This is a genomic window from Rhizobium favelukesii (assembly GCF_000577275.2).
Classification (GTDB): domain Bacteria; phylum Pseudomonadota; class Alphaproteobacteria; order Rhizobiales; family Rhizobiaceae; genus Rhizobium; species Rhizobium favelukesii.
On the sequence record NZ_HG916852.1, the window covers coordinates 3,098,398 to 3,153,979 of the forward strand.

At 59.9% G+C, this 55,582-nt stretch carries 58 protein-coding genes and 1 pseudogene (2 of these 59 running past the window's edge); 26 read left to right on the plus strand and 33 right to left on the minus strand.

Annotated features, from left to right (window positions below; translation table 11 throughout):
• Together LPU83_RS53940 and preA are read left to right on the plus strand one after the other, a co-directional pair.
• Window positions 1–664, plus strand: partial view of an NAD(P)-dependent oxidoreductase gene (locus LPU83_RS53940; protein WP_024315709.1) — the 3' portion only. It extends 698 nt beyond the left edge of the window; the window shows 664 of its 1,362 coding nt (coding positions 699–1,362); the start codon falls outside the window, past its left edge; its stop codon occupies window positions 662–664.
• A 15-nt stretch (window positions 665–679) separates the two neighbouring features.
• Window positions 680–1,993 carry an NAD-dependent dihydropyrimidine dehydrogenase subunit PreA gene (gene preA, locus LPU83_RS53945; RefSeq protein WP_024315708.1) on the plus strand — a complete coding sequence of 438 codons (1,314 nt, stop codon included), beginning with the start codon at window positions 680–682 and terminating at the stop codon, window positions 1,991–1,993.
• Window positions 1,994–2,159: 166 nt separating this feature from the next.
• Here the strand turns inward: preA and ftrA are convergent, their stop codons facing one another.
• Window positions 2,160–3,158, minus strand: coding sequence for a transcriptional regulator FtrA (ftrA, locus tag LPU83_RS53950; RefSeq protein ID WP_024315707.1), 999 nt, complete (start codon window positions 3,156–3,158; stop codon window positions 2,160–2,162).
• A gap of 68 nt (window positions 3,159–3,226) precedes the next feature.
• On the opposite strand from ftrA, the gene LPU83_RS53955 reads away from it, so the two are divergent.
• From LPU83_RS53955 to LPU83_RS74220, 4 genes are all read left to right on the plus strand, one after another.
• Window positions 3,227–3,640 (plus strand): rhodanese-like domain-containing protein, encoded by a 414-nt coding sequence (locus LPU83_RS53955; protein WP_024315706.1) that lies wholly within the window; start codon window positions 3,227–3,229, stop codon window positions 3,638–3,640.
• Window positions 3,641–3,743: 103 nt separating this feature from the next.
• Window positions 3,744–3,968 carry a hypothetical protein gene (locus tag LPU83_RS53960; RefSeq protein WP_037069976.1) on the plus strand — a complete coding sequence of 75 codons (225 nt, stop codon included), beginning with the start codon at window positions 3,744–3,746 and terminating at the stop codon, window positions 3,966–3,968.
• A 74-nt stretch (window positions 3,969–4,042) separates the two neighbouring features.
• On the plus strand, window positions 4,043–5,425 hold the full coding sequence (locus tag LPU83_RS53965) for an IS701 family transposase (RefSeq protein ID WP_037068948.1): 1,383 nt from the start codon (window positions 4,043–4,045) through the stop codon (window positions 5,423–5,425).
• 412 nt (window positions 5,426–5,837) lie between these two features.
• Window positions 5,838–6,329 (plus strand): glycosyltransferase, encoded by a 492-nt coding sequence (locus tag LPU83_RS74220; RefSeq protein WP_231052270.1) that lies wholly within the window; start codon window positions 5,838–5,840, stop codon window positions 6,327–6,329.
• A gap of 18 nt (window positions 6,330–6,347) precedes the next feature.
• Here LPU83_RS74220 and LPU83_RS53975 read toward each other — a convergent pair whose 3' ends face one another.
• Window positions 6,348–7,001, minus strand: a complete 654-nt coding sequence (locus tag LPU83_RS53975) for a TetR family transcriptional regulator C-terminal domain-containing protein (RefSeq protein ID WP_024315705.1) — start codon at window positions 6,999–7,001, stop codon at window positions 6,348–6,350.
• A gap of 303 nt (window positions 7,002–7,304) precedes the next feature.
• Here LPU83_RS53975 and LPU83_RS53980 point away from each other — a divergent pair, with 303 nt between their 5' ends.
• Together LPU83_RS53980 and hydA are read left to right on the plus strand one after the other, a co-directional pair.
• A complete protein-coding gene (locus LPU83_RS53980) occupies window positions 7,305–8,558 on the plus strand; it encodes a Zn-dependent hydrolase (RefSeq protein WP_029710124.1) in 1,254 nt (417 codons plus the stop codon).
• Window positions 8,559–8,635: 77 nt separating this feature from the next.
• The gene (gene hydA, locus LPU83_RS53985; RefSeq protein ID WP_024315703.1) at window positions 8,636–10,090 is read left to right on the plus strand and encodes a dihydropyrimidinase; all 1,455 of its coding nucleotides are present in this window, start codon (window positions 8,636–8,638) and stop codon (window positions 10,088–10,090) included.
• Window positions 10,091–10,102: 12 nt separating this feature from the next.
• Here the strand turns inward: hydA and LPU83_RS53990 are convergent.
• A pseudogene (locus tag LPU83_RS53990) lies at window positions 10,103–10,379 on the minus strand (hypothetical protein).
• Between the two features lie 53 nt (window positions 10,380–10,432).
• Here LPU83_RS53990 and LPU83_RS53995 point away from each other — a divergent pair.
• The 7 genes from LPU83_RS53995 to LPU83_RS54025 all read left to right on the plus strand — a co-directional run bounded on the left by LPU83_RS53995 (window position 10,433) and on the right by LPU83_RS54025 (window position 20,044).
• On the plus strand, window positions 10,433–11,263 hold the full coding sequence (locus LPU83_RS53995) for an ABC transporter ATP-binding protein (RefSeq protein ID WP_051166682.1): 831 nt from the start codon (window positions 10,433–10,435) through the stop codon (window positions 11,261–11,263).
• Window positions 11,264–11,299: 36 nt separating this feature from the next.
• The gene (locus LPU83_RS54000) at window positions 11,300–12,184 is read left to right on the plus strand and encodes an ABC transporter permease (RefSeq protein WP_024315701.1); all 885 of its coding nucleotides are present in this window, start codon (window positions 11,300–11,302) and stop codon (window positions 12,182–12,184) included.
• The gene (locus tag LPU83_RS54005; protein ID WP_024315700.1) at window positions 12,181–13,308 is read left to right on the plus strand and encodes an ABC transporter permease; all 1,128 of its coding nucleotides are present in this window, start codon (window positions 12,181–12,183) and stop codon (window positions 13,306–13,308) included. Before LPU83_RS54000 ends, LPU83_RS54005 begins: the two co-directional genes overlap by 4 nt.
• A gap of 56 nt (window positions 13,309–13,364) precedes the next feature.
• The gene (locus LPU83_RS54010; RefSeq protein WP_024315699.1) at window positions 13,365–14,336 is read left to right on the plus strand and encodes an ABC transporter substrate-binding protein; all 972 of its coding nucleotides are present in this window, start codon (window positions 13,365–13,367) and stop codon (window positions 14,334–14,336) included.
• Between the two features lie 389 nt (window positions 14,337–14,725).
• The gene (locus LPU83_RS54015) at window positions 14,726–15,916 is read left to right on the plus strand and encodes an efflux RND transporter periplasmic adaptor subunit (RefSeq protein ID WP_024315698.1); all 1,191 of its coding nucleotides are present in this window, start codon (window positions 14,726–14,728) and stop codon (window positions 15,914–15,916) included.
• 10 nt (window positions 15,917–15,926) lie between these two features.
• The gene (locus tag LPU83_RS54020; RefSeq protein ID WP_024315697.1) at window positions 15,927–19,220 is read left to right on the plus strand and encodes an efflux RND transporter permease subunit; all 3,294 of its coding nucleotides are present in this window, start codon (window positions 15,927–15,929) and stop codon (window positions 19,218–19,220) included.
• A 143-nt stretch (window positions 19,221–19,363) separates the two neighbouring features.
• Entirely contained in the window at window positions 19,364–20,044 is a 681-nt protein-coding gene (locus LPU83_RS54025; protein ID WP_024315696.1) for a Crp/Fnr family transcriptional regulator, read from the plus strand.
• On the opposite strand, the gene ureG is transcribed toward LPU83_RS54025, so the two are convergent.
• The 4 genes from ureG to LPU83_RS54045 form a co-directional block, all read right to left on the minus strand.
• Window positions 20,045–20,656: an urease accessory protein UreG gene (ureG, locus tag LPU83_RS54030; protein ID WP_037069980.1), complete on the minus strand. Its 612-nt coding sequence runs from the start codon at window positions 20,654–20,656 to the stop codon at window positions 20,045–20,047.
• A gap of 103 nt (window positions 20,657–20,759) precedes the next feature.
• Window positions 20,760–21,431 (minus strand): urease accessory protein UreF, encoded by a 672-nt coding sequence (locus LPU83_RS54035; protein ID WP_024315694.1) that lies wholly within the window; start codon window positions 21,429–21,431, stop codon window positions 20,760–20,762.
• Between the two features lie 6 nt (window positions 21,432–21,437).
• Complete coding sequence (gene ureE, locus LPU83_RS54040) at window positions 21,438–21,914, minus strand: urease accessory protein UreE (protein ID WP_024315693.1); 477 nt, start codon at window positions 21,912–21,914, stop codon at window positions 21,438–21,440.
• A gap of 95 nt (window positions 21,915–22,009) precedes the next feature.
• Window positions 22,010–22,858: a GGDEF domain-containing protein gene (locus tag LPU83_RS54045; protein ID WP_024315692.1), complete on the minus strand. Its 849-nt coding sequence runs from the start codon at window positions 22,856–22,858 to the stop codon at window positions 22,010–22,012.
• A gap of 435 nt (window positions 22,859–23,293) precedes the next feature.
• On the opposite strand from LPU83_RS54045, the gene LPU83_RS54050 reads away from it, so the two are divergent.
• A complete protein-coding gene (locus tag LPU83_RS54050; RefSeq protein WP_024315691.1) occupies window positions 23,294–24,229 on the plus strand; it encodes a HEPN domain-containing protein in 936 nt (311 codons plus the stop codon).
• Between the two features lie 258 nt (window positions 24,230–24,487).
• Here the strand turns inward: LPU83_RS54050 and LPU83_RS54055 are convergent, their stop codons facing one another.
• Window positions 24,488–25,024: a hypothetical protein gene (locus LPU83_RS54055; RefSeq protein ID WP_197901936.1), complete on the minus strand. Its 537-nt coding sequence runs from the start codon at window positions 25,022–25,024 to the stop codon at window positions 24,488–24,490.
• A complete protein-coding gene (locus tag LPU83_RS54060) occupies window positions 24,966–25,310 on the minus strand; it encodes a helix-turn-helix domain-containing protein (RefSeq protein ID WP_197901937.1) in 345 nt (114 codons plus the stop codon). Before LPU83_RS54060 ends, LPU83_RS54055 begins: the two co-directional genes overlap by 59 nt.
• Before the next feature lie 275 nt (window positions 25,311–25,585).
• Here LPU83_RS54060 and LPU83_RS54065 point away from each other — a divergent pair, with 275 nt between their 5' ends.
• The 3 genes from LPU83_RS54065 to LPU83_RS54075 all read left to right on the plus strand — a co-directional run bounded on the left by LPU83_RS54065 (window position 25,586) and on the right by LPU83_RS54075 (window position 27,020).
• Window positions 25,586–25,984 (plus strand): hypothetical protein, encoded by a 399-nt coding sequence (locus LPU83_RS54065; protein ID WP_024315689.1) that lies wholly within the window; start codon window positions 25,586–25,588, stop codon window positions 25,982–25,984.
• A 164-nt stretch (window positions 25,985–26,148) separates the two neighbouring features.
• Entirely contained in the window at window positions 26,149–26,478 is a 330-nt protein-coding gene (locus LPU83_RS54070) for a hypothetical protein (protein WP_141652564.1), read from the plus strand.
• Window positions 26,479–26,681: 203 nt separating this feature from the next.
• A complete protein-coding gene (locus tag LPU83_RS54075) occupies window positions 26,682–27,020 on the plus strand; it encodes a DUF2147 domain-containing protein (protein WP_024315687.1) in 339 nt (112 codons plus the stop codon).
• 44 nt (window positions 27,021–27,064) lie between these two features.
• Here the strand turns inward: LPU83_RS54075 and LPU83_RS54080 are convergent, their stop codons facing one another.
• From LPU83_RS54080 to LPU83_RS54105, 6 genes are all read right to left on the minus strand, one after another.
• On the minus strand, window positions 27,065–28,426 hold the full coding sequence (locus LPU83_RS54080) for a mechanosensitive ion channel family protein (RefSeq protein ID WP_157997362.1): 1,362 nt from the start codon (window positions 28,424–28,426) through the stop codon (window positions 27,065–27,067).
• Window positions 28,427–29,220: 794 nt separating this feature from the next.
• A complete protein-coding gene (locus tag LPU83_RS54085; protein ID WP_024315685.1) occupies window positions 29,221–29,706 on the minus strand; it encodes an ion channel in 486 nt (161 codons plus the stop codon).
• Between the two features lie 96 nt (window positions 29,707–29,802).
• The gene (locus tag LPU83_RS54090) at window positions 29,803–30,498 is read right to left on the minus strand and encodes a hypothetical protein (RefSeq protein ID WP_024315684.1); all 696 of its coding nucleotides are present in this window, start codon (window positions 30,496–30,498) and stop codon (window positions 29,803–29,805) included.
• Between the two features lie 29 nt (window positions 30,499–30,527).
• Window positions 30,528–31,097 (minus strand): OmpA family protein, encoded by a 570-nt coding sequence (locus LPU83_RS54095; protein WP_024315683.1) that lies wholly within the window; start codon window positions 31,095–31,097, stop codon window positions 30,528–30,530.
• A gap of 26 nt (window positions 31,098–31,123) precedes the next feature.
• Window positions 31,124–31,549, minus strand: coding sequence for a cysteine rich repeat-containing protein (locus LPU83_RS54100; RefSeq protein WP_024315682.1), 426 nt, complete (start codon window positions 31,547–31,549; stop codon window positions 31,124–31,126).
• Between the two features lie 120 nt (window positions 31,550–31,669).
• A complete protein-coding gene (locus LPU83_RS54105; protein ID WP_024315681.1) occupies window positions 31,670–31,939 on the minus strand; it encodes a hypothetical protein in 270 nt (89 codons plus the stop codon).
• Between the two features lie 394 nt (window positions 31,940–32,333).
• Here LPU83_RS54105 and LPU83_RS54110 point away from each other — a divergent pair, with 394 nt between their 5' ends.
• Both LPU83_RS54110 and LPU83_RS54115 read left to right on the plus strand, forming a co-directional pair.
• Window positions 32,334–34,151: an adenylate cyclase gene (locus tag LPU83_RS54110; protein ID WP_024315680.1), complete on the plus strand. Its 1,818-nt coding sequence runs from the start codon at window positions 32,334–32,336 to the stop codon at window positions 34,149–34,151.
• Between the two features lie 611 nt (window positions 34,152–34,762).
• Window positions 34,763–36,217 (plus strand): DUF1254 domain-containing protein, encoded by a 1,455-nt coding sequence (locus LPU83_RS54115; protein ID WP_024315679.1) that lies wholly within the window; start codon window positions 34,763–34,765, stop codon window positions 36,215–36,217.
• Between the two features lie 253 nt (window positions 36,218–36,470).
• Here the strand turns inward: LPU83_RS54115 and ureC are convergent, their stop codons facing one another.
• From ureC to LPU83_RS54190, 14 genes are all read right to left on the minus strand, one after another.
• Complete coding sequence (gene ureC, locus LPU83_RS54120; protein ID WP_024315678.1) at window positions 36,471–38,180, minus strand: urease subunit alpha; 1,710 nt, start codon at window positions 38,178–38,180, stop codon at window positions 36,471–36,473.
• 3 nt (window positions 38,181–38,183) lie between these two features.
• Complete coding sequence (locus LPU83_RS54125; RefSeq protein ID WP_024315677.1) at window positions 38,184–38,807, minus strand: amidohydrolase family protein; 624 nt, start codon at window positions 38,805–38,807, stop codon at window positions 38,184–38,186.
• Window positions 38,808–38,823: 16 nt separating this feature from the next.
• Window positions 38,824–39,234, minus strand: a complete 411-nt coding sequence (locus tag LPU83_RS54130; RefSeq protein WP_024315676.1) for a lysozyme inhibitor LprI family protein — start codon at window positions 39,232–39,234, stop codon at window positions 38,824–38,826.
• Window positions 39,235–39,255: 21 nt separating this feature from the next.
• Window positions 39,256–39,561, minus strand: coding sequence for an urease subunit beta (locus LPU83_RS54135; protein ID WP_024315675.1), 306 nt, complete (start codon window positions 39,559–39,561; stop codon window positions 39,256–39,258).
• Between the two features lie 10 nt (window positions 39,562–39,571).
• Window positions 39,572–39,826: a DUF1272 domain-containing protein gene (locus tag LPU83_RS54140; protein WP_024315674.1), complete on the minus strand. Its 255-nt coding sequence runs from the start codon at window positions 39,824–39,826 to the stop codon at window positions 39,572–39,574.
• 10 nt (window positions 39,827–39,836) lie between these two features.
• On the minus strand, window positions 39,837–40,139 hold the full coding sequence (locus LPU83_RS54145; protein ID WP_024315673.1) for an urease subunit gamma: 303 nt from the start codon (window positions 40,137–40,139) through the stop codon (window positions 39,837–39,839).
• A gap of 133 nt (window positions 40,140–40,272) precedes the next feature.
• Entirely contained in the window at window positions 40,273–41,094 is an 822-nt protein-coding gene (locus tag LPU83_RS54150; RefSeq protein ID WP_024315672.1) for an urease accessory protein UreD, read from the minus strand.
• A gap of 516 nt (window positions 41,095–41,610) precedes the next feature.
• Window positions 41,611–42,582 carry a 2-hydroxyacid dehydrogenase gene (locus LPU83_RS54160; protein WP_024315671.1) on the minus strand — a complete coding sequence of 324 codons (972 nt, stop codon included), beginning with the start codon at window positions 42,580–42,582 and terminating at the stop codon, window positions 41,611–41,613.
• Between the two features lie 127 nt (window positions 42,583–42,709).
• Window positions 42,710–43,834 carry a branched-chain amino acid ABC transporter substrate-binding protein gene (locus tag LPU83_RS54165; RefSeq protein ID WP_024315670.1) on the minus strand — a complete coding sequence of 375 codons (1,125 nt, stop codon included), beginning with the start codon at window positions 43,832–43,834 and terminating at the stop codon, window positions 42,710–42,712.
• A gap of 119 nt (window positions 43,835–43,953) precedes the next feature.
• The gene (locus LPU83_RS54170) at window positions 43,954–44,307 is read right to left on the minus strand and encodes a DUF6867 family protein (RefSeq protein WP_024315669.1); all 354 of its coding nucleotides are present in this window, start codon (window positions 44,305–44,307) and stop codon (window positions 43,954–43,956) included.
• 24 nt (window positions 44,308–44,331) lie between these two features.
• A complete protein-coding gene (locus LPU83_RS54175) occupies window positions 44,332–45,060 on the minus strand; it encodes an ABC transporter ATP-binding protein (RefSeq protein WP_024315668.1) in 729 nt (242 codons plus the stop codon).
• A complete protein-coding gene (locus LPU83_RS54180; RefSeq protein ID WP_024315667.1) occupies window positions 45,060–45,935 on the minus strand; it encodes an ABC transporter ATP-binding protein in 876 nt (291 codons plus the stop codon). The genes LPU83_RS54175 and LPU83_RS54180 overlap by 1 nt, the downstream gene beginning before the upstream one ends.
• Window positions 45,935–47,329: a high-affinity branched-chain amino acid ABC transporter permease LivM gene (gene livM, locus LPU83_RS54185; RefSeq protein ID WP_024315666.1), complete on the minus strand. Its 1,395-nt coding sequence runs from the start codon at window positions 47,327–47,329 to the stop codon at window positions 45,935–45,937. The genes LPU83_RS54180 and livM overlap by 1 nt, the downstream gene beginning before the upstream one ends.
• 4 nt (window positions 47,330–47,333) lie before the next feature.
• The gene (locus LPU83_RS54190; protein ID WP_024315665.1) at window positions 47,334–48,236 is read right to left on the minus strand and encodes a branched-chain amino acid ABC transporter permease; all 903 of its coding nucleotides are present in this window, start codon (window positions 48,234–48,236) and stop codon (window positions 47,334–47,336) included.
• Window positions 48,237–48,650: 414 nt separating this feature from the next.
• Here LPU83_RS54190 and cysQ point away from each other — a divergent pair, with 414 nt between their 5' ends.
• Window positions 48,651–49,445 carry a 3'(2'),5'-bisphosphate nucleotidase CysQ gene (gene cysQ / locus LPU83_RS54195; protein ID WP_024315664.1) on the plus strand — a complete coding sequence of 265 codons (795 nt, stop codon included), beginning with the start codon at window positions 48,651–48,653 and terminating at the stop codon, window positions 49,443–49,445.
• Window positions 49,446–49,962: 517 nt separating this feature from the next.
• Here the strand turns inward: cysQ and LPU83_RS54200 are convergent.
• The gene (locus LPU83_RS54200) at window positions 49,963–50,703 is read right to left on the minus strand and encodes a helix-turn-helix transcriptional regulator (protein ID WP_024315663.1); all 741 of its coding nucleotides are present in this window, start codon (window positions 50,701–50,703) and stop codon (window positions 49,963–49,965) included.
• Between the two features lie 401 nt (window positions 50,704–51,104).
• Between LPU83_RS54200 and sciP the strand changes: the two genes are divergently transcribed.
• A complete protein-coding gene (gene sciP, locus LPU83_RS54205; RefSeq protein ID WP_007533628.1) occupies window positions 51,105–51,380 on the plus strand; it encodes a CtrA inhibitor SciP in 276 nt (91 codons plus the stop codon).
• A gap of 305 nt (window positions 51,381–51,685) precedes the next feature.
• A complete protein-coding gene (locus LPU83_RS54210) occupies window positions 51,686–51,967 on the plus strand; it encodes a GNAT family N-acetyltransferase (RefSeq protein ID WP_024315662.1) in 282 nt (93 codons plus the stop codon).
• A 104-nt stretch (window positions 51,968–52,071) separates the two neighbouring features.
• Here the strand turns inward: LPU83_RS54210 and LPU83_RS54215 are convergent, their stop codons facing one another.
• Window positions 52,072–52,422, minus strand: a complete 351-nt coding sequence (locus LPU83_RS54215; protein ID WP_024315661.1) for a hypothetical protein — start codon at window positions 52,420–52,422, stop codon at window positions 52,072–52,074.
• Window positions 52,423–52,863: 441 nt separating this feature from the next.
• Between LPU83_RS54215 and ctrA the strand changes: the two genes are divergently transcribed.
• On the plus strand, window positions 52,864–53,565 hold the full coding sequence (ctrA, locus tag LPU83_RS54220; protein ID WP_003542362.1) for a response regulator transcription factor CtrA: 702 nt from the start codon (window positions 52,864–52,866) through the stop codon (window positions 53,563–53,565).
• Window positions 53,566–53,687: 122 nt separating this feature from the next.
• On the opposite strand, the gene LPU83_RS54225 is transcribed toward ctrA, so the two are convergent.
• The gene (locus LPU83_RS54225) at window positions 53,688–54,050 is read right to left on the minus strand and encodes a response regulator (protein ID WP_024315660.1); all 363 of its coding nucleotides are present in this window, start codon (window positions 54,048–54,050) and stop codon (window positions 53,688–53,690) included.
• Between the two features lie 110 nt (window positions 54,051–54,160).
• Entirely contained in the window at window positions 54,161–54,808 is a 648-nt protein-coding gene (gene chpT, locus LPU83_RS54230) for a histidine phosphotransferase ChpT (RefSeq protein WP_024315659.1), read from the minus strand.
• 189 nt (window positions 54,809–54,997) lie between these two features.
• Here chpT and LPU83_RS54235 point away from each other — a divergent pair, with 189 nt between their 5' ends.
• Window positions 54,998–55,582, plus strand: partial view of a DUF1134 domain-containing protein gene (locus tag LPU83_RS54235; RefSeq protein WP_024315658.1) — the 5' portion only. 12 nt of this gene lie beyond the right edge of the window; 585 of the gene's 597 nt are visible here — the first part of the coding sequence; it begins with the start codon at window positions 54,998–55,000; its stop codon lies beyond the right edge, outside the window.

Consider the following 55,582-nt stretch of genomic DNA (forward strand, 5'->3'; position numbering starts at 1 on the left):
CATCGGCCTTGCCGGTGTCAATGCGCTACGTCTCGAAGGCGAAAATCTACCGGGCGTGGATGATGCCGTCGACTTCATCGCCAGCCTGCGCCAGGCCGCAAGCAAGGGCGAGATTGCGATCGGCCGCCGCGTCGTCGTTCTCGGCGGCGGCATGACGGCAATCGATGCCGCCGTGCAGGCCAAGCTGCTCGGCGCAGAGGAAGTGACGATCTGTTATCGCCGCGGCAAGGAACATATGAACGCCTCGGAGTTCGAGCAGGATCTCGCCACCTCGAAGGGCGTCATCATCCGCCATTGGCTGGCGCCGAAGTCCATTCTCGCACAGGACGGCAAGGTCGCCGCGATCGAGGTTGAATATACCAAGCTCGTCGATGGCCGCCTGTCGACAACCGGCGAGACCGGGGTCATCGCCGCCGACCAGATCTTCAAGGCGATCGGCCAGACCTTCGATGCCGCCGGCCTCGGCGCGCTGCGCATGGAGTCCGGACGCATCGCCATCGATGCGCAAGGCAAGACGTCGTTGGACGGCATCTGGGCCGGCGGCGATTGCGTCTTCGGTGGTGACGATCTCACCGTCTCGGCCGTCGCGCAGGGCCGCGATGCCGCCGAATCCATCAACCGCATGCTTGCTGCCGGTGCGCAGCCGGCCGTTGCCGTCGCGTGAAGGGGAGAATGAACAATGGCTGATCTCCGCAATAATTTCGTCGGCATCAAGTCGCCCAACCCGTTCTGGCTGGCCTCCGCACCGCCGACCGACAAGGCCTACAACGTCGAACGCGCCTTCAAGGCCGGCTGGGGCGGCGTCGTCTGGAAGACGCTCGGCGAGGAAGGCCCGCCGGTCGTCAATGTCAACGGCCCGCGCTACGGCGCGATCTGGGGCGCCGACCGCCGCCTGCTGGGCTTGAACAATATCGAGCTCATCACCGATCGCGACCTCTACACCAACCTGCGCGAAATGAAGCAGGTGAAGATGAACTGGCCGGACCGGGCGCTGATCGCCTCGATCATGGTCCCGTGCGAGGAAAACGCCTGGAAATCGATCCTGCCGCTGGTCGAGGAAACCGGCGCCGATGGCATCGAGCTCAATTTCGGCTGTCCGCACGGCATGTCCGAGCGCGGCATGGGCTCCGCGGTCGGGCAGGTGCCGGAGTACATCGAAATGGTCGTGCGCTGGTGCAAGCAGTACACGCGCATGCCCGTGATCACCAAGCTGACGCCCAACATCACTGACATCCGCAAGCCGGCGCGCGCTGCCAAGGCCGGCGGAACCGACGCGGTCTCGCTGATCAATACGATCAACTCGATCACCGCGGTCAACCTCGACACCTTCTCGCCGGAGCCGTCCATCGACGGACGTGGCAGCCACGGCGGCTACTGCGGCCCGGCGGTCAAGCCGATCGCGCTCAACATGGTGGCCGAGATCGCCCGCGATCCGGAAACCTACGGCCTGCCGATCTCGGGTATTGGCGGCGTAACGACCTGGCGCGATGCCGCCGAGTTCCTGGCGCTCGGCGCCGGCAACGTGCAGGTCTGCACGGCAGCGATGACCTATGGCTTCAAGATCGTGCAGGAGATGATCACGGGTCTGTCCGACTGGATGGACGCCAAGGGCCACCGCAATCTCGACGATATCACCGGCCGCGCAGTGCCGAATGTTTCCGACTGGCAGTATCTCAACCTCAACTACATCGCCAAGGCGAAGATCGATCAGGATGCCTGCATCAAGTGCGGCCGCTGTCACATCGCCTGCGAAGATACCTCGCACCAGGCGATTACCCAGTTCGTCAATGGCGTGCGCCACTTCGAGGTGATGGACGACGAATGCGTCGGCTGCAATCTCTGCGTCAACGTCTGCCCGGTCGAGAACTGCATCACCATGGAAAAGCTCCCCGCCGGCGACCTCGACAAGCGCACCGGCAAGATCGTCGATCCGAACTACGCCAACTGGACGACCCATCCGAACAACCCGATGGCCCGCCAGGCCGCGGAGTAATCGACTTGCAACGCCGCGGCGGAATTGACGCCGCGGCATTGCGTGCTGAGCGCGACCCGCCTCCTGTGGACGACCTTATGAATCTCTCGCCGCGCAGACCCGCAGCTGCTGGTTTCCTGTGACAAGCACAGGAACGAGGAGGGGCTAGAAGGCCAATATCAGGGCCTCAACCGCGGCCGGTCGCAAACATCTTCCGATAGGCCCCCGGGCTCGTGCCCAACCGCTTGCGGAAGTGATGGCGCATCGTCGCCAGCGTCCCAAAGCCGCTGGAAGCTGCGATGTCGTCGAGGGATGCGCCGATCTGTTTCTCCAGCAGCTCGCGCGCATGGCGAAGCCTCTCGCGCAACAGCCATTCACCGACGCTGATCCCGGTGGTGCTCTCGAACCGGCGCTGAAAGGTTCGCTGGCTCATCCCGGCTTTCGTCGCGAGCAGGCTGATCGGCTGCTCCTCATCCAGCCGCTGCCGCATCCACTCGATCAGCGGGCCGAGCCGGATGCCCTCGCGCTTCTGCGGCACCGGCGCCTGGATGAACTGCGCCTGCCCGCCCTCGCGATGCGGCGGCAGAACCAGGCGCCGCGCGACGCTGTTGGCAGCCTCCGTGCCGAAATCGCCACGAACCACATGCAGGCAGAGATCGATACCGGCGGCGCTGCCTGCCGCCGTCAGGATACTGCCCTCGTCCATGTAGAGCACGTCGGCATCGAAGCTGATATCGGGGTAGCGTTCCGAGATCGAGGCGACGTAGCGCCAATGCGTGGTTGCCCGCCGATGGCCAAGCAACCCGGTGGCGGCAAGCACCGCAACACCGGAGCAGAGGGACATGATCCGCGCACCACGCTGATGGGCTGAGCGCAAAGCATCGATGACTGCCTCGGGAACCTCTGCATCGATCGCGCGCCAGCCAGGCACGACGATCAAATCCGCCTCCTCAAGCACCTCCAACCCATGATCGACGGAAACTGTCAGCCCGCCGGCGGCACGAAGCGGTCCCGGCTCTATCGCGCAGACCGAATAGCGATACCATCCCTTGCCCATTTCCGGACGCGACAGACCGAACACCTCGTAGGCAATGGCGAACTCGAAGGTGCACAGGCCGTCATAGGCAAGCACCGCGACATGGGGTCCCTTCAGCGCATTTGGCATGATCTTTACGCGAACCGTCATTCTGGCCAATTTCGCCAAGCCATAACATCGGCGATGGTCGGCGGCAACTCGAACCGAAAGGACATGCCATGCCAAGCTTCGTCGCCGAAACCCCTGCCCTCTCTCCGGAGGCCACCGCCGCCTACTATGCCCGCAAGCTCGCCTTCGAGACCGATTGCTGGGACGTCCACGCATCGCTTTCCGCCGGCAACAGTGGCTTCGTACTGCTGGACGTTCGCTCTCCCGCACTTTATGCCGCCTCCCACGTACCGGGTGCCATCAACCTGCCGCACGGCAAGATGACGGCGCATCGCATGTCGCAATGGCCCGCAGATACCCTGTTCGTCGTCTATTGCGCCGGCCCGCATTGCAACGGCACCGACAAGGCCGCTCTCCGCCTCGCCAGGCTCGGGCTCCAGGTGAAGGTCATGATCGGCGGAATGACCGGCTGGGCCGACGAGGGGTTTGCCTTCGACAGCAGCCCGGCGACGGCGGCCGCCTGACGCAAGGTTCGCTGCACGGCCAGTGCATTGGACCGGCGCGAGGGAGATTGTATTTTCCTGCGCCGGTGCGATAGTCGGGAGGCGCAAAGAGGTAGCCTCCCGCATGACATGTCATATCGTTGCGATCGGCCAGTTGCCTCCGCCACAAAACGGCTTCTCGCACGCGACTAAAAGCATGATCGTGCTGCTTTCGGAAGCAAACAGGGTCACGGTTTGCAATGTCGCCCCGCCGACCGGCAAGCTGTCGCTGCTGAAGCATCCGATCAAGTTCAGTCGCGTCCTCAGCTCGACTTTGTACAAAATCGGTGGTGATTTCGGGGGCATCTGAGCAGCCCTGGGTGAATCAATTCGCCGCAGGGTCCCGGCCTTGCGCCATTCGTTTGATCGGATTCGAACGAATGGATGAGCGAACAACATGATTGTAGCCGTGAGCCGGGAGACGCGGTCCCCCACATCCTTCGCAAATGGCTGTCGCCGTTTCGTTTCTGGTTTACCGCGCCAAGCTGGGAGCATCTGCTGGTCCTGGTGATGGGTGCGCTCCTTTCGCCTGGCAAGCGAACGGTGACGGCCTGCCTGCGCATCACCGGACGCGCGGAGGTAAGTAATTTTGCCGCCTATCATCAACTCCTCAACCGAGCCCGCTGGAACCCTCGCACGTTGGCGGCCCGTCTGCTGTCCATCATTGTTGCCCGGCTCGTGCCCGAGGGCCCTGTCGTGATTGGCATGGATGATACAATCGAACGGCGTTGGGGCCAACGCATCGCCGCGCGTGGAATTTATCGTGACCCGGTGCGCTCCAGCCATGGCCACTTTGTCAAAGCCAGCGGCTTGAGATGGTTGAGCTTCATGGTTCTTTCACCTGTCCCATGGGCAAAATGTATTAAAGCCCTGCCGGTGCTGACGATCCTGTGTCCCTCTGAGCGCCATGATCAGAAGAAGGGCCGAAAGCACAAGCTGCTGACTGATTGGGCAAGGCAAGGCGTCTTGCAGCTTTGCCGCTGGCTGCCGGGCCGCGAAATCATCTTTGTCGGCGATAGCAGCTTTGCCGTTCATACACTGGCTGCGGCTCTTCCCGACACGGCCACTCTCATCACGCGGTTGCGTCTGGATGCCAGTCTCTTTGCTCCACCAGATCAACGGCACGAACATACGCTCGGGCGACCGGCGCAAAAAGGCAGGCCATTGCCGAAACTGAAAACGCTCCTCAAAGACGCAAAGACCGAGTGGCAGCGCATCGTCGCATCGTCCTGGTACGGCAAGCAAACCGACAAAACCCTTGATGTCACATCAGGAACCGGCCTCTGGTATCGGCGTGGAACGCCCCCAAGACCAATTCGCTGGGTTCTCGTTCGCGATCCATCAGGCCGTCGTGAACCCCAGGCGTTCATGAGCACCAACGTCAACCTTGAGCCCGCTCAGATCATTGCCTATTTCGTTCGGCGCTGGCAGATCGAGGTCACCTTCGCCGAAACGCGAGCGCATCTTGGCGTGGAAACCCAACGGCAGTGGAACGACAAAGCCATCATGCGCACGACCCCGTCGCTGCTGGCGCTCTACAGCCTCGTCACACTCTGGGCATGCGATCTGCTCGGTCATGGCGTCCTTCCCTATGCCGCCGCCTGGTACAAGAAAACAGAGTTCACCTTCTCCGATGCCATCGGTGCGGTTCGCATGATCCTGTGGGATCAGGATATTTATCGACAGCACCCGCCAGACCCGGACATTCCTGAAACTCAACCAAGCCGCCTCAAGCGGATGACACAAGCACTTTGCTTCGCTGCATAATGTACAAAGTCGAGCTCAGCGCCTGTCTCCAGCTGTTGCGCGATCGCAAGCATGGCAACAGGATCTGCTATCTCGCCTGCGAAGGCGGCTCTGGCCTGATCTACACGTCGCTGATCGTGCTGTTTGCGAGGCTCCTTGCCTATCCCGTCTACCTGCACCATCACAGTTTCAGCTACATCGATAGGCCGAGGTTGCTGATGCGATCCATCCTGACGCTCGGCGGCCGCCGGCTGCGACACATTTTCCTGTGCGACATCATGCGAGACGACTTCACCGATGCTTATGGCCGCCGCACGCAGAGCAGCCTGATCTCCAATGCGGCCCTCGTTGCAGCGCAGGAAGAACGGGACGAGCCGAAGGACCGCAGGCATCTCGTGATCGGCATGCTCAGCAATCTCCGCCGCGAGAAAGGGTGGACACCTTTCTTGATCTCGCACGGCAAGCGCGGAATGAGAGCTTGCCGATCAGGGCAATCCTTGCGGGTCCGGCCGGCGCCAGCGAACGCGCCGCCATCGATGCCGCCGCCGCAGAACTCGGCGATACGCTGGACTATCGCGGCCCGCTATATGACGCCGCGAAATCGGCCTTCTACCGCGAGGTGGATGTGTTCGTCTTCGCCACGACCCATGGCAACGAGGCGCAGCCGCTGGAGATCTTTGAGGCGAAGGCGGCCGGAAACGCGGTCATCTCCTTCGACCGCGGCTGCATCAGGAAGCAGCTCGACGAAAGCGACCTTCTGATTCCCTCGGGCGGCGAGTTTGTACCGACCGCGTTGGCGTGGTTATCGGCCATGTCACCGGAGCCAGCGCTCGAAACAAGACGGAAGGCGATCCAGCAAGCCTATAAAACCCGCCACGCCAAGGCGCGCGCTGCCATCAACTCACTCTTGAATTTCGACGAATGATGACGCGATGCCACGACATCATGATGCGCCAGGCACCGGCTTGACCTTCAGCCCGTCGATGAACAGCTGCTCGAGAAAGCGCGCCGCATCGTCGAAGCGACCGGCGCCTGCATGGTGCCCGAGCACCGCCCTCACCTGAACGTCGAAGTCGGCATAATGCTGTGTCGTCGACCAGATCGAGAAAATCAGGTGGTAGGGATCGCACCTGGCGATCTTCCCTGCTTTCGCCCAAGCACGAATAACTTCGGCCTTCTCGTCCACGAGTTCCTTCAGCGGTCCTTTCAGTTCGTCTTCGACATGCGGCGCGCCCTGCAGCATCTCGTTGGCGAAAAGCCGGCTTTCGCGTGGGAAATCGCGGGCCATTTCGAGCTTACGCCTTATGTAGCTGCGGATCTCGCTTTCTGGATTACCCTCGGCATCGAAAGCTCTCAATGGCTCCAGCCAGGTAAAGAGCACGCGGTCGATCAGCGCCCGGTGCATCGCTTCCTTGGTGCGGAAATAATAGAGCAGGTTCGGCTTCGACATGCCGGCGACTTCGGCGATCTGATCAATCGTGGAACCGCGAAAGCCGCTCACCGAAAACACGTCGAGCGCGGCTTCAAGAATCTGCTCTTCCTTCTCTTCCTGAATGCGCGTGCGCCGCTGAGTCCTGGCTGCTCTCGGGATTGCCATGTCGATCTTGTTTCCCCTTCAAATTCAACCATTTCACTCAAGATTGAACCGGTATGAGCCGCTCGCCGCAAAAATGGGCAGATGCCGGTGATTTTGTCTGTATTTTTCCTGATTTTCGTCTTGAGCCCAGCGCCGGAAGTTGTAATGTTTACCAATCGGTCAAATTATCGATCAGATGCAAAACAAAGGCAACTGGCGATTTTCCGGCGCTAACAAAACAAACAAGAGCGCCGAGAAACTGACCACGGGAACAAGCGGGCATGCGCGCTGCATGACCGCGAAAACAGGGTGAGGGCTTTAGACATGGTGGCAGCACCAGGCGAGAACATGCGCGTCAACGGGGATCGTCTTTGGGACAGCCTCATGGACATGGCAAAGATCGGCCCGGGCATTGCTGGCGGCAACAACCGCCAGACCTTGACGGACTCCGATGCCGAGGGGCGCAGCCTTTTCAGGACATGGTGTGAAGACGCAGGCCTGACCCTCGGTATCGACAAGATGGGTACGATGTTCGCGACCCGTCCGGGCACCGATCCGGATGCACTGCCGGTCTATGTCGGCTCGCATCTCGATACGCAGCCGACCGGCGGCAAATATGACGGCGTGCTCGGCGTGCTTGGCGCTCTCGAAGTCGTCCGCACCATGAACGACCTCGGCATCAAGACCAAGCATCCGATCGTCGTCACGAACTGGACCAACGAGGAAGGCGCACGCTTCGCACCGGCCATGCTCGCCTCGGGTGTCTTCGCCGGCGTCCATACACTGGAATATGCTTACGAGCGCAAGGATCCGGAGGGCAAGACCTTCGGCGACGAGCTCAAGCGCATCGGGTGGGTTGGCGACGAACAGGTCGGTGCGCGCAAGATGCACGCATATTTCGAGTACCACATCGAACAGGGGCCGATCCTCGAAGTCGAGAACAAACAGATCGGCGTGGTCACGCACTGTCAAGGCCTCTGGTGGCTCGAATTCACGCTGACTGGCAGGGAAGCCCATACCGGCTCGACCCCGATGAACATGCGCGTCAACGCCGGGCTCGCGATGTCACGCATCATCGAAATGGTGCAGACCGTGGCGATGGAGAACCAGCCGGGCGCCGTCGGCGGCGTCGGTCAGGTTTTCTTCACCCCCAACTCGCGCAACGTCCTGCCTGGCAAGGTCGTCTTCACCGTTGACATCCGCTCCCCCGATCAGGCGAAGCTCGACGGCATGCGCGCCAGGATCGAGAAAGAAGCACCTGACATTTGCGAAGCACTCGGCGTCGGTTGCGCGATCGAGGCGATCGGCCACTTCGCGCCGGTCACCTTCGATCCGACGCTCGTTTCGCGCGTGCGCGGTGCGGCCGAACGGCTTGGCTACAGCCACATGAACCTTATCTCGGGCGCCGGCCACGACGCCTGCTGGGCAGCAAAGGTCGCGCCGACGACGATGGTCATGTGCCCCTGCGTCGGAGGCCTCTCGCACAACGAGGCGGAGGACATCTCCAAGGAATGGGCAGCGGCCGGCGCTGACGTCCTCTTCCACGCCGTCGTCGAGACCGCCGAAATCGTTGTATAATCAAGGGCGGGATCATTCCCGCCTTTCTTTTACCGGCGGACGCAGAGCCGCGAGCAATCAATGCAAGGGATCTGATCATGAGCACAGTCATCAAGGGCGGAACCATCGTCACCGCGGACCTGACCTACAAGGCGGACGTGAAGATCGAGGGCGGCAAGATCGTCGAGATTGGCCCGAACCTCTCCGGCACCGAAACGCTCGATGCGACGGGCTGCTACGTCATGCCCGGTGGTATCGACCCGCATGTCCATCTCGAAATGCCGTTCATGGGCACCTATTCCTCCGACGACTTCGAAAGCGGCACCCGCGCGGGTCTCGCCGGCGGCACGACCATGGTTGTGGATTTCTGCCTGCCGGGACCGGAGCAGTCGCTGCTTGAAGCCCTGCAGATGTGGGACAACAAGACCAGCCGCGCCAACGCCGACTATTCGTTCCACATGGCGATCACCGGCTGGAACGAACGCGTCTTCAACGAGATGGAGACGGTCGTCAGGGACAAGGGCATCAACACCTTCAAGCATTTCATGGCCTACAAGGGCGCATTGATGGTGAACGACGACGAGATGTTCGCCTCCTTCCAGCGCTGCGCCGAGCTCGGCGCACTGCCGCTGGTTCACGCAGAGAATGGCGATGTCGTTGCCTCGATGACCGCCAAGCTTCTCGCCGAAGGCAACAACGGCCCCGAGGCACACGCCTATTCCCGCCCGCCCGAGGTCGAAGGCGAGGCAACCAACCGCGCCATCATGCTCGCCGACATGGCCGGTGTGCCGCTCTATGTCGTGCACACCTCCTGCGAGCAGGCGCACGAAGCGATCCGCCGTGCCCGCCAGAAGGGCATGCGCGTCTATGGCGAGCCGCTGATCCAGCACCTCACGCTCGACGAAAGCGAATATTTCGACAAGGACTGGGACCATGCCGCCCGCCGTGTCATGTCGCCGCCCTTCCGCAGCAAGCAGCACCAGGACAGCCTCTGGGCGGGCCTGCAATCCGGCTCGCTGTCGGTGGTGGCAACTGACCACTGCGCCTTTACCACCGATCAGAAGCGCTTCGGCGTCGGCAACTTTGCCAAGATTCCGAATGGCACCGGCGGCCTCGAGGACCGACTGCCGATGCTGTGGACCCATGGCGTGAACACCGGCCGTCTCACGATGAACGAATTCGTAGCGGTCACCTCGACCAACATCGCCAAGATCCTCAACGTCTATCCGAAGAAGGGCGCGATCCTCGTCGGTGCCGATGCCGATATCGTCGTATGGGATCCGAAGCGCTCGAAGACGATCTCGGCCAAGTCGCAGCAGTCGTCGATCGACTATAACGTCTTTGAAGGCAAGGAAGTCACCGGCCTGCCGCGCTACACGCTGACGCGCGGCGAAGTGGCGATCGAGGAAAGCACGGTCAAGACCAAGGAGGGCCACGGCCAGTTCGTCAAGCGCGAACCGTTCCAGGCAGTCAACAAGGCGCTCTCGACCTGGAAGGAGCTTGTGGCGCCCCGCAAGGTCGAACGATCCGGCATCCCGGCGACGGGAGTCTGATCCTTGACATCGTCACCCCTGTACCAGCCGATCAAGCTCCGGAAGCAGAACGACGCTTTCCTGCTCGTTCGGATCTGTGCGGGCGATGATCGCGGTGCAAGGGGTGCCGCTGAGGTTGGCAGGCAGCCTTGGCGCGCACGCCGGGCGGAATCGTCATAAGATGCATGCAGATGCCCTTGGCGCCGACCGTCTCGGCCGCGATGCCTTCGAAGTAGCTGAGCCCTTGCTTGCCGTCATAGGCATGACTGGGACGCACAATGTGACAGATGGGCTTTGATGTCGCGTCCATCGTCATCCTCCATGGACCTTGCCGGAACAATGAAAACCGCTACTCATACTATCATGCAAACCGCACAAGCGCGGGGAAAACAGGATACACAATCATTGACGCAAGCTGCCTCCGTCGTATCCGCCAAGGACCTCTGTCTGACCTACGATGCCAGCGATGCTCCTGTGCATGCGCTGACGAACGTCAATCTCGACGTGCGCAAGGGCGACTTCGTCTCCTTCATCGGCCCGTCCGGTTGCGGCAAGACCACTTTCCTGCGCGTGATTGCTGATCTCGAAAGAAAAACATCGGGTGAAATCACCGTCAACGGCATGACGCCGGAGGAAGCGCGCAAGGCCCGCGCCTACGGCTATGTCTTCCAGGCACCGGCGCTCTACCCCTGGCGCACCATCGAGAACAACATCGCCCTGCCGCTCGAAATCATGGGCTATGCCTTCGCCGACCAGAAGAAGCGCATAGCCGATGCGCTTGACCTCGTGAACCTTTCCGGTTTCGAGAAGAAATTCCCCTGGCAGCTTTCCGGCGGCATGCAGCAACGGGCCTCCATCGCCCGCGCACTCGCCTTCGATGCCGACCTGCTCCTGATGGACGAACCCTTCGGCGCGCTCGACGAAATCGTTCGCGACCACCTGAACGAGGAGCTTCTGAAGCTCTGGGCGCGCACCAACAAAACCATCTGCTTCGTCACCCATTCGATCCCAGAAGCGGTCTATCTCTCAACCAAGATTGTCGTGATGTCCCCTCGCCCCGGTCGCGTCACCGACGTCATCGACTCGCCGCTTCCCAAGGAGCGGCCGCTGGATATTCGCGAATCGCCCGAGTTCCTTGAAATCGCCCATCGCGTGCGCGAGGGCCTGAGATCGGGGCACAGCTATGAGCACTAAGGCATTGGGAGTTAAAACCGGTGCGCGGGGGCGCTCATGAGGCCAGATACTCTTAAGGATCGGATAGTCCCCGTCCTCACAATCCTGTTGGCATTGATCGCGATCTGGTACGTCGCGGCAGTGCTGATGAATGCCTCCTTCCAGCGCGACATGGATCAGCGCGCCAACCAGACGCCGGGAACGGTGGAATTCGTCGAAAAGACGCTGTCGCAGCCGAAGCCGCTGCTGCCGGCACCGCATCAGGTGGCGCAGAACGTCTTCGAAAATACCTTCCTGCGCAAACTTTCGAGCAACCGCAGCCTGGTCTACCATAGCTGGGTCACGCTCTCGTCGACGCTGCTGGGCTTCGGCTTCGGCACACTGCTCGGCATCGTGATCGCCGTCGGGATCGTTCACATCAAGGCGCTCGACCGCAGCCTCATGCCGTGGATCATCGCCTCGCAGACCGTGCCCATCCTGGCGATCGCCCCGATGGTGATCGTCGTCCTCGGCGCGGTCAACATTACCGGCCTCGTGCCGAAGGCGCTGATCTCGACCTACCTTTCCTTCTTCCCGGTCACCGTCGGCATGGTGAAGGGGCTGCGCTCGCCGGAGGTGATGTTCCTCGATCTGATGCGGACCTATAACGCCACAGCCGCGCAGACCTTCTGGAAGCTACGTGTTCCCGCCTCCGTGCCGTTCCTCTTCACCTCGATGAAGGTCGCGATCGCTGCAAGCCTTGTCGGTGCCATTGTCGGCGAGCTTCCGACCGGCGCCGTCGCCGGCATCGGTTCGAAGCTGCTCGCAGGCTCCTACTACAGCCAGACAATCGATATCTGGGCGGCGCTTGTCGCAGGTTCGGTGCTGGCAGCAAGCCTGGTCGCCATTGTCGGCCTCGTCGCGAAGATCGTCGATCGGTCGATGGGCGGGAGGCCGGCATGAAACAGATGACCTTCTCATGGCAGGGCGTTGTTGTCCTGGTGCTGGCCGCCATTGCGCTCGTGACGCTGCCGATCATGGGCGCAGGCGCGCCTGAGCCGGTTTCGTCGGCGACCGTTGGGCTGACGATCGCCCTGATCGTCGCCCTCGCCTTGGTTTCCTTCGCGCCCTTGCCGAAGCTTTATGTTGCCGGCGCTTTGCTGATCGGTGCGCATTGGGCCGCCTGGGTGCTGCTTTCAAGCGTGACCGGCAACGAGGGCCTGGCGACCAAGTCCCTCTTCCTGCTGATGGCCGCCTGCTGGCTGCTCGCCTGGCGCTGCGTCACCGAGCTTTCGGAGATGAAGCCGGTCTCGAATTTTGGCCGCTCCTTCCTGCGGCTGCTGATTCCGGCAATCTTCGGCGCCTGGATCCTGATCCTCTGGGAAGCGCTGACGCGTGGCGCCGGCATCCCCTTCGTGCTGCTGCCGCCGCCGAGCGCCATCGGCGTCAGGATCGCCGGCTCTCTGCTGATTCTGGCCGACGACGTGCGTCAGACGATCTTCAAGGCAGTGTTTTCCGGCTACGTCATCGGCTGTGGCGCAGGCTTTGCCGTCGCCGTCCTTGCCGATCGCGTCGCCTTCCTGCGCCGCGGCCTGCTGCCGATCGGCAACATGGTGTCGGCGCTGCCGATCATCGGCGTGGCGCCGATCATGGTGATGTGGTTCGGCTTCGACTGGCAGTCGAAGGCGGCCGTCGTCATCATCATGACCTTCTTCCCGATGCTGGTGAACACGGTCGCCGGCCTCGCCGCATCCGGTTCGATGGAACGCGACCTGATGCAGACCTACGCTTCGAACTACTGGCAGACGCTGCTGAAGCTCCGGCTTCCGGCGGCGATGCCCTTCATTTTCAATGCATTGAAGATCAACTCGACGCTGGCGCTCATCGGTGCCATCGTTGCGGAGTTCTTCGGTACGCCGATCGTCGGCATGGGCTTCCGTATCTCCACCGAGATCGGCCGCATGAATGTCGACATGGTCTGGGCAGAGATCGCCGTTGCGGCGCTGGTCGGCTCGATCTTCTATGGCGTCGTCGCCCTCGCCGAAAGGGCGGTGACTTTCTGGCATCCGTCTATCCGTGGTGGCTAGGCGTCGCTTTGTTCCCGCCAATGGGATTGGGGCATAACTTCAGAGGGAAAAAGAAAATGAAAAAACTGATTGTTGCGATGATGGCGAGCGCAATGTCGCTCGCAGCAGCCCAGGCGATGGCTGCCGACAAGGTGACGCTGCAACTCAAGTGGGTGACGCAGTCGCAGTTCGCCGGTTACTACGTCGCCAAGGACAAGGGCTACTACGAGGAAGAAGGCCTCGACGTTACCATCAAACCGGGCGGCCCTGATATCGCGCCGGAACAGGTGATCGCCGGCGGCGGTGCTGACGTCATCGTCGACTGGATGGGCGGCGCGCTCGTTGCCCGCGAAAAGGGCGTTCCGCTGGTCAACATCGCCCAGCCCTTCCAGAAATCCGGCATGGAACTGATTTGCCGCAAGGATGGCCCGATCAAGACCGAGGCCGATTTCAAGGGCCATACGCTGGGCGTCTGGTTCTTCGGCAACGAATATCCGTTCTTCGCTTGGATGAGCAAGCTCGGCCTGAAGACGCAAGGCAGTGCCGATGGCGTAACCGTGCTGAAGCAGAGCTTCGACGTACAGCCGCTGCTGCAGAAGCAGGCCGATTGCATCTCCGTCATGACCTACAATGAATACTGGCAGGCAATCGATGCCGGCTTCAAGCCCGAAGAACTGACTGTGTTCAACTACACCGCCATGGGCAACGACCTGCTCGAAGACGGTCTCTACGCGTCTGAAGACAAGCTCAAGGACCCGGCCTTCAAGGAAAAGATGGTCAAGTTCGTCAAGGCTTCGATGAAGGGATGGAAATACGCAACCGAAAATCCTGACGAAGCAGCAGGAATCGTCGTCGATGCCGGCGGCCAGGACGAAAACCACCAGAAGCGCATGATGGGCGAAGTTGCCAAGCTGATCGGCGACGGCACCGGCAAGCTCGACACGACGCTCTACGATCGCACGGCCAAGGCCCTCCTCGACCAGAAGATCATCAACAAGGAACCGACGGGCGCCTGGACGCACGACGTCACGGACGCTGCTTCCAAGTAATCAGCGGCTGAAACGACGAAACGCGCGGAGCTTCCGCGCGTTTTGCTTTTTGACGAAAAAGTTCGCGTTCCATGTCGCATCGGCCATGGCTAGCGCGTCATATGGAGGCGATGGGCGATCAACTATCGGAATGCTTGCATAACCGCTCAGTGATTGATCTGCATCGCAATGGTAATTATTGTGTTCAAAATGAGGAATTATTTTCTGCCGGGCTTGCACGATGGGCAAATCGCTACCACGTACAAACCGAATTTGCCGGACGAGGGACTTCTTAAGTAAGGGTCGGCGAAGGACGCGGAAATACTTTCTGAGAACACCAATACGGGAACCGGCCATTCGCGAGCTGATGACAACGCGCGAGTCTGACCGAGCAAACTGGATGACGACGCATGGCACGCACGCCTGTTAAGATACTTCGCGCCTCAACCCTGCTGATCGCGGCAGCTGTTGCTTCGGCAGCGTTTGCCCAAGAACAGCCGGTCGCGAAGCCGCAGCAGAACCTGCCGGCAATCGTGGTGACGAAGGCGTCCACCCGCACCCTCGTCGACCGCGTTGTTGCGACCGGTACGGTAAAGCCTGTCGAGGAAGTTTACATTCAGCCTCAAGTCGAAGGATTGTCGGTCCGCACGTTGAATGCCGATGTTGGCGACAGGGTTCAAGCCGAGAGCACGCTGGCGACCCTGAACGACGACGCACTCATCCTGCAGAAGAGCCAGATGCAGGCCACGAAGGCCAAGAACGAAGCGAGCCTTGCGCAGCTTCGCGCTCAGTTGATCGAAGCTCAGGCCAATGCAGAGCAGGCGCGCCAACAGCAGGCACGCGCCCAGGAAATGGGCAAGAAGGGCACGGTTTCCACGGCGACCGTCGAGCAGGCGGATGCCGCAGCGGCTTCGGCCAATGCCCGTGTCGATTCCGCAAAGCAGGCGATCCAGGTGGCCGTCGCGGAGATCAGGGTGACTGAGAGCCAGATCGCGGATGCCGATCTGAAGCTGGCGCGCACCGACGTCAAGACGCCGGTCGGCGGTACCGTCGCAGCCAAGAACGCCAAGATCGGCGCGATTGCACTCGCGACCGGTGATCCGCTCTTCACGATCATTCGCGACGACAAGATCGAGCTGGTAGCGGAAGTGGGTGAGAGCGACATCGTCAAGGTCCAGCCCGGCCAGAAGGCCACTCTCTCGCTCTCCGGTAGTCGCGAGAAGGTTACCGGCTCCGTACGCCTGGTTTCGCCAACGGTCGATCCGCTCACACGCCTCGGTTTGGTCCATATTTTGATCGATGACTCCAGCAAGGCACGTTCGGGCATGTACGGCAGCGCTGACATAGTCGTGCGCACCACCGAAAACGTGGCGCTCCCGGTCTCAGCCGTGCTGTCGGGCAATGAGGGATCCTCGGCCCGCAAAGTCGAGAACAGCGTCGTCAAGTTTGCCAAGGTCGAAACCGGCATCCAGGACGGCGCCTATGTCGAGATCATCAAGGGATTGAAAGCCGGCGACGAGGTCGTAGCCAAGGCGGGCGCCTATGTCCGTGACGGCGACCGCATCACGCCGGTTCGTGAACAGCCACCGATTTCCAACTGAGAGACGGCCGATGAACTTTTCAGCCTGGTCTATCCGAAATCCAGTCGCATCGCTTCTGGCGTTTGCACTGCTGCTTTTCGTCGGCATCCAGTCGTTCAACAAGCTGCCGATCACGCGTTTCCCGAATATCGACGTTCCGCTCGTTTCCATCGTCGTGACGCAGAGCGGCGCTTCGCCCGCCGAGCTCGAGATGCAGGTGACGAAGGAGATCGAGGACGCCGTTGCCAGCATAACCGGGATCGATGAGATCCAGTCGACGGTGACAGACGGCCAGTCGCAGACGGTCGTCATGTTCCGTATGGAAATTCCGACCGAGCAGGCCGTTCAGGACACCAAGGACGCGATCGACCGCATCCGCAGCGACCTGCCGGCCAATGTCGAGGAACCAATCGTCTCGAAGATCGACGTCGAAGGCCAGGCGATACAGACCTTTGCCGTCTCCTCGCCTGATATGACACTCGAAGAACTCTCCTGGTTCGTCGATGATACCGTCAAACGCGCCCTGCAGGGGCAGGCGGGCATTGGCCGCGTTGACCGCTACGGCGGCGCGGACCGCGAAGTGCGCATCGAGCTCAATCCCGACAAGCTCAACGCCCACGGCATCACCGCCGCGAGCGTGAACCAACAGCTGCGCGGTACGAACGTCGATCTCGGCTCCGGCCGCGGCCAGGTGGCGGGTAGCGAACAGGCGATCCGCGTGCTCGGCGATGCCCGAAATGTCGCGGAACTCGCCAACACGACGATCGCGCTGCCGAACGGTCGGTTCGTCAAACTGTCTGACCTCGGCGCCATCAAGGACACCTATCAGGAGCCAAAGTCCTTCTCGCGCTTCGATGATACGCCTGTCGTCACCTTCGGCGTGTTTCGATCGAAGGGCGCCAGCGAAGTCAGCGTCGCGGAAACCGTGGCCAAGAGCCTCGAGAAGGTGCGCGCCGAAAACCCCAACGTCGGCATCGAGCTGATCAGCGACTCCGTCTACTTCACCTACGGAAACTATGAAGCGGCCATCGATACGCTGATCGAAGGCGCGGTGCTTGCGATCATCGTCGTCTTCCTGTTCCTCCGGAACTGGCGTGCAACGTTGATTTCGGCAGTCGCATTGCCGCTGTCGGCGATTCCGACGTTCTGGATCATGGACCTGATGGGCTTCTCGCTGAACCTCGTCAGCTTCCTGGCCCTGACGCTCGCGACAGGTATTCTCGTTGACGATGCGATCGTCGAAATCGAGAATATTGCCCGTCATATCAAGATGGGCAAGACCCCCTATCGCGCGGCAATCGAGGCCGCCGACGAAATCGGCCTCGCGGTCATCGCAACGACGTTCACGATCATTGCCGTGTTCGTGCCGGTGTCGTTTATGCCCGGCATCCCGGGTCAGTACTTCATTCAGTTTGGTCTCACGGTCGCCTTCTCCGTCTTCTTCTCGCTCATGGTGGCACGCCTCATCACGCCGATGATGGCTGCATACCTAATGCGTGCGGAAGACGGCATCGAAGACCATCACGACAATGATGGTCGCTTCTTCCGCGGCTACACGCGCCTCGTGCGCGCCACGACCCGGCGGTGGTGGACCCGCTATGCGACGCTGATCGCGGCAATCGCCTTCCTCGTCGGCTCCGTCATGTTGCTTGCGCAGGTGCCCGGCAGCTTCCTTCCGCCGGAAGATGCATCGCGCATCGTCCTATCCGTAGAGCTGCCGCCGAACGCGACGCTCGACGATACCGAAGCGACGACGAATGCGATCTACAAGGACGTGAAGGATATCGATGGCGTTGAAAGCGTCTTCGTGCTCGGCGGCGCTTCGCCGAAGGGCGACCTCGAACTGCGCCGCGCGACCGTAACATTGACGCTCCATAAGCTCGACCAGAGGCTTTCGAAGAAGCTGGTCGACGACTTCCTTGGAGCGCTGCCGATCATCGGACCGCACCTGCCCAAGGTGGATCCAAAGGGCCGTGTTCGGCCGCAGTGGGATATCGAGAAGGAGGTCTTTTCCAAACTCCGCCATATCCCTGATGTGCGCATCTTGAAACTCAACGATCGCGGCGAGCGTGACCTTTCGTTCAACTTCCTCTCGAAGAACGAGAAGGACCTGAACGACGCTGTGGGTATCCTGGAATCAAAACTGCGAGCCGATCCGCTGCTGGCGAACGTCAGCGCCGAGGGCGCCCTGCCCCGTCCTGAACTTCAGGTCCGTCCACGCAAGGACCAGGCTGCCCGTCTCGGCATCACCCCGCAGCAGATCTCCGAGACCATCCGCGTCGCCACCATCGGTGACATTGATGCAGCCCTCGCCAAGATCAACCTGGACGATCGCCAGATCCCGATCCGCGTACAGGCGTCGCTCGATATGCGCCGCGATCTTGCCGCCCTGCGGGCGCTGAAGATGCAGACGGCGAGCGGCGGCACCGTGCCGCTCTCCACCGTCGCCGACATCGACTATTCGGAAGGCGTCAGCTCGATCAAGCGCAACAACCGCTACCGCGTCGTCTCGATCGGGTCCGACCTGCCGCAGGGCGTGGCACTCGACACGGCATCCGCCCGGTTCCGGCAGATCGTCAACGAGGCCAAGGTTCCTCCGACGGTTCAGCTGGCCGAAAGCGGCGACACGAAGGTGCAGACGGAAATGCAGCAGAGTTTCGTCAACGCCATGTTGATGGGCCTGATGCTGGTGCTGACGGTGCTGATCCTCCTGTTCAAGGACGTGATCCAGCCCTTCACCATCCTGTTTTCGCTGCCGCTTGCGATCGGCGGCGTGGCAGTCGGCTTGCTCGTCACCCAGAACCCGCTCTCGATGCCTGTCATGATCGGCATCCTGATGCTGATGGGGATCGTCACCAAGAACGCGATCCTGCTCGTCGACTTCGCCATCGAGATGCGTCATCGCGGCATGGAGCGCGTGGAAGCCATGGTCGAAGCGGGCCGCAAGCGCGCCCGCCCGATCATCATGACCTCGATCGCGATGTCGGCAGGAATGCTGCCCTCAGCGCTCGGCGTTGGCGAAGGCGGTGCTTTCCGTGCGCCGATGGCGATCGCGGTGATCGGCGGCATCATTGTGTCGACAGTACTTTCGCTGGTCGTCGTGCCCTCGTTCTTCCTGATCATGGACGATCTGTCGCGCTTGCTTGCCTGGATGTTCGGCCGTCTGGTGGGCAGGAAGGACAAGGAAGACCTGGCAATGTCCCGCGAAGAGCTCACCCAGGCTGTTGGTGCCCTCGAAGGCCGGGTCACCGCAATCGAGACCCCGGAGGGCAAGCGCGGCAAATCAGGCAATGTCGTGCGCCTGCCGCCTTTCGCAGCGGAGTAGCCGCTCAAACCAAAAGCCGGGGCAACTCCCCGGCTTTTTATTGGCCGACGTTTGATCGAGATCAAGTTCTGAACCTCGTCTCCCGGTTACCCTTGCCAAGTATCAGGTAGGGGCGGCACGTGCCGCACCGCAGGGAGAAACAGATGCCCAGAGCTTTGAAACTCAGCAGCGCGCAGCAAGCGATGCTTGGTGGTGCGTTGATCGCGTCCAGCCTTGATCGGCATGAGCAAGATGCACTGCTGTCGTGCGCGGTGGCGGTGCGCTACGAGCCGCAGGACGTTCTCTTCCGTGAGCACGACAAGGCACGCTACTTCTACTGCGTGCTAAACGGCTACGTTCGCCTCTATCGCGGCTCGCAAGACCGCGAAGCGGATATCAGTATCTGTGAGCCGGGCGACAGCTTCGGAGAATGTCTCGTGCTCGCCGGCGAAGGATATAATTATAGCGCCCAGGCAATGGAACACGCGATCCTTGCCCGCTTCGACATCGCGCAGGTCAAAGCGTTGCTCGACCAGCGGCCGCGTATTGGCGGCGCGATCGCGCGCAGCCTTTCGCAGCATTTGCTTTCGACCATGGAATGCCTGGCGCGGGATCGCATGCAGACAAGCCCGCAGCGCGTCGCGCATTATCTCTTGGCGCACTGCACCAATGAGGGTACGCGGGCCTCCTTGCGCCTGCCGTTCCAAAAGAGCCTTCTGGCGCGAAAGCTGGGTCTGGCGCCGGAGGCGCTGTCGCGTGCTTTCTCCACCTTGCGCACATCCGGCGTAAGCGTTTGCGGCCGCGCCATCGCGATCGAGGATATCAATGTGCTAAGGCAGGTTTAGCTATAGGCCGCCCTGTTCCTTCAGGAAGCTTACGATGGAACTGACGCCATCGCCGCGCTTCATGTCGGAGAAAACGAAGGGCCGTGCCTGGCGCATCCGTGTCGCGTCGCGGTCCATGACATCCAGGTCCGCGCCGACATAGGGAGCCAGATCCTTCTTGTTGATGACAAGAAGATCCGACTTGGTAATGCCGGGGCCGCCCTTGCGCGGGATTTCCTCGCCCTGGCAGACGGAAATGACGTAGATCGTGATGTCAGCCAGATCAGGAGAAAAGGTGGCAGCCAGATTGTCGCCTCCCGACTCGATGAAAACGACATCGAGATCGGGGATCCGCTCGTTGAGGCCAGCGATGGCCTGCAGGTTGATTGTCGCATCTTCACGGATTGCAGTGTGCGGGCAACCGCCCGTCTCCACGCCAACGATCCGATCCGACGGCAGAGCCTGCATGCGCATGAGCGCTTCGGCATCCTCGGTCGTATAGATGTCGTTGGTGACGACCGCCACCGAATATTCGTCGCGCATCGCCTTGCAGAGCTTGGCGGCCAGCGCCGTTTTGCCGGAGCCGACCGGTCCGCCGATGCCCACACGCAACGGCCCGTTTCCCGATTTCATGTTCTGAACTCCAATAACAGCCGATGATAGCGTGCCGACCGGAGGGCGGCCACCGGCAAATGACGCAGGTCGTGACGGCTGGCGGCGACCTGCCCGATCCCGGTCACGATCGAAAGAGCCGCGTCGACTGCGTCTCGTGGCGCAGCGACATGATATCGGCCTGGATGGTCGCCGCTCCAAGATCGTCGAGCGTGGACGTGGCCGACCGCTTCGCAATCCGTGCGATATCGCCTTCAAGGCGCGCCAGGATGGCAACACCGTCCTTCTGCCCGGCAACGCCGAGACGGATGCCTGCGGAAACCGCCTGCGAGAGATAGGCATGCAGGAATGCCGCAATCGCCCTCTCCGATGCGACCTTATGCGCACCCGCCACAGCGCCCAGTGCAACCGGATATGCCACGTGTTGCGGCAATCGATCGAACACCTCATCCGGCCAGGCACGGGCGGCAGCGACAAACGCCTCGCCAAGCAGCATCGTCTCCTGATGACGCTCGCGCGCGCCAGCAAGTGCTTCAGCGAGCTCCGCCAGTTCACCAAGCCGGTCGCGCTGCCCGTGGCAGCGGTGGCTCTCGGCAAGGAGGACTGCGTCGTTCCACACCACCCCGCGCTCGATGAGGTTCAACGCCCACGTCGCAAGCGAATGAGCGTCGGTGACCAACCGATCGTGAACGGCCCGCTCCAGACCGCCTGAATAGGCGAAGGAACCGATGGGGAAGGCCGGCGACAGCCACGCCATCAGCCGCAGCAAGGCCTGCAGGTCGCCATCCTCCGTCATGTTCGCTCAATCGTGCGAGTGATGGGCATGATCATTACCGTGCGCGTGTGCGTGGGAATGGTACGCGCCGCGGGCGGGCTGAAACGGCTCGGCAACCTCCCGGACCGTCGCACCAAGCCCTTCGAGCATGGAGCGGATCACATGATCCCGCAGGATGAGGATGCGGTCTTCCTCGATCTGTGCGCCGAGATGTCGATTGCCGAGGTGCCATGCGAGTTCGATCAGGTGCAGGCGGTCCCTGCCCTTGACCTCGAAGAGCTTCTCTTCGGCCGCCACGATCTCGATGAGTTCGCCGTCATCGAGAACCAGCATATCGCCACTTGCAAAAAGCACCGGCTCCTTGAGGTCGAGCATGACCATCTCGCCGGTTTCGAGATGGAGCAGCTTGCGCCGCAAATGCCGCAGATCGTGCGGCAGAACCACTTTTCCGATCGGGGTGGAGGAGGGTGTGCCGGCAGGCAGGTAGGAAGTAACGCGTTGCATGACGTGTCCAATTCGCTTGAGACTGCGACCATGCAAAATCGCCCCGCGCGATGCAAGAAGGAATGCGGCCGGAAGGGTATGCTGCCCGACTTTCCTCAGGCCAGTCGCGCTTCGTCACAATCCGCGCTCATCGCGCGCGCAGCTGCAGCGTCCTGCGGCAGATGCCTGCGCCAACCCGGATGCAGTCCCTCGTTCTCATGCACGACACGGTTTCGACCGAGCGCCTTTGCCAGATAGAGCGTCTTGTCAGCGGCTGAATAGGCTCCCGCCTTGCCCCGTCCCCCACCAAGTTCGGCAATGCCGGCGGAAACCGTTATGGCGACCACGCAATTGTCGGCGGCAATGGGCTTTTCCGCCAAGCGTGCGCAGACCGACTGCACTTTCTCAATCCGCTGCGCCTGCGAACCACCGACGACGATCGCGCCGAACTCTTCGCCGCCCAGCCTCGCCGCGACGGAGCGCCCGTCGAAGGCGGCGGCGAGAATAGCGGACACAGCGACGATCACGGCATCGCCGCAGGCATGGCCGAAACGATCATTGATGGCCTTGAACCGATCAACGTCGAAGATGGCAAGGCAGGCGTCCCCGTCGGCCCGCTCCAATGCCTCGGTGAAGGCACGCCGGTTAAGGAGACCTGAGAGTACATCGGTACGGCTCAGCTGCTCGAACTCCGCGCGCGAGACGCTGAGTTGGTGCATCGCGTGACCCGCCACCGACAACACACTGGAAACAGCCCCGCCAATCAGCCACGACAGCACCACGCCATAGACCACACCATCGGCGAGCGGCACGGGCAGCACCCCCATCCAGTCGAGCGGCGGCAATATGAGGAGGATCACGACCGACGACAGCGTCACCGCGAGGAAGCTCATCTTGCGAGCGAACACGTAAATTGTGTGGCGATCCTGAAAATCGCCAAGCTCCGCCTGGAGTGAAATTCTCATGCGAATCGACCTTCTTGCCCACCGCCAAGCCCATTGCTTAGAGGCCAACTGCTGCCGAGTTCTTAAGTGAATTGTTAAGATTTGAACGAGTTTAGTGAATTGATCGACGGCGGGAAAATGCCCGAAAACGCGACGTTTTCAATGATGAATCGCGCTGCGAGCGCTGGAATTCAAGCAATTGATTTTACAATACTTTTCCAACGACGGTGCTGCGATTGTCCGATTGCGGACAGGACGCCCCAAGGTGGAACACGTCAAAACGTCAATAGCCTCATCAACTGCATCAGTCGAGAGCGACGCGCCTCCCAGATGGCGCCTGGATACGGATAGGGGGCGCAATACGAATGTATCGTGCACTGAGCGCATCCTTGGATTGTGCGCATGGAAAGAATCCCGTAAAAGGATTTAGTGTGCAATCATGATGGAACCGCTACGATGGACGCGATTCTGACTGAAGGCTTTGATGCGGCTTTGACCCTGACCGACCATATCGAGCACCTGCCGGACAGGAAGCGGCGCGAACTGGCGCGCATCATCGAGATCCTGTTTGCCGAGGTCGAAGCCTTCCAGGCAAGCAAGCTGTCGGCCAAGCGCAATGCCGGCAGGATCCTGATGGTCCTCCTCTATGGATCTTACGCCCGCGGTGACTGGGTCGAGGATCACTTGAGCGGCTATCGCTCCGACTACGATCTGTTGATCGTCGTCAACAGCAAGACCTTCGCGGAGGAGCAGGAACTCTGGGAAGGCATCGAGGAGCGGCTGTTGAAGGAGCAGATCGCTCATCACATCGAAACACCGGTCGTGCCGATCGTCCACACGCTGGCTGATGTCAACGACCAGCTTTCCCGCGGTCGCCCCTTCTTCGTCGACATCGCCAGGGACGGCATCGTCCTCTACGAAGAGCCCGGCCATCCGCTGGCGCAACCGAAGCCGCTGACGGCGGAGGACGCCAATACGGAAGCGAAAGCTAATTTTGATCAGTGGTTCCCTGATGCCGTCGAATTTTTCGGCATCGCAGAATATTGCGGGGGACGGGGCAACTACAAACTGGCGGCCTTCAATCTGCATCAATCGACAGAACGGCTATATCATTGCCTGCTGCAGTCCCTGACCCTTTACAGCCCCAAATCCCATCGTCTGAAGGTTCTTCGCTCTCAAGCCGAAGGGCTGGATATCAGGTTGGTTGAGGCGTGGCCGCGCGACAGCCGGTTTTCACGACGCTGTTTCGAGTTGCTCTCGCGGGCCTATGTGGAAGCGCGATATTCGTCGAAATACACAATCACCAACGAGGAGCTCGCCTGGTTGGTCGAGCGCGTGAAGGTGCTGCAGGATCTCGTAAAGGCAGTTTGCATGGAGCGGCTTTCGTTGTAGCCGCGAATGGGCGCCTTGGGATCCCATCAGGGGTGAGTAGCGGCCTGCACCGTGGCAGAGTGAGGTCGCTAGAAAACTCTCTGGAGGCCAATCATGCCGATGACAGCAGATCAATCTCACGCGCAGACCGCTACTCACCCCTGATGTGAAGGGATACGAACTGCAACCAATATCTGTTTTTCTCAAGGCGCTGAAAACCAGCTATCTGCGCGCAACACCACCATTCCTTTTATCGCAGGGAAAAATCGTCGCGGTTGCTCATTCGGTCAGGATTCCCCGGCCTTTCGCTTCTTTGGGCGGCTGGTGCAGCGCGATCGGTTCCGCCGGATAGACCTGCTGGAACCGGCAGTGGGTCTGGCACCAGGCGGCGGCCGGTGGGGACAGCCAGCCGGTCATTTCCAACATGCTGTCGTAGCGCTTCGGCAGGTTCCACATGATGACCGGCTCGTGATGGGCGATGAGATTCCGCAGGCTGCGGATTTGCGCCAGCGGGCCGGAGAAATCCTTTCTTCGCAACCCCTTTCCGTCCGGCTTGCGGCCGATCTTGTGCAGGGTTGTCTGCCACAGCGTTTCATAGTCCTTGCCGAACATCGCAGTCCAGAAGCTGAATGTCAGGGCGGCGACGATCCGGCCGGGCGTCGGCTCCTTTTTGCCTTCCTCAATATCCTGGATGGCCTTGGCGAGCTGTTCGGGCTGCCATCCACCGAGCAGCAATCCCTCCTCGTGAAACCAGCTTTCATTGATAGCTTCGGTCATGATGGCATCGGTGCGGTTCCGCAGCGCCACTTCCAGCATCTGGAGCGGCGTAGATATTGCTGTTCCAGTCCACGGCAGCCGTCTTGCGCATTTCGCGCCTGATATAGCCAGCCCTCTCCAGGGCGCGCATATTGTTCTGGATAGTCTTCTCCGTGACATCCATACGATTCGCCAATTCCTTCTTGGCCGGAAACGGCTTGCGCGTCGGCTCGTGCCAGTAATCCAGGAGCTGGATGATGATGTTCATCTGCATCGCATTGATGCCAAGACGGCGCTGCGCCTGGATCAGGATAGAGGGGATGCCGGCGTAACCGTGGCTATACACGGCCTTGACCCAGATGCGCTCCGTTGAGGAAGGCTACTTGGCTGCGGGCTTGGGAAAGTTGATGGCTTCTGCATCGGTAGTCGTGGCGCTCATGGTTATTCCGGGTCGCGCTGACGTTCCTCTTCCCCAAGTAAACATATCTTCCGAGACAGCGGCCGCTCACCCGTAGCATACGGTAACATACTATCTGCATCGGAGCCTTCGCTGCCATGGTGTGTGCGATCTCGCTGCGAAGAGAGCGAGAACCGATCTCGAAACACAAGGGACACAAGCGAATGAAAGTCCTCAAGAGCACCGCCCACCTGCTTGCGGCAATCTCGGTTCTGATGCTGGTCTCCGTACCGATCCTCGGTCCGTCACCGGCCGAAGCAGGACGGGCGGCGGCGTGCGGCCCGAGAGGCTGTGCTGCGGCCGGATGCGGGCCAAGCGGTTGCGCAGCCGGAGCCGTCCGACGTCCTCCCGGTTATCGTCCGGTACCGCACCGCGGCGTGGTCGTCGTCGCACCGCATCGCTACTGGAGGCCGGGCGGTGCGATTGCCGCGGGTGCTGCGATCGGCTTCGTTGCCGGGGCGACGGCGGCCTCGATCGCCGGAACGCCACCCAAGCCCGGCTATTGCTGGTACTACACGACTCCAGCCAAGACGACCGGCTTCTGGGACGTGTGCCCCTCGTAATACAGCCAGATCGAGAAAATCCTATGACGACTTCGCGGGCGCGATATTCGTGGCTGCTGACGACACAGCCGATTGGCTCTGCATCCTTGCTGAGCCAATGCTATCCCCTGTACTCCCGAATGCTGGATGATCCAGGGCATGTGCAGGTATACGCCGATACGCCTATGGTTTCGGTTATTGGGCTCAGCATAGCACTGGTGCAATTCGCGCACTGGTATCGGGCATTCAAGGTTCCCGTGCCGTTCAGGGACGCTAACGTTGTCCTTGGTCAGCTTGTCCTGTTCGCCAGCCGCCTCACCTTCATCATCGCCAGTGCGCTGTTTTCCTTGGTGCTATTTCGACATCTGCCGGAAGCCGATTTTGGACAGCCCTGGGCCTATGTCTGGCGCGGCCTTCTCCTCCTGGCGGTCTTGTTTTCCGTTTTCTGTTTCACCACCGAATTGGAGCGCCTCGGGGTGGCGTTTCGCGGACAGGAGAAAACAACAGGCGATTGATTCGGTTCGAATCGCTGCGACGGACGTGGCGCGCGCCACCGTCAGCCGTGGCTGGGCCGGTCGCGCAGGCTTGGCCGCCAAGAATATGGCGGCGGCCGAGGCTCGCTCATCGAGCACCGTCCGCAACAGAACATACCAGATGTTACGGGCTTTCGCCGGCGCCACCGTGTAGTTGTTGAGCGCAGTCACGTGAAGGAGAAGTCATGAAGCGCCTACTCATAGCCATCGCGGCATTTGCGGCAATTGCCAACATCGCATATGCACAAGATCCGATTGTTGGAAACTGGAGGACCGAGCTTGGAGATACCGCCGAAATCGCTTCCTGCGGCAGCGGCTATTGTATCACCCTGAAATCGGGCAAGCACGCCGGCAAGCAGATCGGCACCTTCGGAGGTAGGGACGGCAGTTACGAAGGCAAGATCACCGATCCGGGTGCCAACAAGACCTATAACGGCTCCGTGACTGTCTCAGGTAACGCGCTAAAGCTGAAGGGGTGCGTGTTGAAGGTCGTGTGTGAAGCGCAAACGTGGCCTCGCCTCTGAGAAGAAAGCCTGGGTGTCCGCCGCCGTTGCCAGCGACGGTCCCCTTATTGTGACCGGTTGACCTGCACCATCGGCTGGGCGAAATCGATGTCATTTTCGCCAAATGTCTGCATCAGCAATGTGTATGCTTTTCTTCGGATCGAAGTCTGTTCGCCTAGCTTGCAGGTGAACCCTACAGCGACTTCGATGCCGTACTCGCCGATTTTCTCGACGCCGGTCAGCTTGAGCGGCTTTATGAAAGATGACTTGAATTCCGGATCCGCCTCGAGCTCGACGCCGATATCCTTGATGAGTTTGCTCACTTTATCCAGGTCCGTTTTGAAGGGGATATGGAAGCGAAATTTGTCGACTGCCCAGTCACGGCTCGAATTTTTGATTGCGCCAAGCGTGCCGAAAGGCACCGTAAATATTGGTCCTTGATAATGCCGCAGTCGTACAGATCGTAGGCTAAACGACTCGACGACACCGGCGTAGCTTCCCGCCTCAATGTATTCCCCGACTCGGAACGCATCGTCCAGTAGATAAAAAACGCCGCTGACAATGTCTTTGACGAGAGTCTGCGAGCCAAATCCAAGAGCAACACCCACCACCCCTGCTCCGGCGATAAGCGGGCCGATCTGCACACCCATCTGTGAGAGAACAGTGAGAACGGCCACAGAAAGCAGCCCGGCGGCCAGCGTGTTGCGGAAAACCGGGAGCAAGGTGCGAATCCGGCTTTGGCGCGCCATCTCGTTCGAGTCGAGCGCTCCTTCGTCGCCGTAATCGCTGAGCTTGCGGGCGATGTATGCGTTGCCGAGTTGCCAGATTAAGTCGAATACAAGCAGAATAACAACGCTATTGAATACGCCGGCAACGATCGACTGAGCCAGAGCCAGGTGATCGCCTAACGGCTGAAAATTTTCGTGCCAAACGAAGGCGATCCAATCCGCTGCCGCGATGACGATAACAGCTCTCGCCACCCGAACAAGCATGACGGCTTTCAGCTCCCTCGTGCCATTGCTGTTCCAGTGAGAAGCCGCGAACGCCGAGGTCAGCTTGTCAGCGACTGACAGCGCGCGTGGCACAACGACAATCATGATACCGATCCAAAACAATCCTACGAAGCCACAGCACCAAAGTAGCCAGAGCGAGATCGCAGCACCAATCCTTATTGCGCGAGGCGCTCGGCCCACTGCGGAATTGCCATCACTTCGAGGCGCGCGGCCTATTGTATCGATCACGATCAGGAGAAAGACTGTCGAAAATATAAGGGCACTCAGCGAACGGACGTTCGATGCGACGCCGAGCCTCTCGCCAATAGCCGAAAATGCCAATGCCGCCGTCAGCACAGCGACGAGCAGTCGGACGCGAGGATAGACCCTAGCCATCGATGTGGATGCGGCCATCGCGAGCCGGTAGAGCGCCATTGCTCCCTGGAAGGCCACTGTCGCCAGAAGCGAGTAGAGAACGACCAACCGCACAAGCGGCGGCCAGGCGACGAGCAGATACAATAGCGCAGCCGTAGCCGTGAATATCAACAGTGGCATAATCTCGGTGTGGACTCGCTTCAGCAGAGGGTTGGCTGGGAACATGTATGGCGCCGAACGACGAATGGATCGGCCCCCGCCAATGGCTGCGATGATCCCGAGCAACAGTATTCCAGGCGCAAGGCCACTGTCGCGCGCCTCTTGCCAAACCGGACGCGATACGCGGTAGAGTTCGTTGCCAAATAGCGGCACGGCGGAAAGCAGTCCGTCGAGGCGGGTGCGTGATCGGGTCTCCAATTCGTCGATCACCCGCACGGCTTCTGTAGGCGCGGCTTCCGCAGCCACAACTTGCCTTTGCGCCAACCATGTCTTCACGTCCGCGTCTTCGAGAAGGCGAAGCAGTTCGGTGATCTTTGGCGGCTCAGCAGGGGTCGTCGCAAGCGCAAAGGCCCCCAACGGAGAACTGCTCCACAAACAAAGGCACAGGTTGAGTAGCAGAATGCGAATGGTGAACATTTAGCCTCGCGCGGCCAACTGGCGCCTTGGTGTAAATCGTTGGGATGAATCGTGATGAATTTCCGTGCCCTCTGGAAAGGAGCCGATGCTTGCCGCCTTATCTTATCCGGACCGGTCGGATCCAACGATGCGGCCCAGAGGGTTCGAAGCAAAGCAGATACGAGCAACCTGTATTTCGGCCTATATGCATCCGAAATGCTAGGTCTGGCCCATGCTCATCATTGAGGACCATCGTCAGAATGCGCGCGCTTTGCTCGCAACATATCGAATCTTCCAACGTCGGTCATGATGTTGACCAGAACACTGCCAGTCCATCCGAAGGTGAATAACCCCGACATGCCGATGATCGGTCCGAGCAGACGCCATCGATCTGGCAGAGTGACGTTGCCTTCCCCGAGCGTCGTGTAGCTCTCCAAAACGAAATAGTAGCTGTCGCGCATCGAGGGGATGATTGAACGCGCATAAAGAGGAACCGACCAGATCAGCGTCTCTGCAAAATGCAGGATTGCCAAGGCAGCGATCGTCACTGCGAGCACGAGATTCAGGCGCCAGTGCCCTCTGGCGCTCGTGACATGCATCCACGATTTGCTGAATTTCCAACTGATGGCCCGGATGCCCACGCCGTGCACGAATATCACCACGATCAGAATGACAGTGCCGACACATATCTCCAGAACCGGGTTTGGAGCCGATAGCAGATCCACAAGTGACATCCTCGGTAGTCTGGCCGCAGGTGTGGAAGGCTTCTCTCGAGCCTCCCACTGGTCTGTCTCCAGCGCAAATGGTGCGGTTGCGTCGCGCTAGTAACAAGGTGGATAGGGGTAGTATCCGCATGCTGGAGGCGGGTAGTAGGGCCGATTGGCGGCGACCGCGGCTGCGCCGACCGCAGCACCCGCAACCACGCCCGCGCCGTAATAGGCGCCAGGATGTGCGTACCAGCCGCCACGCCAGACGGGGGCGCGAAAACCAGCGCCCCCGACGGCGACGCCCCCGTAAGGACCACGTGCCGCAAACCAGTCGATGAACAGTGATGCCGGCCCATCCGCTCCGGCGAGATCACCTTCGAGCACAGCCACGTCGAAGGTCAGATTCTCGCCCTCGAGCTTCGGCATCTTCAGGACGACCACGGCGTCGGCGATGGAATCTCCCTTGGCGCTCAAGACCGAAATCGTCGCATTGGGAGGGTCTTTGGCGAAACTGTCTGCCCCCTCGCCCCACTGCTTGATGAACTCTGCGGTCAGGACATGCCCCGCAGAACGCACCGGGCGGTCGGCGAACACAATGGAATTTGCTGAGATGCCGCTCATCGTCAGCTTGCCGTTCTCCAGCTTTGCACCTACGGAGTTGAGCACGGCAAGCGACGGCACCATTTTGGACTTGGTTGCGCCGATGGTCTTCTGCGCGGGGGCCGAGATGGCGTCTTGCGCGCCGACCGGTGAGGTGAAAGCGAGGCTCGCGGCGACCGCGATGATGCAGGTGTGAGAGATCCTAAGCACTATTTGTCCTCCGGTGGGCCACGAGGCCTCTACTTCAAAAGTCCAAGATTGATCAGTTGAACGCGCCTGTTATCGGCAGCCTCCGGGTGGCCGGCGTCGATCGGCCATTCTTCGCCCGCGCCAACGGAAAAGAGGCGATCGGGTGAAATTGCGAACGTCGTCGCCAGCGCCTCGTTGATCGCGTCGGCGCGTTTCTGGCTGAGCTCGAGGTTGTGTCTGGCCGATCCCGTCGCGCTGGAATGCCCGACGATAAGGAACTTGTAGCGGAACAGATCCGGGTGATGCAGTGCATCTGCGATCAGGCCGACGGTGCGGTAGGATTTCGGCTCGATGGCGGTGGAGTTGTTTTCGAAATCGATCTCGACGATCAGCTGCGAAAGCTCTGCGAGCTTGCTCCAGTTGGGGAGTGCTGCAACGCCCTTCCCGACGTTGGCGTTTGCCTCCTCCACGAGCAGGGCGACGTCGACGGCAGGGGCTGCCGACCTGACCTGTCCCAGCGTGCTCATGATCTGACTGTTGTCGAGCTGTTGAGCGGACGCGATGCAGGGAGCCAGCAGCAGGCCGAGTGCGAGTGAGACGCTAAGGCGACGAACGAACATTTTCTTTTCCCCGGTTCGGATCAAGTTCAACGCCATCCAGCGTCGGTGATTGCCTGGTTGCATGCCTTGCTGTCGACGCGTTTGGTTTCGACGAGGCAGGAAAGGATATTCCCGTCGCCCTTCACGCTGTTGCAGTATTGAGAGACATCATGCTGGCAGACCTTGAACACCGACGCCTGCGCTTCCCGGCGCTGGGCGATCGATGTGAGCACGCTGCCAAGCGTCGAAGTGCAGGTCGGCGAAACCTTTGCGGCATTTTTCTCAAGGCAGGCCTGGATCCGGCCCTGCCCAAGGTTCTCGCCATTGCAGAACTTCTTGATGTCGTTTCCGCAATCCTTGGCAAGAACTGTCACCGCATCGGCGTAGCTGATTGTGTCCGCCCAACTAGTCGCCGCTAAAGTGAGGAAGGCGGCTAGCGCCGCTCCTCCAAAGACGCCAATTCTCTTCGACATAGTGTATCCCATCCTGGAGCGATTGATCGGAGAAGGTGTTTCCGGAGACATCCGTCGCGCGTCGGGATCAGAAAGGGAAGTATGTTACGGTAACAAACGATAGCAACACTGGTAGCTTCGTCACTGTCGAGGTCGGGTGAACGGTACGACATGAGCTTGGTCCAGGGCCTGCTCGATCTCGATCTGAAGGCTGCCGACGAGCTCGGTGTACTCGCCGATACGTTCGTCGCGGTCTGGGCCGGATGACCGTTCCCATTCCAGTTTCTCGCTGCTGGCAGTGGCGAAGTCGTCGCACAGGTCGCGAAACCCCTCGCTCCGCGCGGCGAGCTCTTCGATCGCCTTGGCGCGCGGTTTGAAATACGCCTTGGCGAATTCGACACCCTTTTCCATCTGATCCATCCCTATGCCGCCTACAGCAGGCGACCGCCCTTAACCGTACGCTGCCGCAGCAAACCTTCATGCCACCAGGCAAACTCAAAAAGGCGGAGCCCGCTTGCCGGAACCTGCGCCGCAGTCGATCCGTAGTCAGAACAGGTACTCGCGCAAGGGCACCGGCCACAGTGACCTGTGATCTTGGAAGCGCAAGTATGACACCGTAACATACGGCGTATGACGACCGTGGGCTCTTGTCACGATCGCCTGCTAGAATAGGAACAAGCACGGGGGGCAATAGATACGGCGCGAGTCTTGCTCGTGGACGACGCATAATTTCTGCGTTAGGTTTTATTTTGCAGTTGCAATAAAAGTTCTGGTAGCATCCCTCAAGAGCGGGTGAGGAGAAAGCATGGAGAATGAGATGCAGGAGCGGCGCGGTCATGCGCCGTCGCCCACGCGCGCGCCCCCGAACGCCGATGATATTCGCGCTCAGCTCGCGCGCATTCTCAGCAGCGAAGAATTTCCACAAGTGGGTCGCAGCGTTTCGTTTCTGGTTTATGTGACCGAAGAAGCGCTTGCCGGCCGCAGTGATCGGATCAAGGGCTACAGCATTGCCATCGAGGTCTTCAAGCGCCCAGAGGGGTTCACGCAGGATGATCCTGTCGTCCGGATCGAGGCCGGGCGGCTGCGTCGCGCCCTCGAGCGTTACTATCTGGTCGCAGGACAGGACGATCCTGTCAGGATAGAAATTCCAAAAGGCGGCTACGCTCCATCGTTCACATGGAGGGCGTCTGCGGATTCCGCAGGTAGCAATGAAAAACCGTCAGTCAATGCGTCTGGATGGCGGTTCTTCCTGTCAGTGCGAAGCATTGTGCCGATGGCCGTTGGAGCAGCATTGGCGATTGGTGTCGTCACGATGGGGTTGGTATTATCTGCGCATATAACTGTGCAACCGAAGAGTTCGCCAGCGATCGACGGCCCTACCCTGGTGATCGCGCCATTCGTCAGCTTCAGGAACGACCCTCAGGCTGCACTCTACGCAACAGGTCTGACTGAGGAGTTATTGACTGCCCTCCCCCGCTTCAAGGAGATCAAGGTCTTCGGTCGTGAGACGTCGAAATCCCTGCCACCTGAGACGGAGGCGGCACTGGTCCGTGATGAACTCGGTGCCCGGTTTCTTCTCAAGGGTGCCGTTCGCGTTTCCGGCAATGCTGTTCGCGTTACGGCGCGACTGCTTGACACCGACACCAACGAGATCCTTTGGTCCCAGACCTATGACGACAAAATTCAGACGCGCGATATGTTCGCCATCCAATCGGACGTTGCAAACAAGGTTGCGACGGCGGTAGCGCAACCATACGGAATCATCGCGCGGGCCATCGTTGCCAAGCCTCCGCCGAGCGATCTCGGGAGCTATGGTTGCACCCTTCCCTTCTATGCCTACCGTGCTGAGCTAAGCGCCATTCGGCATGCCGAGGTGCGAGAGTGTCTCGAGAGCGCGGTCGCCCGCTTTCCAACCTTCGCGACAGCCTGGGCGATGCTCTCCATCATCTATCTGGACGAGGACCGTTTCAAGTTCAATCCGAGCAACGACGCATCGTCGCCGCTAGATCGCAGCCTACAGGCGGCCCGCCGTGCCGTTCAACTCGATCCCGGCAACGCCCGAGCCCAGCAGGCACTCATGACCGCGCTGTTCTTCATGCAGAATGTACCGGAGGCTCTCCGTGTCGGCGAACAGGCGCTATTGACCACCCCGAATGATACCGAATTGCTTGGCGAGTTCGGAACCCGTGTTGCAATGAGTGGAGCGTGGCAGCGTGGAGCAGAGTTACTGGATCAAGCCATTGCCCTCAACCCGGGTGGCGGCGGCTACTATCATGGAACCCGTGCGCTCGCCGCCTACATGCTGCACGACGACAAGACCGCAGTCATTGAGATCAGGCAGGCGGACCTCCAGAAGTTTCCTCTCTTCCACGCCGTTGCCGCCATCATCTACGCCGATGCGGGGATGATGGAGGACGCGCGTCGGGAAGCCGCTCGTTTCAACGAGATGCGCCCGGATTTCATCCGCAACATCGTCGCTGAACTCAGATCCCGTAATATCCAACCTGACGATCGGGCAAGAATGATTACCGATATCAGAAAGGCGGGATTGCCAGCCGAGGACGAAGTGCGGTCGACCATGCTGGCGCCGACCGATGGCTCTGTTGAAGTTTGGCCACGCTAAAGACTTGTCGAACGCGTTCCGGGGACAGTTGGGGCACAGAGCATACGCGATGTTACGGGCGCTTTCTGCCTTCCGACTGTAGTCATTAGCGGTCCTGGACGACTTCACAAGTCGTTGAGCGGGCTCGCTGATTTCGCTGGCAAAGGCAACCGTAACGTAGAGGTCGGTCGGCCTTATTCCCCGTGGAATAGCGAGACCAACCGGGGCGGTAGTTTCCCCCGGCGGCTCGGAGCGGCTCGTTTACGGGGGTATGTTACAGTAACGTACTTGCCAACGATCACAATTGCCAAGACGTTCTCAACGCGGGGGCTTACCAATCCTTCGTCGCGCATCTTGGCCCATCAATTTTTAGGCGTGAGATGAACTGAGGGCCTAACTTGGCGTCTACCTTGCCGCGACCCTTCACCAGTAGGGCGTTACTCGTGCCCGGAGCTCGATCGGCGCACCTTAATCGAGCTCCGCTGATAGCAACAAATTGCACTGCAAGGGAAGTGTCATGGAGAGCCAAAAGGCGACATCAAGCGGGGGTTGGGGACCATCCGCAGTCGCGTAACCTTCTCCTATCACTTATGCCCGTCGCTTGACGGCTGCGAACCAAAAGGATTTTCCAGATGCTTACAAAACGTGATCTGCTCCGATCTGCAGCGATGGCCGCACTCGTCGCGACGACGGCGAAGGCCGACCTGACCTCCCCCCTGGTCATTGATCAGAACAACGCCGAATGGCCCAGGCTGTTGGAGGCCAAGGACATCGCTGAGGAAGGCTTCATCTACGGCTTACCGCTCGTGATGAACTATGCGGTCATGCAGGAGTATGCCGTAGACAAGAACTCGGGGCAGTTCAAAGCGCCGTTCAACGAAATTTATAATATGCATCACGTCGCTACCCCAGCTGACACGGCAATCATCACGCCAAACAGCGACACCCCATATTCGATCCTCTGGCTGGATCTGCGCGCCGAGCCGATGGTGATATCGGTGCCGGCGATCGAAAAGGAACGCTACTACTCGGTCCAGTTCATCGACGGCAACACCTACAATTTTGGCTACATCGGCACGCGCGCCACAGGGAGCGAGCCGGGCGACTATCTGGTGGTCGGACCCGATTGGAAGGGTGAAACGCCAACCGGGATCGAGAAGGTCTTCCGGTCCACGACGCCCTTCACACTCGCTGCTTTCCGTACCCAACTCTTCAACGCCGACGACATGCCGAACGTCGAGAAAGCTCAGGCCGGCTACAAGGCGCAGCCGCTTTCTGCGTTCCTGAAACAACCCGCTCCACCCGCCGCACCCAAGATCGAGTTCGTTCCTGCCACCACCGCCGGGATCAAGGATAACTTCTTCCAGTATCTCGACGCAGCCCTGCAATTCGTCCCCGAGACGCCGAAGGACAAGGCGATCCGTGCAAAACTTGCGAAGATTGGCATCGGTCCGGGAAAGACCTTCGCGTTCAAGGATCTATCGCTCGAACACAAAGCCGAAATCCTGGTGGCGATGAAGCAGGGTAATGACAAGGTCGACAAATGGTTGGCCAGCGGCAACAAGAGCATCAACGGCTGGAACGTCGGCTCGTTCTTTGGCGACGAGGCCTTCTACAACGGCGATTGGGCGATGCGGGCCGGCGCCGCCAAAGGGGGTATCTATGGCAACGATGCCGTCGAAGCGATGTACCCCTATACCCGAACGGACGCCACCGGTGAGCCGCTCGACGGCAGCAAGCACAAGTACACCATCACCTTCCCACCCGGCCAGTTGCCGCCGGTGAATGCGTTTTGGTCCGTTACAATGTACGACGGCAAGAGCCAGCTCCTGGTCAAGAACCCGATCAAACGCTACCTCATCAACTCGCCGATGTTGCCGGCGATGAAAAAGGGTACGGACGGCTCGTTGACGCTGTACATTCAAAAGGACAGCCCCGGTGCGGACAAGGAAGCAAATTGGCTGCCGGCGCCTGACGACAAGATCTATCTCGTGATGCGCCTGTACTGGCCGAAGACCAAGGCGCCGTCGATCCTGCCGGCCGGCAAAGGCAGCTGGCAACCCCCAGGTATCATTGTGGCCCGATAGTTTTCCCGTTCTGATGAAAATAGCGCTTCCGGCATCGTGTCGGAGCGCTCGTGGACCGGAGGATCGGCGACATTCCCCCTAAACGGTCGAACGGATTTGGAGCATCATGACACTCTTTGTGGATCCCCAAATTCCGGCGTGGCCGCCTATCGAAGCGAAATCCAGCACACGTCATCGGGCTCAATGCCGCAGTACGAAGAACAGCGCGACGTGAGGAGCGACCGGCGCCTTTGCACCGGCCGCGCCGGATCAATCAAAACAGGAAGTACCGCTGCGCCATCGGCAGCACGGTCGCCGGCTCGCAGGTCAGCAATTCACCGTCGGCGCGCACTTCATAGGTTTCTGGATCCACCTCGATCTGCGGTGTCAAATTGTTGTGGATCATCGACGCTTTGGAGATGCCGCCGCGGGTGTTCTTGACCGCGATGAGCTCCTTGGCAACGCCAAGACGTCGCTTGAGGCCGGCATCGAGTGAAGCCTGCGAGACGAAGGTGACGGACGAACTGGTGCGCAGCTTGCCATAGGCAGCGAACATCGGTCGGTAGTGCATCGGCTGCGGTGTCGGGATCGAGGCATTCGGATCGCCCATTGGTGCCGCAGCGATCGAGCCGCCGAGCAGCACCATCTCCGGCTTGACGCCGAAGAAGGCCGGGTTCCACAAGACGAGGTCGGCGCGCTTGCCGACTTCGACCGAGCCGATCTCATGGCTGAGGCCCTGGGCGATCGCCGGATTGATCGTGTATTTGGCAATGTACCGACGGACGCGGAAATTGTCGTTCTCGCCCTTCTCTTCCTTGAGCCGGCCGCGCTGACGCTTCATCTTGTCAGCCGTCTGCCAGGTGCGGATCGCCACTTCGCCGACGCGGCCCATCGCCTGGCTGTCGGACGAGATGATCGAGAACGCACCGATATCGTGGAGAATGTCTTCCGCGGCGATCGTTTCCTTGCGGATGCGGCTTTCGGCGAAAGCGATATCTTCCGGGATTGACGGCGACAGGTGATGGCAGACCATCAGCATGTCGAGATGCTCGGCGATGGTGTTGACCGTATAGGGACGCGTCGGGTTGGTGGACGACGGAATGACGTTCGACTGGCCGCAGATCTTGATGATGTCAGGCGCATGGCCGCCGCCGGCGCCCTCGGTGTGGAAGGCGTGAATCGTGCGGCCCTTGATGGCGCCGATCGTGTCCTCGACGAAGCCGCTCTCGTTCAGCGTGTCGGTATGGATCATCACCTGAATGTCGTATTCGTCGGCCACCGAAAGGCAGCAGTCGATTGCGGCAGGCGTCGTGCCCCAGTCCTCATGCAGCTTCAGCGACGAAGCGCCGGCCAGGACCATTTCCTCAAGTGCAGCAGGCAGCGAGGCATTGCCCTTGCCGGCAAGCGCGAGGTTCATCGGGAAACCGTCGAAGCTCTCGATCATCCGCTCGATATGCCAGGCGCCTGTACAGGTCGTGGCGAGCGTGCCATGTGCCGGGCCGGTGCCGCCGCCCAGCATACACGTGACGCCTGACATCAGTGCCTCCTCTATCTGCTGCGGGCAGATGTAGTGGATATGTGCATCCATGCCGCCGGCCGTGATGATCTTTCCTTCGCCGGCAATGGCCTCGGTCGACGGGCCGACGATGATGTTGACGCCAGGCTGCGTATCCGGATTGCCCGCCTTGCCGATCGCCGCGATACGGCCGTCCTTGAGGCCGATATCCGCCTTCACGATGCCGGTGTGGTCGATGATGACCACGTTGGTGATGACGGTATCGACTGCGCCATTGGCGCGCGTCACCTGGCTCTGCCCCATGCCGTCGCGGATCACCTTGCCGCCGCCGAACTTCACCTCTTCGCCGTAGGTCGTGAAATCCTTCTCGATCTCGATAAAGAGCTCCGTATCGGCAAGGCGCACCTTGTCGCCGGTGGTCGGACCGAACATGCCGGCATAAGCAGCGCGGGAAATCTTATAAGGCATATGTCAGGCTCCTTGGGAGGAAGAAAGAGACGGTTCAACTGCGTAGCGCACCAGCCGGCCATTGGCGATATAGCTGTCGACGAGTTGCCTTTCGGCGACGAAGGGATGCCCTTCCCAGCCCGCATGGCCGAAGCCGGCAAGACCGATTTCGGCATCCGGAAAGCGACGGAAGGTTTCGGCAATCGCGATAAGCCCGGTGCTCGGCACGACGTAAGGCTCGGGGTGGAACGCGGTCAGCGCCTCGTCCACCGCTTCATGAATCACTTTCTCAACGACCACATGCCGTTTGCCCGCTTCCTCGCAGAAGGCTTTGAACTTGCTCGTATAATCGTCGCAGAAGTCGTCGAGCTCGGGATGGGAAACGGCCAATGGCGCCCGCATGGCGGAAAATTTTTCAGGATCGCGCACGCACCAGATCTCGGAGGCCTCCACGACGCACGGCAGCACCCGCCAGCTCGCCGCCTCCGTCATCGCCTTGCCCGGCCTGCCCGTATTGCAGACGGCAACGGCATCTGTCCGGCCAGGGCTTGCGGCATAGGACCGGCACTCATTGAAGCGGATGACAAAGCCCGCAGCGGCGATCGCCGCGCGTCCCTCCTTGCTCACGTCACCATTGCCGACGATCATGATCCTCTGTCCCACGTCAGTTGCCCAATGCGTCCGAGAGCTCTTTCAGCTCCTTCGTGCGCTTGTCCGTCAGGTTGGCGAGGCAGCCCGCAACCAGCATCGGCTCCATCGACCCGCCTCGCGCTTGAAAGCCCTCGGCTTGGCATTCGGCGTCGCGGTAGGAGATCCAGGCCCGCTGCGCGGTAAGCAAGGCCTTCTCTGCGCCGCGGTCCTTCTCTTCCAAGTTCGTGTCGACGTCCGCCGTCTGCGCGCGCGTCTTCTTCCATTGCTCGTTCAGCGCCTTGTCTGCCGTGTCGTAGCGATCCTGCTCGCAGCTTGTCATCTCCATCTGCGTCTGCGGGTTCTTGCAGTCCGTCTGCTGCGCAAACGCTCCCGAAGCGGCAGCCATACCGCCCGCCAGCGCCAGCAGGCCGATCGTCCAATGCATCTCTTTCCTCCCGGATTTTCGTCAGAGCTTGCCCATGACGAGCTGGCGGAAGCCGTAGACCTCGCGCTTGCCCGAGAGCGGGATCAGCGTCACCGAGCGCGTCTGACCAGGCTCGAAGCGGACGGCCGTTCCGGCCGGAATGTCGAGACGCATGCCTTGCGCTTTCTCCCTGTCGAAGGAGAGACCGGCATTGGTTTCCGCGAAATGATAATGGCTGCCGACCTGTACCGGGCGGTCGCCGGTGTTGGCGACGTCAAGCGTCACGGTCGGCGCGCCGACGTTCAGCTCGATCTCGCCACTTGCAGTGATGATTTCTCCTGGGATCATGTTTTTCTCCTCACGCGGCCTTGACGGGCGCACAACCCTCGGCCTTCAGGACACGTTTTGTCGATGCCGGGTGCTTGGCGAGCATCGCGGCCGGCCGAACCGGGCGACGCACGAGGTCCCCGCCGCAATTCGGGCAGGCGCCACCGAGACCATCAGCGACGCAATCGGCGCAGAACGTGCATTCGAAGGTGCAGATCATCGCCTCGGCGCTGTCGGGCGGCAGATCCTTGTCGCAGCATTCGCAGTTGGGTCGCAGTTCGAGCATTGCCGCCTCCTCAGCGGATCGGTTCGTGCACCGTCACAAGCTTCGTTCCATCCGGGAACGTCGCTTCGACCTGCACGTCATGGATCATCTCGGCAACGCCTTCCATCACCTGATGACGACCGATGACATGGGCACCGGCCTCCATCAGCTCGGCGACGGGCCGTCCGTCTCGAGCTCCTTCGACGACGAAATCGGTGATGAGCGCGATCGCCTCCGGATGGTTGAGCTTAACGCCCCGCTCCAGCCGCCGCCGCGCGACCATCGCCGCCATCGAAATCAACAGCTTGTCTTTTTCTCTCGGTGTGAGGTTCATCGTGCATCCATCTGCTTGAACAAAGCATGATGCCGAAAGGTGTGAAGCGGTTTTCGGACAACATCATGCTCTACTTCTTTAATTGAGAACGGGATTCAGATTTCAGGTCGAAACGACCGGAAATCATCTGGCTCTAGAGATTCCAGACTTTCGGTACCGGCGCTCCATTGCGCAAGGTCGAAATGATCGGGATCAGGATTTTTCTCAAGGCGAAGCCATCCGGCGCCGAGAGGCGCACGACGAGCTTGCCGGCCCAACTGCTGGCACCACCCATATGTCCTTCGAGCAAGGGACGCGCGGCGCTGAGATAGGCGTCCGCGAGCGGCCCGACATAGAGGACCGTCGCGAAGGCAACCTTGCCGCCGAGCACCGCATCGGCCCGGGTTAGCAAGGCAACGTCGCCCATGAGCTGGAGGTCCTCCGCGTGGCAGAGCTTGCCCCCCTTGCGGATGCGCCAGCGGTCACGGAAAAGCCCGGTTTCGACGGCCTCCCCCATCGCCTTGCGGCCGAGCAGGATCGCCTCGACGGCAAGGAACTCCGAATCGTCCTCAAGGTCGACGTCGAGCCGGCGAAACAGCGACGAGCGATCGAACAGAATGGTTTCCTGCGGCAACCAATCCACCCGCGCCTTGGCGCCAACAGAAATGGTCGTGTTGACCTCGGCCGTAGCTGACGATGCCTTGTAGATTTTTTCGCAGGCCTGTGTGGTGACATCGATGCGCGTGTCGGGACCGGCATCGATGCTCCAGTTCATCCGGTCGCCGCCCGTCAGGCCACCTGCCGTATTGATGATGACGGCTTCCATGGAGGAATCGAACGTATCCGGCAGGCGAATCTTCGCCGCCCCTTCCTGATAGAGCTCTCGCAGCCGCGTGCGACCGTCGAGCGCCTTTGCAGCCAGATGCCCGCGCCCCTCGGCCCTCTGCGGTCTCGTGGCTGCCGCGGCGTTCGTCATTCCATCCCCTTCCAGCGCCTCGCCGCTTATTGCGGCCGTTCTCATTGATGTCTCTAAACGATTACAAGCAATTCCTGTGCCGTGCCGACCCGGAGTGTGGCTGGCCACATAAGGCAAGCTCCCCTTGGCGCGCTGCCGGCAAAAGCGGCATTTGCCTAATGGACCAGCACGATCTCAAACCGTAAGACAACGGCGCGCCGCCAGCACGATCTTGTCGCGATCCATGATGTAGACCTAGTCCAAAAACCGAGAGACTGCTCGACCAGCAGGGTCGCCATGACGGTGCTGTCGCGCGCATAGCTGATCGCCAAGAGTTCGGAGGAAGTTGCATTGATCCGCACAGCGACAGGGCGCGATATTGCCCGGATCGTCGAGATACGGGCCAACGTTTACGAAACCATTCTATCCGTTCCCTCCAAGGTCACACTTGACGGTCTCCGTTGACCACCGCGACGGCAAATTGCTTTTTGAGCTGAAGCTCCAGCCCGACGGCAGTTCGCCAGGCGTGGCCGAGACTCAGGCAACGCGATCCGGTGGCGATCTGCCTTCAAAGAAGGCGGTGATGTTGTCGACGACCTTCATCCCCATGGCTGTGCGCGTTTCCTCCGTTGCACTACCGAGATGTGGCAGCAAAACGACGTTGTTCATGGCTTTCAGTGCATCCGGTACATGCGGCTCGGCCTCATACACGTCGAGCCCCGCACCGCGAATGACACCGTTCTTCAACGCATTGGTCAGCGCTGCCTCGTCGACGACATCGCCGCGAGCCGTATTGATCAGGAACGCGCCCGGCTTCATCGCGGCAAGCCGCGCAGCATTCATCAGGTGCCGGTTCTCTGCTCCACCGGGGCAATGCAAGGACACGAAATCGGACAGCGCCAACACGTCCTCGACCGTCGGCAATTGCCGCGCGCCGTAGCGCGCCGCTTCCGCCTGTTCGACCGGCGACCTGTTGTAGAAGACCACCTCCATCCCGAAGCCGAAGTGGCAGCGCTGTGCAAACGCCTTGCCGATGCGTCCAAAGCCGATGATGCCGACGGTCTTGCCGGTAACCTTCGTCCCGATCATGTGCGTCGGGCACCAACCGCCCCACTCACCGGCACGCACCTGGCGCTCGCCCTCACCGCCGCGTCGGGCGACCGTCAGAAGCAGCAGCATGGCGATATCAGCCGTGCAGTCGGTCAGCACACCGGGGGTGTTCGTCACGACGATACCGCGGTCCTTGGCGGCGTTGATATCGATATGATTGTAGCCGACCCCAAAATTGCCGAGTATGCGCGCGCGCGGCATCGCCACGTCAAAAACGCTCGCCGGCAACTTGTCGGAGACGGTCGGCAAAACAGCGTCATAGTCTCCGATCGCCTTGTTAAGCGCCTCCACACTCATCGCCGCATCGTCGAGATTGAATGTTGCATCAAACCGTTCCGAAAGAATGCGCTCGACGGCTGACGGCCACTGGCGCGTGACGAGAATGCGTGGCTTGGACATGGCGAGTTGTTCCGGATGCTGTGATTGGCTTCCTAGCCAGTAGCGCAAAAAGCGCGAGGGGCCAAACGCAAGAAGCCCGGTCTTGCGACCGGGCTTCCTGAAACCGCACCAAAGTGGGGATGAACCCTTACTTGGCGTCCTGCGGGAAGTAGCTATACTTGCCGTCCGGACCCTTCTTCCACTCGTACATGATGTAGCCTGGAAGCTTCGGGTCGCCCTTTTCGTCGAACGACATGTCGCCGAGAACGGTCGGGAACGGGCCCTTTGCCTTCATTGCAGCAGCAACAGCTTCAGCATCGTTCGAACCGGCAGCCTTTGCTCCACCAGCGATCGACTGCAACGCGGCGTAGGAGTAAAGCGTGTAAGCTTCCGGGTTGAAGCCCGCAGCCTTGAACTTCGCCACGAGGTCCTTGTTGGCCGGGTTCAGCGTCGGATCAGGACCGAAGGTGTTCAGCGTACCGGCAACAGCGTCACCAGCGATCGATGCCAGTTCGTTCGAAACGATACCGTCACCGGAAACGAGCGTCGCCTTCAGGCCCTGGTCGGCAGCCTGGCGGATGATCAGACCAGCTTCGGTGTGGAGACCACCCCAGTAGATGATCGTGACGCCGGCTTCCTTCATCTTGGCGATCAGGGCCGAGAAGTCCTTGTCACCGACGTTGATGCCTTCGTAGAGGACTTCGGTCGTGCCAGCAGCGTTCAGAGACTTCTTGGTTTCGTCAGCCAGACCCTGGCCGTAAGGCGTCTTGTCGTGGATGACGGCGATCTTGGCGTCCTTAAAGTGGTCGGCAAGATACTTGCCGGCGATTGCGCCCTGCTGGTCGTCACGACCGCAGGTACGGAACGTGTTCCAGAGGCCACGCTCGGTGAACTTCGGGTTCGTAGCGGCCGGGGTGATTTCGAGCATGCCGTTTTCAGCGTAAACTTCGGAAGCCGGGATCGAAACGCCCGAGTTGAAGTGGCCGATAACGAACTTGACGCCGTCAGCAGCAAACTTGTTCGCAACCGAAATGCCCTGCTTCGGGTCGGAGACGTCGTCGCCGAGTACGACCTTGATCTGCTCGCCGTTGATGCCGCCCGCAGCGTTGATGTCAGCAGCGGCCTGCTCTGCGCCCTTCTGGAGCTGAGCGCCGAATGCAGCGTTCGGGCCGGTCAGCGGACCAGCAACGCCAACGATGATGTCGGCCCATGCGTTGCCGCTGAAGGCGACCATCGCCGTCAGAGCTACAGCCGACAGGAGAGACTTTTTCATTCTATTACTCCCAATTTTCTAGCGGGTTCCGTTCCACTACCCAGCGCATTACCCACTTTACTGCGCCAGGAAACTTGTTCCACTCCGAGGGGCAATCTGTCCCTAGATTCAACCGGCTGTCAATGTTTTGCCTTCCAGGAGAAGGGGGACGTCTTTTCGTATAGCCAGTAGTAGTTATTGACCATCTGGTTGGTCCGGCGATAGCGATAGCCGGCCGTCGAGAAGATCGAAAGAAGGACCAGGTCGATCACGTAGTAAAAGACGCTGAGAACCGGTCCATTAAACAGCGCATGATGCAGGAACTGCATCGCTCCAGCGAGAAGCACGGTGTAAGCGATGACCAACGGATAGTCGCTCCAGCTGTCAGCCGCGGCCTTGCCTGCCCGCCACGCAGTCCAAAATCCGATCAGCACGACGAAAAGCCGAATGGCGCTGCGCACGCCTGTATCGCCTTCAAAGAAAAGTCCCTGCATATCAAAGTCTCCCCTTCGTCATGCTCAATGACGTCCGCCTTCGAGATAGGCGGCACGCACTTCCGGATTTGCAAGCAGCTCCATACCGGAACCGCTCATTGTGACCTTGCCGTTGACCATGACATAGGCACGGTCCGACAAGCGCAGGGCTGCAAAAGCGTTCTGCTCCACGAGGAAGACGGTTAGCCCTTCTTCCTTGTTCAACTTCTTGATCGCTTCGAAAATGCCCTTGACGATCAGCGGCGCGAGACCAAGCGAGGGCTCGTCGAGAAGCAGCAGCTTCGGACGCGCCATCAGCGCGCGACCGATCGAGAGCATCTGCTGCTCGCCTCCCGAGAGCGTGCCGCCGCGCTGGCCTTGGCGCTCCTTGAGGCGCGGGAACATCGCGAAGACTTTCTCAACGTCCTGGCTAAAATATTTCAGGTTGTCGAGGCCAGCGCCCATCTGGAGATTTTCCATGACGGTCATGCGCGGGAAAATGCGCCGCCCCTCCGGCGACTGGGCGATGCGCAGCCGTGCGATCTCGTGCGTCGGCAGACGCGTGATGTCTTGGCCATCGAAGATCACCGAGCCGGTGCGTGCCTGTGGGCTTCCGCAAATTGTCATCATCAGGGTCGACTTGCCGGCGCCGTTGGCACCGATCAGACTGACGATCTCGCCGCTATGGACCTCGACATCAATTCCGGCCAGGGCCCGGATGTTGCCATAATAGGTTTCAACGCCCTGAACGTTTAGAAGTGGCTGACCAGTCATCAGTGCGAGCCTCCTTCGAGGTTCTCTACGGCTGCAATCACTTCTTCCACTTCCTCGTCCTCGACACCGAGATAGGCTGCGATAACCCGCGGGTCCTGCTTCACGTCATCAGGCGTGCCGTCGGAAATCTTCTGGCCGTATTCCAGCACGACGACATGGTCGGAAATTTCCATGACCACCGACATGTCGTGCTCAATCAGCAAGATCGACGTGCCGCTGTCAGCACGAATGCTGCGCAGCAGCGCGTTCAGCACAGCCGACTCTCTTGGATTGAGGCCAGCGGCGGGCTCATCGAGGCACAGAAGCTCCGGTTCGGTGCACATGGCGCGCGCGATCTCAAGCCGGCGCTGTGCGCCGTAGGGCAGATCACCAGCGGGGTCATCGGCACGATCGATGAGATCGGCCTTCTCCAGCCAGTGGCGCGCCAGTTCAATGGCGTTCTTCGCCTCAGCCCGATATGGCCCGATGCCCACCAGGCCCATCACTGTATACCCGGACGCCTTCATCAGCTTGTTGTGCTGGGCGACGAGCAGGTTTTCGAGAACCGTCAGACCGGAAAACAGCCGTATGTTCTGGAACGTGCGGGCAACCCTGGCCTCCTTGGTGATCCGGAAATCCGGAAGGCGTTCAAGCAGGAACTCCTTGCCGCTCTTCTGCTTCAGCGTGATCATCCCCATCGTCGGCTTGTAAAAACCTGTGATGCAATTGAAGACCGTCGTCTTGCCGGCGCCGTTCGGGCCGATCAATGCGGTAATGTCGCCACGCTTGGCTTCAAATGAGAAGTCGTTGATCGCCATCAGGCCGCCGAACTTCATCGACAGGTGCTCGACCTTGAGCAAAGTATCGCTGGTCATGTTTGTTTCCTGAGGGCTCATCAACCATGGCCCTCCTTGGTAAAGCTGCCGGAAACTGCCTTGCGCTCCTTGAGGAAGGCTGTCGGTTCACGCGACCCTACGAAGCCGCGCGGTTTGATCAGCATTACGACGACCATCGCCAGACCGAACAACAGCATGCGGTAGAGCTCAGGCGTGAAGTCAGGTCCGAAAATCGCTTTCAGGAAGGCCATCTCACGCAGCAGTTCCGTGCCGCCGACCATGACGATTGCGGCGATCGCGATCCCCGTCAGCGAGCCCATGCCGCCGAGAACGACGATGGCAAGGATAACTGCCGATTCCAGGAAGACGAACGATTCCGGGGAAACGAAGCCTTGGCGGGCGGCAAAGAAGGAGCCGGCGAAGCCGCCGAACATGGCGCCCGTCGCAAAGGCCGTGAGCTTCGTCGTCACCGTGTTGATGCCAAGCGAGCGGCAGGCGATTTCGTCCTCGCGCAGGGCTTCCCACGCGCGGCCGATCGGCATCCGGCGCAGGCGGATCGTCACATAGGCGGTCAGCATGCAAAGGGCCAGGATCAGGTAGAAAAGGAAGATCTTGTAGTAGGCCGAGGAAATCGGCAGGTGAAAGAGCTTCGCGAAGCCGCCGGCGCTCGCATCGAAGGGAATACCGAAAAGCGTTGCCTTCGGAATGCCCGAGATACCGAACGTTCCCTTGGTGAGATCCGTCCAGTTGATGATCACCAGGCGAATGATTTCACCGAAGGCCAGCGTTACGATCGCCAGATAGTCACCACGCAGTCGCAGAACCGGGAAGCCCAGAATGACACCCCACAGCGCAGCCAGAATACCGGACAGAGGCAGGAGCACCCAGAACGACAGGCCGAAATAGCTGGAAAGAAGCGCGTAAGAATACGCCCCGATCGCGTAGAAGGCGACGTAGCCGAGATCGAGCAGTCCAGCCAGACCGACGACGATGTTCAGCCCCCAGGCCAGCATCACATAGATCAGGATCTGGATACCAAAGTTATCCACCCACTTCAGCGAGCCCTGTGGACCGGCGACGGCGTAGATGAACACGGGATAGAGCAGTAGCGCGACAAGGGCGATCTTCAGGAAGTGCGTGTGGAAGAAGCCTTTTTCAGTCGAGATATCCAGCTCGCCACTGCGCGCCTTCGCCAACTTGCGCGCATCGAGATGCGGCCTCAAAAAGACGACCGTCAGGAAGCGGCCGACGGCGGCAATCGCCACGAAGATGGCAAGAAGGCCCCAGCGCTGGACGATGATCAGTTCGTTGGAGATGTTCTGGTCGGTCTTCAGGCCGACGTAGAGCACGAACATGCCGAATGAAATGAGAGCCGCGAACAGAGCTTCTTTAATACCCTTCTGAACAAGTCCGGCGTTTGCGGACTTGTCAGCGGAACGTACAGCATTTTCCATGACGTTAAACCTTCTCGACTTCCGGCCGACCCAGGATACCTGTCGGCTTGAAGATCAGCACGAAAGCGAGGATGGCGAATGTCGCCACATCCTTGTACGCGATGGTGAAGTAAGCCGACCACAGCGACTCGATGAGACCGATCATCAGTCCACCGAGAACAGCGCCCGGCAAGGAGCCGATACCGCCAAGAACAGCCGCGGTGAACGCCTTCACACCCGGTACGAAGCCGTCGTTGAAGTTCACGACGCCATAATACATCAGATACATCGTGCCTGCGACCGCAGCGAGCGCCGCACCCATGATGAAGGTAACGGAAATCGTCTGATCGACATTGACGCCCAGCAACGCCGCCATCTTACGATCCTGCTCAGTTGCACGCTGAGCGCGCCCGAGCGACGTATGATTGACGAGATACCAGAACAACGTCAGCAGCACAGCCGTGATGATGATGATGACGATCTGTTTCAGCGAAACGGAGATACCGGCGACATTGTAGACAGTGCTGACCAGCGGCGGAATCGGCTTGTTGCGCGGCCCCTGGGTCACCTGGATGAAGTTCGACAGCGTGATCGACATGCCGATCGCGGTAATAAGGGGCGCCAGGCGGAACGATCCGCGCAGCGGACGATAGGCAACGCGCTCGATCGTCCAGTTCCACAAACTCGTCATCAGCATCGCAACGACCAGCATCGCCAGCAGCAAAACCGCAACCGGAAGGCCCGCGAACATGGACGTGAGGACGAGAAAAACGATCAGGCCGGCAAAGCCGCCAAGCATGAAAATATCGCCGTGAGCGAAGTTGATCATGCCGATAATGCCGTAAACCATCGTATAGCCAATAGCCACAAGGCCATAGATGGATCCAAGAGTCAGCCCATTAACGAGCTGCTGGACAAAATATTCCATATGTCATTTCCCCTGGATGCAAGCCGGTTCAGCCAGCATCTCTTGTTATTAGAGCCTTTGATGAGCCCTTGATTAAGGATTTCATACCGCTTTCAAACCAAAAGGGAAGTGCAAAATCGCAAAGCCCCAAAGTTCTTTGTCGTTTTGGTGAAAATGACTTTTTTGCGTTCAAGAATTCGCTTTTTTCAGCATACTGAGCCTAAGAAAGCGCTTTTTGACTGGAAACGGCCCAGCTAAGCCAGAACCACCCCCCGACGACCAGACGCTGCAGCCTATGTCCGCAGCTGAACGTCTCTCCCGGAAGTGTTCAACGGCAGACCATGCGCGGGATAAGATTCCCATGGCCGCGAGAATTGCCTATATAAGGTAAGGCGCTTTGCGTCGGCGCAACACGTGACATCCGGAAGGCGAGCAATGCTCGAAACATTTGAGCGCGCCGCTCTGGAAGCGGGCAAGGCCATCATGCAGGTTTACCGGGAGGGATGCCCGTCGGCCAGGAAGGCAGACAACAGCCCGGTCACGATTGCCGACGAGCGAGCCGAGCGCATCATCATCGCACAGCTTGAAGCCGCCTTCCCCAAGACGCCGATCATCGCTGAAGAATCGGTGGCAGCCGGCAACGTGCCTGTGATCGGCAGGTCCTTCTTTCTTGTGGACCCGCTCGACGGTACTCGGGAATTCATCGACAAGCGGCCCGAATTTACCGTCAATATTGCCTACATCAGCGACGGGCGCCCTGTCGCCGGAATCGTCTATGCCCCTGCCCTTGGCGTCGCCTTTGCCGGGGAAAACGACAAGGCCGAGAAGCTCCTTGTCGATGACCATTTTCAGGTGACCCAGCGGACTGTCATCCGTGTGCGCCCGCAACCGGCCGACCGGACGGCGCTGGCAAGCAGATCTCACAACAGCCCCCAGACAGACGTCTTTCTTGCGGCAAATGCGATCGCGCAATGCACCAATATCGGCTCTTCGTTGAAATTCTGCATGCTGGCTGAAGGCCTGGCCGACGTCTATCCGCGCTTCACGCGCACGATGGAGTGGGATACGGCCGCCGGCGATGCGGTGCTGCGCGCCGCGGGCGGCTCGACAGTCACGCTGGACGGGTTGCCGCTGACCTACGGCAAGACGTCACAGGCGCATGACAGCGACTTCGCCAACCCGAACTTCATTTCCTGGGGCAGTGCCAGATCCGCGTTGGAGCGGGCATAGCCGCGTCGAAAAAACGCGCAAAGTCAGCGACACGTGCGCTTTGCCGTTCACGCTCCGTCTGCGGGCATCTAGGATTCGCGGTGAATGAAAACGCGCCGGGCGCCAGTCCGGCGATTCCTGGAGCTGCAAACCGTGTCCGACCAGACAAAAAATCTCGCCCTGCCCGACATATTCCCATCTCAGGCCCAGGCAGGGCGGCTTCTCTCTCGGCGCGACTGTTCCATCCGGCACCGGCAACCGCCTGCCTATTTCGGAGACGGGCTTATAACTCTTGCTGCTGACGACAACCACATTGTCCTCTTCTGGGCACGAGGCCGTACTCGAGGCAAATGGGGCCACAACACTGACATCCATCGTCGGCCCCGTTGCAGCCTCCGCGGCACGCCATACCGCCTTCCCAATGGCGTATGACGGAGACTGGCTGGCGCTCCTGCATCAGGGGCAGCGCGCAGTATGAGTTCGCAGCCGCAAAGACCGAACGTTCGGCAATGATGCTGTCGATCAGGTCGATGGGCGCCTAGAGGAGGCGGTAGCGGAATGCGCGGGCAATTGCCTGCATGCGATTGACGGAATCGAGCTTTCGCATTGCGCTCTTCAAGTAACCGACAACCGTATGCGCGGAGAGGTCAAGAATAATCGCGATCTCTTCGCTACTCTTTCCCGCGGCCGACCAGCGCAGGCATTCGATTTCCCGGCTGCCGAGGCTTTCGGTAGGTTTCTCCACAGGGTTCTGCTGCCCGAATAGTTCCAGGAATTCCATCGCCCGAAAGACCTGCTCCATCACCTCCGCACGCGTGAGGCGCGCGCGCTCACCCGAGAATGCGAAGATGTACTGCCGCAGGTGCATATCATGCAGTGCAAACGCAAACGTGGTCTTCAACCCATGGACTGTGAAGAGGCCCGCAAGCCGCTGGTTCTCCTGGTTTGCCGCCGTGCTCTCGAACGACGCCTTATCGCAGAGGACCGGCATTGCTGTCTTCTTGAGAGCTGAGACCAGCTTACAGCAATAGAAGAGATCAACCTCCTCATAGAAATCGATGAGCTCTTGTGGCCAGTTGCAGGCAAGACAGTTGCTGGCGAAGCCGCTGCGATCTCCACGTGGAAATTCCGCCAGCAAGTAGTGGTTGAGTCCCGTCTCCCTTGCCATCTCGGCCACGCAATCATTGAGCCGTTCCGCGGACATGTCCTGCCCAGACGTGATCCGCGAGAAAACAGCATCATCCGCGCCGTCGCGGACGACGCGTTCTTGTCTCTTCATTCTCTTGTCCCTCGGCGGCTAGCTCCGGCTCAGTTTCTTCATTTGCCGACCCGAAAGTGGCCGCGCGGCGTCTGGGAAAAGCAAAAGACCCCGTATCAAAAGGATACGAAGCAAAAAGCCTTAGTCATTCCGGACACTACAATAGGAACGGAGACGAATTCTTGCGCTCACAACTATGTTGCGGCGCTTATAAATTGGCGATTATCAATTCCACCAACCATTACGCATGGCTCCTATGCGCTGACCACAAATTTACGCTGGGGAAGGCTGCGCGGGCGCAAATCGCTTCTTGGGAAGCCGACGCCTAAATTTCTTATCAAAGTGTTACGATGCGCTTAGGCAATTCTTAAATGTGACAAGCTAGAGTGGCTGCCGTGGTCTTGAGTTGTGTAGAGAGTCCAATGACCGAAATGATACGTCCCCGAGTAAAATATGTCATCGGCCCCGATGGCAGCCCGCTGACGATTGCGGATCTGCCGCCGCCGAATACACGGCGCTGGGTGATCCGCCGCAAAGCTGAGGTTGTAGCGGCGGTCCGTGGTGGCCTGTTGAGCTTGGAAGAAGCCTGCGAGCGTTACACGCTGACTGTCGAAGAGTTTCTGTCCTGGCAGTCTTCCATCAACAGCCACGGCCTTGCCGGTTTACGCACCACGCGCATCCAGCAGTATCGCCACTGACAAGCCCTTCCTGGGCAACGAATTCTACGTTTCGGGCCGCTTGCATTTCCTGAGGGACATAGACAGACGGCCCGAAATCGTTGACGCAGCCAGTAGATGGCCTGCTTCAACCCGCTGCTACAAGCTTCACCGCGAGTTCCGTGCCCCATAGACCACTTGGCAGGAACTCGATCGGTGACGCCGGAACAGCACCCGGGGACATTTCCCCTCAGCCCATCGAACACAGTGTCCTCACCGACCGGCTTGGCGTCGCCAGCATGACATGCGAGTTTCCATCAACAGCATACTGTTGATGAGGAATGGCAATGGACATCAAGAACGAAGAAAATCCCTCCGGCGGCCGCTACGTTGCAAAGGTGGAAGGCCACGAGGCCGAAATGACCTACTCCCGCGCCTCGCCGAAGCTCGTCATCATTGACCACACCGGGGTTCCCGATGCGCTACGCGGCAAAGGCGTTGGCCAGGCACTTGCTCTGCACGCGGTCGAGGAAGCACGCAAGGGGGGATGGAAGATCTTCCCGCTATGCCCGTTCTTCAAGGCGCAGGCGCAACGCCACGAGGAGTGGCACGACGTCGTCAACGGCTAGAGCCGCGCAACGCCAAAAGCCATGTATGACGGACGCGACAGCCCATCATGCATGGCTTTTTTCGAGGCGATGCCCAAGCGCCAAACGGCGCCTGTTTCCTGCCCTTAGGCTCTTGCCCGGACTGCGCCGTCGCGCTCTTCCAGCGCGGCTGCACGTGCGTATTCCGCCTGCATCTCTTCGAGCGCTTGTTCGAGCGACTCTTCCTGCATCTTCAGTTCCTTGATCGAGACCTGAAGATTGTCCGCGCGCTGGCGTGCTGCCTTTGCGAAGGTCGGATAGGCGAAGTGATTCGGGTCGGAAATGCCGGACTTCTTTTCTTCGACGACGATCTGGCTCTCCAGATCCTTCGTCATCCGATCAAATTCGGACATCATCATCTGCAATTGCTGCAGTTGGCGACGTTTTTCGTTCACCTGAAACTCCTTCAGACGAACTAGGCTCTCACGCGACTTCATACGCATTACTCCAGTGATGCGAGACCCCTGCTCCACTTAAACCGCCCCTGCGGGCCGTTTTGACGCGGCCTGCCAAAAAATTTCCGTCGGTATTAACAAAAACCTACCGTTGGTAACCTTTCGTTTACGGGCATCGTTAATGATAGTGCCGATGATTTAAGGGTCGGTAAACACAACTACGCGATTTCCGATACCGTTTCATTGGTGAGTCGAATGAATCGCTTACCGGCCGTTCTTAATGTAAAACTTAAGAATCTGGCTTTGCGAATTTTCGTTGGAAAACAGCGGAATGGACAAAATATTTAATAAATTCGTTACCTCTTGCCAGAGTGAATCAGAATTTGTTAACCATTTCGTGGCAGCTTCCAAATCACGCAGTTGACATATTCGGTATCGCGTAGGGGGCCAGACCACCTTTCGGCGGCGGTAAAGGGGATAAGAATGCGGGTACTACTCATCGAAGATGATAGCGCGACAGCGCAGAGCATCGAATTGATGCTCAAATCAGAAAGTTTTAACGTCTACACCACCGATCTCGGTGAAGAAGGCGTGGATCTCGGGAAGTTGTATGATTACGACATCATCCTTCTCGATTTGAACCTTCCCGACATGTCCGGATATGAAGTGCTGCGCACTCTGCGCCTGTCCAAGGTCAAGACACCGATCCTCATTCTGTCCGGCATGGCCGGTATTGAAGACAAGGTTCGCGGTCTCGGTTTCGGCGCCGACGACTACATGACCAAGCCGTTCCACAAGGACGAACTGGTCGCGCGCATTCATGCAATTGTCCGTCGTTCCAAGGGCCATGCCCAGTCGGTCATCATGACCGGCGAACTGATCGTCAACCTCGACGCCAAGACCGTCGAAGTTGGTGGCCAGCGCGTGCACCTGACGGGCAAGGAATACCAGATGCTGGAGCTGCTTTCGCTCCGCAAGGGCACCACGCTCACCAAGGAAATGTTCCTGAACCACCTCTATGGCGGCATGGACGAGCCGGAGCTGAAGATCATCGACGTCTTCATCTGCAAGCTGCGCAAGAAGCTGGCAAATGCTGCCGGCGGCGCGAACTACATCGAAACCGTCTGGGGCCGCGGCTACGTTCTGCGCGAGCCGGATGGTGCCGAGTACGCCGAAACCGCCTGACGTTTCATCCCCTTTGCCAAGACTAAAAAAATCCCGTCCTTTGTGGCGGGATCTCTGTCTCTGTTTTCGATATGGAAAAAGCCGCCCAGAGGCGGCTTCGATCGGCTGACGGATGCCGGCAACTATGCCGCGATGGCGCGGTTGCCGAAAACGGCCGTCAGTATCTTGCGGTCGAACGGCTTGAGCAGAAAATCGGTGGCCCCTGCCCGCTTGCCCATCATCAGCTTCTTGAGATCGGCCTCGACCACGCAATAGTAGATCTTGACCGCCTTGCCGCCTTCCATGCCGCGAATGGTCGAGATCAACTCGAGCGCGCTGTCCATACCGGAATCGACGATGAGGTATTCGGGGAGTTGAACCTGGCAGTTGGAGACGGCTTCGGCAGCGCTCGAGGCTTCGCTGACCATGAAATCAAGCTCGGAAAGGATGCGCTTCCCCACCTTCCGAACGACGTCAGATGAATCGGCGATCATAAACCTCTGCATGTCTGCTCCTTGCCCCAGCTTCTGTCGCGGCTGGCCTATTACCGCCAAAGATAGAAACATTAGGCTAAGGATTTATTACTCGGCGAGCCGAATCGCCGTCGAGGCCTCCATCAAGCTGCGACGACGTCAGCGGTAAAGGTCAGTTCTTCGGTGGTCGCGCTGTGGCCGAGTTCCATGCCGCATTCATCGGCAAGCAGCACCGTATAATATGGCTGAATCGTGTGAGCATCGATGGCTTCCTCGATCTCCCCGGTCGAAATCTCCACGAATTTCGGCGGCAGGCGCATCAGCTTGCCCTTCGCGACGATCTTGAATTTTGCGTCGAGCTCGGGGTTCTCCAGCGTGATTTCAAGGATGCCGCCACGTGGAATCGACGAATAGGCCACGAGAAAGAGATTGAGCAGCAGCTTGACGCGGTTCTTGGCGATAATCGCGCGCGGGCCGCTCCAGGTAACCTCGGTCTTCTTTTCGGCGGCCGCGAAATCCTTTGCCGCGCGTTCGGCTTCACCGGTATCGATCGAGGCACCGACCGAACCGGAAGCACCGAAGGCAAGCCGGGCGAACTTCAGACGGACAGACGCGTTGAGCGCGCTTGTCCTGATAAGATCCATCGCATCGGCATCGGCGCCGCCTTCGTCCAGAAGCTCCAGACCATTGTTGATTGCGCCGACCGGCGAGATGACGTCGTGGCAGACGCGGCTGCACAAAAGCGCGGCTAGGTCGGGGCCGGTCAGGGTGAGGTTTGGATTCTTCGACATCATCGTCTCCAGGGGCGGCAGGTTCATTCCGCCGTCTATCTTGCGTCATCAAAATTGCGCGAAGTTTGCGCCGTACTCGGCGCCATAATGACACCATATTTGGTAAACCGATTGTTAAGACCATACGCGCAAAATGAATGAAACGCCGGAAACGGCTCATCGTACCGACCATGATGAACGGATGACACCATGCGCTCCAATTTCCTCGGAAGATTTTCCGCCATCTGCAGGCTCTTCGTTGCGCTGACACTTTCGCCTCTCATGCTTGTTCCAACACAGGCATCGGCGCAGCAATCCAACAGCGGCCAGTATTCGATGCAGGAAATCGTCGACGCTGGACACTCGTTCTTCGGCTCGACGAGTGGTGGGCTGGCCAAGGTGATCGAAGCGGCCTTTCAGAAATATGGCCTTCCGAATGGTTACGTTCTCGGCCAGGAAGGCTCGGGCGCCTTCATCGCCGGCCTCACTTACGGCGAAGGTCAGTTGAATACAAAGAATGCCGGCGAGCATCCGCTCTACTGGCAAGGTCCCTCGCTCGGGATCGACTATGGTGGTCAGGGCACACGCGTCATGATGCTGGTGTACGACCTGCCTTCGACCGACGCCATCTACGCGCGCTTCGGCGGCGTCAGCGGTCAGGCCTTCGTTATCGCCGGCTTCGGCATGACGCTTCTCAAGAACAACAATGTCCTTGTCGTACCGATCCGCACCGGTGTAGGCGCTCGCCTCGGATTGAACGTCGGCTACCTCAAGGTCACGCCGGATCCGACCTGG

Excerpts from the sequence above, each read along its gene's own strand:
- preA (WP_024315708.1), top strand. The coding sequence starts at position 680 with ATGGCTGATCTCCGCAATAATTTCGTCGGCATCAAGTCGCCCAACCCG.
- ftrA (WP_024315707.1), bottom strand. The coding sequence starts at position 3,158 with ATGACGGTTCGCGTAAAGATCATGCCAAATGCGCTGAAGGGACCCCAT.
- LPU83_RS53955 (WP_024315706.1), top strand. The coding sequence starts at position 3,227 with ATGCCAAGCTTCGTCGCCGAAACCCCTGCCCTCTCTCCGGAGGCCACC.
- LPU83_RS53960 (WP_037069976.1), top strand. The coding sequence starts at position 3,744 with ATGACATGTCATATCGTTGCGATCGGCCAGTTGCCTCCGCCACAAAAC.
- LPU83_RS53965 (WP_037068948.1), top strand. The coding sequence starts at position 4,043 with ATGAGCGAACAACATGATTGTAGCCGTGAGCCGGGAGACGCGGTCCCC.
- LPU83_RS53975 (WP_024315705.1), bottom strand. The coding sequence starts at position 7,001 with ATGGCAATCCCGAGAGCAGCCAGGACTCAGCGGCGCACGCGCATTCAG.
- LPU83_RS53980 (WP_029710124.1), top strand. The coding sequence starts at position 7,305 with ATGGTGGCAGCACCAGGCGAGAACATGCGCGTCAACGGGGATCGTCTT.
- hydA (WP_024315703.1), top strand. The coding sequence starts at position 8,636 with ATGAGCACAGTCATCAAGGGCGGAACCATCGTCACCGCGGACCTGACC.
- LPU83_RS53995 (WP_051166682.1), top strand. The coding sequence starts at position 10,433 with ATGCAAACCGCACAAGCGCGGGGAAAACAGGATACACAATCATTGACG.
- LPU83_RS54000 (WP_024315701.1), top strand. The coding sequence starts at position 11,300 with ATGAGGCCAGATACTCTTAAGGATCGGATAGTCCCCGTCCTCACAATC.
- LPU83_RS54005 (WP_024315700.1), top strand. The coding sequence starts at position 12,181 with ATGAAACAGATGACCTTCTCATGGCAGGGCGTTGTTGTCCTGGTGCTG.
- LPU83_RS54010 (WP_024315699.1), top strand. The coding sequence starts at position 13,365 with ATGAAAAAACTGATTGTTGCGATGATGGCGAGCGCAATGTCGCTCGCA.
- LPU83_RS54015 (WP_024315698.1), top strand. The coding sequence starts at position 14,726 with ATGGCACGCACGCCTGTTAAGATACTTCGCGCCTCAACCCTGCTGATC.
- LPU83_RS54020 (WP_024315697.1), top strand. The coding sequence starts at position 15,927 with ATGAACTTTTCAGCCTGGTCTATCCGAAATCCAGTCGCATCGCTTCTG.
- LPU83_RS54025 (WP_024315696.1), top strand. The coding sequence starts at position 19,364 with ATGCCCAGAGCTTTGAAACTCAGCAGCGCGCAGCAAGCGATGCTTGGT.
- ureG (WP_037069980.1), bottom strand. The coding sequence starts at position 20,656 with ATGAAATCGGGAAACGGGCCGTTGCGTGTGGGCATCGGCGGACCGGTC.
- LPU83_RS54035 (WP_024315694.1), bottom strand. The coding sequence starts at position 21,431 with ATGACGGAGGATGGCGACCTGCAGGCCTTGCTGCGGCTGATGGCGTGG.
- ureE (WP_024315693.1), bottom strand. The coding sequence starts at position 21,914 with ATGCAACGCGTTACTTCCTACCTGCCTGCCGGCACACCCTCCTCCACC.
- LPU83_RS54045 (WP_024315692.1), bottom strand. The coding sequence starts at position 22,858 with ATGAGAATTTCACTCCAGGCGGAGCTTGGCGATTTTCAGGATCGCCAC.
- LPU83_RS54050 (WP_024315691.1), top strand. The coding sequence starts at position 23,294 with ATGGACGCGATTCTGACTGAAGGCTTTGATGCGGCTTTGACCCTGACC.
- LPU83_RS54055 (WP_197901936.1), bottom strand. The coding sequence starts at position 25,024 with ATGCTGGAAGTGGCGCTGCGGAACCGCACCGATGCCATCATGACCGAA.
- LPU83_RS54065 (WP_024315689.1), top strand. The coding sequence starts at position 25,586 with ATGAAAGTCCTCAAGAGCACCGCCCACCTGCTTGCGGCAATCTCGGTT.
- LPU83_RS54070 (WP_141652564.1), top strand. The coding sequence starts at position 26,149 with ATGGTTTCGGTTATTGGGCTCAGCATAGCACTGGTGCAATTCGCGCAC.
- LPU83_RS54075 (WP_024315687.1), top strand. The coding sequence starts at position 26,682 with ATGAAGCGCCTACTCATAGCCATCGCGGCATTTGCGGCAATTGCCAAC.
- LPU83_RS54080 (WP_157997362.1), bottom strand. The coding sequence starts at position 28,426 with ATGGCGCTCTACCGGCTCGCGATGGCCGCATCCACATCGATGGCTAGG.
- LPU83_RS54095 (WP_024315683.1), bottom strand. The coding sequence starts at position 31,097 with ATGTTCGTTCGTCGCCTTAGCGTCTCACTCGCACTCGGCCTGCTGCTG.
- LPU83_RS54100 (WP_024315682.1), bottom strand. The coding sequence starts at position 31,549 with ATGTCGAAGAGAATTGGCGTCTTTGGAGGAGCGGCGCTAGCCGCCTTC.
- LPU83_RS54105 (WP_024315681.1), bottom strand. The coding sequence starts at position 31,939 with ATGGAAAAGGGTGTCGAATTCGCCAAGGCGTATTTCAAACCGCGCGCC.
- LPU83_RS54110 (WP_024315680.1), top strand. The coding sequence starts at position 32,334 with ATGGAGAATGAGATGCAGGAGCGGCGCGGTCATGCGCCGTCGCCCACG.
- LPU83_RS54115 (WP_024315679.1), top strand. The coding sequence starts at position 34,763 with ATGCTTACAAAACGTGATCTGCTCCGATCTGCAGCGATGGCCGCACTC.
- ureC (WP_024315678.1), bottom strand. The coding sequence starts at position 38,180 with ATGCCTTATAAGATTTCCCGCGCTGCTTATGCCGGCATGTTCGGTCCG.
- LPU83_RS54125 (WP_024315677.1), bottom strand. The coding sequence starts at position 38,807 with ATGATCGTCGGCAATGGTGACGTGAGCAAGGAGGGACGCGCGGCGATC.
- LPU83_RS54130 (WP_024315676.1), bottom strand. The coding sequence starts at position 39,234 with ATGCATTGGACGATCGGCCTGCTGGCGCTGGCGGGCGGTATGGCTGCC.
- LPU83_RS54135 (WP_024315675.1), bottom strand. The coding sequence starts at position 39,561 with ATGATCCCAGGAGAAATCATCACTGCAAGTGGCGAGATCGAGCTGAAC.
- LPU83_RS54140 (WP_024315674.1), bottom strand. The coding sequence starts at position 39,826 with ATGCTCGAACTGCGACCCAACTGCGAATGCTGCGACAAGGATCTGCCG.
- LPU83_RS54145 (WP_024315673.1), bottom strand. The coding sequence starts at position 40,139 with ATGAACCTCACACCGAGAGAAAAAGACAAGCTGTTGATTTCGATGGCG.
- LPU83_RS54150 (WP_024315672.1), bottom strand. The coding sequence starts at position 41,094 with ATGACGAACGCCGCGGCAGCCACGAGACCGCAGAGGGCCGAGGGGCGC.
- LPU83_RS54160 (WP_024315671.1), bottom strand. The coding sequence starts at position 42,582 with ATGTCCAAGCCACGCATTCTCGTCACGCGCCAGTGGCCGTCAGCCGTC.
- LPU83_RS54165 (WP_024315670.1), bottom strand. The coding sequence starts at position 43,834 with ATGAAAAAGTCTCTCCTGTCGGCTGTAGCTCTGACGGCGATGGTCGCC.
- LPU83_RS54170 (WP_024315669.1), bottom strand. The coding sequence starts at position 44,307 with ATGCAGGGACTTTTCTTTGAAGGCGATACAGGCGTGCGCAGCGCCATT.
- LPU83_RS54175 (WP_024315668.1), bottom strand. The coding sequence starts at position 45,060 with ATGACTGGTCAGCCACTTCTAAACGTTCAGGGCGTTGAAACCTATTAT.
- LPU83_RS54180 (WP_024315667.1), bottom strand. The coding sequence starts at position 45,935 with ATGAGCCCTCAGGAAACAAACATGACCAGCGATACTTTGCTCAAGGTC.
- livM (WP_024315666.1), bottom strand. The coding sequence starts at position 47,329 with ATGGAAAATGCTGTACGTTCCGCTGACAAGTCCGCAAACGCCGGACTT.
- LPU83_RS54190 (WP_024315665.1), bottom strand. The coding sequence starts at position 48,236 with ATGGAATATTTTGTCCAGCAGCTCGTTAATGGGCTGACTCTTGGATCC.
- cysQ (WP_024315664.1), top strand. The coding sequence starts at position 48,651 with ATGCTCGAAACATTTGAGCGCGCCGCTCTGGAAGCGGGCAAGGCCATC.
- LPU83_RS54200 (WP_024315663.1), bottom strand. The coding sequence starts at position 50,703 with ATGAAGAGACAAGAACGCGTCGTCCGCGACGGCGCGGATGATGCTGTT.
- sciP (WP_007533628.1), top strand. The coding sequence starts at position 51,105 with ATGACCGAAATGATACGTCCCCGAGTAAAATATGTCATCGGCCCCGAT.
- LPU83_RS54210 (WP_024315662.1), top strand. The coding sequence starts at position 51,686 with ATGGACATCAAGAACGAAGAAAATCCCTCCGGCGGCCGCTACGTTGCA.
- LPU83_RS54215 (WP_024315661.1), bottom strand. The coding sequence starts at position 52,422 with ATGAAGTCGCGTGAGAGCCTAGTTCGTCTGAAGGAGTTTCAGGTGAAC.
- ctrA (WP_003542362.1), top strand. The coding sequence starts at position 52,864 with ATGCGGGTACTACTCATCGAAGATGATAGCGCGACAGCGCAGAGCATC.
- LPU83_RS54225 (WP_024315660.1), bottom strand. The coding sequence starts at position 54,050 with ATGCAGAGGTTTATGATCGCCGATTCATCTGACGTCGTTCGGAAGGTG.
- chpT (WP_024315659.1), bottom strand. The coding sequence starts at position 54,808 with ATGTCGAAGAATCCAAACCTCACCCTGACCGGCCCCGACCTAGCCGCG.